The organism is uncultured Porticoccus sp. (assembly GCF_913061305.1).
In the GTDB taxonomy this organism is placed as follows: domain Bacteria; phylum Pseudomonadota; class Gammaproteobacteria; order Pseudomonadales; family Porticoccaceae; genus Porticoccus.
In genome coordinates this window covers 114,928-172,598 of sequence record NZ_CAJXST010000002.1, presented here as the reverse complement: position 1 = coordinate 172,598, position 57,671 = coordinate 114,928, and the positions used below count along the sequence as shown (strand labels likewise).

Sequence of the window (57,671 nt, the reverse complement as noted above, 5' to 3'; positions counted from 1 at the left end):
TGGGTTCCATTGAGAAAGAACTGCTGCTGAAAGCCCTCGAAAAAAACCGCTGGAACAAGACGGCTACCGCCCGGGAGCTGGGTATCAGTTTCCGCCAGATGCGCTATAAGTTACAGAAATTTGACCTCGACTAAAACCGCACAAAGCAATACCAGAAAAGGTTTAATTTCAAGTAGAGGACAGCATTGCGTAAAAATCCATTTTGCGACTATAGTCTAGTGTAAGTTTTGACACTCAAAGGAATGGGTGAAAGCGACACAGGAAAAGGATTTTCAAATGCCACGGGTAAATGGATTTACTCTGTTAGAGTTATTGATCATCTCGGCTTTATTAAGCGTACTACTGATAGTGGGCGTCCCGGCGATGTCTCTCTGGATACAGTATCAGAAATCAACTGCCCTGCAGTACTCGCTTATTCATAGCATTCAGTTTTCTCGCGCCCAATCGGTCAGTATGCAGAAAACCATCACGCTCTGCCCGGGTATCGACAACTGCTCAGCAGAGTGGGGTCCGGACTTGTTGGTTTTTATCGATAATAACCGCAATGGTTCGGTGAACGGTGATGACCAAATCGTGAAATACATTGTGCTGGATGACGCTGCCCGATTTTTAAGCTGGCGCTCATTCAGAAAAAAGCCGTATCTCCAGTTTAATCCTTTGGGACTCACTAACTCGCTGAATGGTACATTTCATTACTGCCCGGATAAGACAGAAAACCCCTATCAATTTGCAGCTTCTGTGGCGAAAACAGGCAGAGTCCGAATAAGACAACCCGATTGCTGAATAACCGGTTATTTCTAAATAATCTCCCCACTCAACCGTCGATCTAACCGATAAAACCGCTTGTCAGCAAGGCATTGACCCGCTGTCAACAACACAACCATATTGATGATGGGTATAAGTATTTTCAGTAACAGCCATGCGGCAAACAAAGAAGGCAACGCGTACGTGAAAAACGCTTGGGACCAAAGAGGATTTACGCTGATAGAGCTAATGGTCACATTAGTGGTCCTGGTAGTGCTTCTTGGGGTAGGCATCCCCAGTTTTAACAACTGGGTCGTCAGTACACGCATGGACACAGCCACCATGAATTTGGCAGGGATACTGAAACAGGCTCGCAACGAAGCCGTCAGCCGCCAGAGTGTCATTACCCTCGCCTCCAAAGCCGGGGGCTGGACCGAAGGGCTGACGATGTATACCGATACGGACGTTGGTGGCAACACGGCCTACTCCGCAGCAAATGACACCCTGATCAAAGACCTGGAATTCTCCATGGGTGGAATCACAGCCAGCACCAGCACCAATGCCGCTGCCTACATAAGTTTTACCAGTGGTGGACTGCTCAATGAAGGCAACAACCCTGTGGAAATAGTCCTCTGTGACAGCACGGAAGAGGAAGGCGGCAGCTCTATTACTGTCAACCTGGTAGGAAGAACAAGTATTTTGAAGGGAACCGAAACCAACCCTTTACCATCGTGCACATTATGAAAAAAACCCCCGGTTACAATAAATTCCACTCAGGCGCCTCTCTCATTGAGGTACTTATAGCATTGCTGGTATTCAGCATCGGCCTGCAGGGTATTGCATCGCTGCAATACCAGGCGATCAAGGAAAATTTTGATTCCTCTCAACGCAGTCAGGCCGTTTGGGCCGCCCAGGAACTCGTCGCCCGAATTCAGGCCAATGAATTGGGAAGAGAAGCCGGCGGTTACTTGGTCAACGACTTCACTGCAGACTGCGACAGCGCACCAGACCCCTATTGTGCCGATACCACCACGGATGCCGAGGGCTGTGACGCCACGCAAATGGCCACATTTGATATATGGGAAACCTTTTGCAGCAGTGGCAGTTCGCCGCTGAACCTTACCGCGTCCATATCGTGCATAGCCGCTGGTTGCCCAGCAGATTCCGATTATCAACTAACGCTGCAATGGAGCTCAAAGGCAGTGGCCGATGACACTCAGGATATTACCGATGACGAGGATGCTCGAGAGGCTTTGATCAGGCAGCAGTTTATTCAGGTATTCAGACCATGAGCGCTGATAGAACCCGACAATACGGCCTTTCCATGGTAGAACTACTGGTGGCAATGGCGCTGGGCCTGCTGCTTACGGTTGGAGCCCTGCAGATGATGCTCGCCTCCCAGCAGCTCTATGACACCACCGATAGTCAGTCCAGAGTTCAGGAAAATGGCCGGTTTGCGCTGGATTTTCTGAGCCGCGAAATCAGCAAAGCCTATTATCAGACCAACGATGTAGAAGTCGTGGAAAACCGGACATTTCTCACTCAAGACTGTGCAGGAAACAACGCCTGTACTGAAAACGCCACCGTGCTTGCCGGCGATCAGATTGCGGCTGTTTACAACCCGGAGAATGACCGCGACTGCGCTGACAACACTGTCGGCCCGGATGACATAATCGCCAACGTCTTTTACCTGAATACCGTCGATGGCGTCAGCGCCCTCAACTGTCGCGGATTTAACCTCGAGAGCAACAGCTGGATTGGTGTTGGCCAACCCCTGGTCGATGGCGTGGAAAGTTTGCACATTCTCTACCGTGTGGAATTAGCCGGGGGTGGCAGCTTTTCCTACGTTTCCGCCGACGATGTCGACGACTGGGCAGCCGTGAGCGCTGTTCGAGTCGCGGTGCTGGTTAACAATGGTCAGGAAATCGGTTCCGGAAATCTCGAAACACGCACCTTTACGTTGCTGGATGCCGGTCCTTTCGCTCTGACCGACAAACACGAGCGGCAGGTATACAGTACCACCATCACTTTAAACAACGTGATCTACAACAATGCAGAAAAATAGGGTAGTGACTACACGGAGCAGCACACCTGCTCCCGATCGCAAACAGGGCGGCGCCGTACTGATCGTCTGTCTGGTGATGCTCACCATATTGACTATTATTGGTATAGGGACCACCACCGATATCAGCTTTCAATCAAATATGGTTCGCAATAGCCAGCTACGTTTAAACGCCTTCAACACGGCACTGAGTGAACTGAATGGTCAATATCGAAAAATGGTTGATGAAAACAGTGAAGACATTCTCACCGAGGCCCTGAGTACAGGGCAGGCAACAATTCCTGCGGCCGATTTAACCCAGACATCGGCCGACAATCCTTTTGATCAAACAGCATCCGTTGTTTATCTGGAAGAGGGGTTGGGGCAAATTACCGGAACAACCATTGGTTCCGCCACGAGCAATAGTGCCTATTATTTTGAACTTAACAGCATTGTCGAACTGGATAACACCGGTGTTGGTTCAAGTCAGACGAGCGGCATCGTCCGACTTGCACCCACTGAATAACCTGGAAAAAGGTCTATCGCTATGGACATTAAAAAATATTTTTTACCTTTGATCGGTGCAGTCTTTGGCATGCTGCTTACCGCCAATACGGCACTGGCCTTCGGACCAATCATGATCGAGCTCGTTCGCACTATCGAAATAGCCAGAATTGAGATCAAAACCACTGACGGCGTTCAGGGGATGGGCACAGTGATATCTTCACCGGTCCAGTGTTCAATCGATTGCGAGCCGAAACATTACACATTCGACAGCACAACAACCTTCATTAACGCGTTTGGTGCAGAGCGCCCCATTACCGAATTACAGACCTGGAGCGGCTACCACGCCAGTTTTACCTACCGCAAGGAAGACGACCACGTAGTAAAAATCAAAATTATTCCCAGAGAGAGGGTAGCAGAATGAAACTCAGCAAATTTATTCTCTTTGGCCTGCCGCTACTTGCCGGCATCTCTGTTTCCAACCAACTGCCGGCAGACGATATAGAAATATTCTTCAGCGAAGAAATTTTATCCGAGACCGAAGAATTCCAGCCCAACGTGCTGTTTATTTTTGACTCCTCCGGCAGTATGGATGACGAAATTCTCACCCAGCCACCCTACGATCCCGACCATGACTACGGCGGTCTGGGTGACGGCACGATATATGTTCACAACGAAAACTATAGCTACCGCAACGTCAGCATAGATCCCGGCAGAAACAGCTGTAAAGCAATGACAGACCACATGGCGGACTCACCCGACCTTCCTGTTTATGCGGGAAAACGGGTTGCCGAATGGCACGAGAGTACAGTAGAACAGTGTACCGGGTGGTGGTGGTGGAGAACCTGTGAAACTGTCTCGGTGAACTACTGGCGCGATGTCACCAATTCCAACAAAACCGTAGAGTGCCGGGATGATGCCGGGGTACACGGCATCGACAGCAGCTCCTCTGACCGTTACGCCAGAGACGGCAATAACGGCCCCTACTCCACCAGCAACCAGATCAACTGGAACCAGAACGGCATTACCGATCGCAGACTCTACGTTTCAGCCAATTATCACGAGTACCTGCAAGCCAACCCGTCTGAATATCGCAGGAAACTCGATATCATGAAGGAAGCGGGTACCGACCTGGTCAGCAATTTTACCGGCCTGAATTTCGGCTTGATGCGCTTTAATTACCGCAATGGTGGCTATGTGCTGCATCATTTTTCAGATATTGAAGATGACCGCGACGCCATTATTGACAAAATCAACGATATTCCTGCGGACGACTGGACCCCGCTGAATGAAACCCTCTGGGAGGCCCACCGGTACTTCAAGGGCGATTCGGTCGATTACGGGACTTCCTGGAACCGCGACCCCGCTGCAGTTACCAACGGCTATTACAACTCCCCCATCGGCGAAAGCTCCTGCCAGAGCAACTATGTGGTGCTGCTCACCGATGGGACACCTTATGAAGATAATGGCCGGGACAACACTGTCTCGAACATGACCGGTAATAGCTGCTCCCACTCTGACGATGCCCGGACTTCGGACCGCACCTGTCTCGATGAAATGGCCGAGTATATGGCCAACCATGACTATAACGAGACGCTGGACGGCACCCAAAGTGTCAGAACCTATACCATCGCCTTCGATTTTGGCTACGAAATGGAGTTGCTCAAGACAACGGCAGAAAAGGGGGAAGGACAGTATCTGACGGCCAGCTCTTCCGAGCAGCTAAAGACGGCATTTAACAAAATCATTCTGGATATTCTGTCAACGTCTACGACATTCACTGCACCGGCAGTATCAGTGAACGCCTTCAACCGGCTCCAGCATCAGGATTCACTCTATTTTGCCATTTTTGAGCCAAATATCTATCCTCGCTGGCACGGCAATATCAAGAAGTACAAAATCAATACAGATGGCGACATTGTCGGCTCAGACGACTCCATTGCGATCAACCCGGATACTGGCTATTTTCATTCCAACGCTATCAGCTACTGGAGCCAAAATACCGACGGCAATGCAGTAAAAAAAGGTGGGGCCGCCAACGAGCTCACTAATAGCCGGCTTGTTTACACCGTATCGGGAGATGCCAGCACAAATAATATTGTGCTTAACTCCGCAGAAAATATTATCACTCTCGACAACGATACGATTACCAATGAGTTCTATGGTCTGAGTGATGATGCCAGTCAGGCTGAGCGTGACAAGCTCATAAAATGGATACTCGGCGTCGATGTCAACGATGAAAATGACAACAACAACACGTCGGATGCATCTCATTTCATGGCTGATGCCCTCCACAACCGTCCAGTAGTGGTCACCTACTCCGGGAACTCTGAAGAAAACACGACAGAAGATGTTCTGTTTTTCACCTCCAACGACGGCGCTTTCCATGCCATTGACACTGGCAACGGTGGAGAACTATTCGCTTTCGTTCCCCAGGATCAGTTGCAGACACAGCATGCCACTTACATTAACGACCCCGATGCCTCGAAAATCTATGGCCTCGATGGTCCCATGACAATCTGGCGCGAAGAAAATCCTGATGACGATGACATCACTATTGATGCTTCAGATGGCGACCACGTGTACAGCTACTTTGGCATGCGTCGCGGCGGTGATAACTACTACGCCATGGACGTTACCAACACCAACAACCCGAAACTCATGTGGACCATTTTTGGTGGCAGTGCCGGTTTCCACGACCTGGGACAAACCTGGTCAAAACCCGTGCGTGGCCGGATAAACTGGAGTTGTGACGGGGACGGCGAAAATTGCACCACCAGAGATGTGCTTGTGTTCGGTGGCGGCTATGACACAGCACACGATGCGGCAACTACTCCGACAAGTGGTGACACGGGAGCCGCTATTTATATGGTAGATGCCCTGACAGGCCAAAAACTCTGGTCCGCCGGCAATAACGATACCAGTGAGGATGTTCACAACCTGGATCTGCCAATGAGCAACAGCATGCCCGGCGATCTGACCATGGCTGACATGAATGGCGACGGCATTGACGACATCATCTTTGGCGTTGATATACAAGGCAGTGTATGGCGCATTGATATTAATAGTGCCACGACTTCGGCAAACAACCTCGCCCAGGGTGGAAAGATTGCGAACCTTGCCGAAGCTGGGGAATTCCGCCGTTTTTATGTTGGGCCCACGGTATCCCTGTCACAGAAAAAAGGCCGTGCACCTTTCTTTGTACTGACTTTTGGCAGTGGCTATATGGCCCACCCAAAAAATACTGCAATAGACGATAGACTGTACGCAATCTTTGAATACAGTGTGTACGGTCCACCCAAAGACGAAGATGGCGACGTTGTATACACCAGCATAGATAACAATGATTTGTTGGATATGACCAGCCCCGACAGTGACCCTGCCGATCCTCAGACAAATGCACCCAACGGGTTCTACAAGGATGCTATCGACCTGGGTGAAAAATTCATGCGGCCCGCACTGACTATCGATGGCACATCTATTTACACCTCTTATCTCCCGGAAGGAACCGGAGAGGTTGACACCACCTGTGGAGCCGGTTACCTCGGAGGTGGACGACTCTATGCCATGAACTTTGTCACTGGCAAAACCGTACTATCCAGCCAGTACATCAACCTGAAGCAACCGGGTAACCCGCCGGAGGTAGTCGCGCTGTTTGTGCCGGATGAAGATGGTAAAACCTCAATAGAATTCTATGTGGGCACTGAAAAAGTTACCGATACAGAATGTGAGGGTGAAAACTGTCCCGACGGACTGCCGACAACAGTCAAAATCTACAGAACCTATTGGCGGGAAAATCAATAGTGAAACAGCGTATTGAGGGTTTCAGTTTAATTGAGCTCATGATTGTGGTGGCAATCATCGCATTGCTGGCGATGGTTGCGTACCCGTCTTATATGGAGACTGTCAGAGAAACTCGCCGCACCGAGGGCATTGCCCTGATTAACAAGGTGATGCAGGCCCAGGAGCGCCATTTTATCAACAACCTGACCTACACCACGGATCTAACCGATCTAGGCATGGCGGTGGCGACCAACCTTCCCTCTGAAAACGGGCACTACCAGATCAGCGCGGCAGCTTGCGCAGGGGGACTGCCAATAGATGAGTGCATTAACGTCGTGGCGACGGCACAGGGAAGCCAGGCTGTCGAAGGAAATCTGGGGCTCACCAGCCGAGGCGAAAAAACAGGCAGCTGGCAGGATTAGCGCCGGGTTTCTGTTCAAAAAACCAGGCAGCCAGTTCAACATAAAAAAACCGGACACACATAGTCCGGTTTTTTTATGTCTTAAAATCATAAGTTAGCTATCTAGCGAAGCTCTCTCGGCATCGAGAAACTGATATTTTCAGTGGCGCCGGGAAGCTCTTTCGGAGGGCGTGCACCCAATGCTTCAAGTTTGTTCACGACATCGCGAACCAGTACTTCCGGAGCTGAAGCACCGGCAGTAACGCCAATGGCTTTTTTGCCCACCAGCCAGCTCGGCCTGATATCCAGCGCACTATCAATCAAATAGGCATCGGCACCACACCGATCGGCAAGCTCCCGCAATCGGTTGGAGTTTGAACTGTTTGGCGAGCCGACTACCAGCACCAGATCACACTCCAGCGCCAGCTGCTTGACGGCATCCTGGCGATTCTGGGTGGCATAGCAGATATCGTCTTTTTTGGGGCCGGATATGGCGGGAAAACGCTGCCGCAACGCGTCAATCACCCTGGCTGTATCATCAACCGATAGCGTTGTCTGGGTAACGTAGGCCAGATTGTCCGGTGCATTGACGTCAAGTTGACTGACATCAGCCTCATTTTCCACCAGGTAGATATGTCCACCATTGACGTCATCATATTGCCCCATGGTCCCTTCCACTTCAGGGTGGCCCTGATGGCCAATCAGGACGCACTCACGGCCCTCACGACTGTAGCGCACCACCTCCATATGCACTTTTGTCACCAGCGGACAGGTCGCATCAAAGACCCGCAACTGCCGCAACTCGGCCTCCTGCCTGACAGACTGGGGCACGCCGTGGGCACTGAAAACCACAATCACATTGTCAGGCACTTCATGGAGCTCCTCGACAAAGATGGCGCCGCGCTCGCGGAGCGTATCCACCACGAACTTGTTATGCACCACTTCGTGACGGACATAGATAGGGGCACCAAAGATATCCAGGGCACGATTGACAATATCAATGGCCCGATCAACGCCAGCGCAAAACCCACGCGGATTGGCAAGTTTGACCTCCATTAGTGGGTCACCGCCGGCATGACATCAAGAATTTTTACGGCGAAGGTAATTTGATGGCCTGCGAGCGGGTGATTGAAGTCCACCATGACATGCTCCTCATCTATCTCAACCACAACACCGGGCAACTCGGTCTGGCTGGCATCGGCAAATGACAGCATCAGCCCCGGCTCCAGCTGGACATCATCGGCCCCGCCCTTTAGAAAGTCCCCTTTTGAAAAGCGCTGAATATTGTTGGGATTGTGGGGGCCAAAGCCCTGCTCCGGACCGATCTCCAGCACGACTTCATCTCCGGCACTCAGACCAAACAATGCAGACTCAAAACCATTCAGCAGACTCCCATCGCCCACCACAAAAGTCGCCGGCTTGCCGGAAAAGTTGGAATCCACCACCGAACCATCCTCCAGCGCCAGCGAAAAATGCAGTGTCACCTTGGTATCTGGCCCGATGGTGACAGGTGCCGTCTCATGGGTATCAACCATCAATTTTCTCCTTCAAGTGACTGGTCGCGATGGCAAAGGCTTTCAATGATCAACAGTATGGCACCCACTGTAATCGCAGAATCCGCCACATTGAACGCGGGCCAGTGATAATTCAAATAATAGACGTCGATAAAATCAACCACATAACCGAGAAACACCCGATCCAGTAAATTACCAAGCGCACCACCGAGCACCAACGCCAGCGCAATGCCCAACAGGGTTTTCCCCCGGGGCAAGCGCGTCATCCAAAGCCCAATAAAAATACTCACCGCCAGCGCGATACCGGTAAAAAACCAGCGCTGCCATCCCCCTGCCTCACTGAGAAAACTGAAGGCAGCGCCCCGGTTGTGGAGCAGCGTCAGGTTCAGCATGGGCAGCATCTCCACCGCCCGGCCATAGACCAGCGACGCCGAGGCCCAGTATTTGGTGAGCTGATCGACCAGAATGACCATTCCAGACAGGAGATACCAGCCGGCGCGAGATTGCATGATATTTATCATTGGCATCCAATCAGGCAAACAGGCGCCGCTCGCCGGCACCTGTGACGTTTTCCACACAGCGACCACACAGTTCCAGGTGTTCAGCCGCCGCACCCACATCGGCGCGGTGATGCCAACAGCGGACACATTTGGCATAGGACGTGCGGGCAACATGCAACAGCAAACCCTCAAGTTCCGTGGGCTCGGCGCCGTCTGCCTCACTGAGCGGGGCCAGCCGGGCCTCGGAGGTAATCAGCACAAAACGCAATTCATCTTTCAATTTGCCCAGTGCACTGGCCAGCTCGCCATCCGCATACAGTACCACTTCCGCCTCCAGGGATTTCTGGATACCCGTCTCTTTTTTGCCTTCCAGCACCTTGTTGACCGCATTTCGAGCCCTGGCGATTAACGCCCAGTCGCTGTCGGGAATCGCATCCGCAGCAGCAGGTGGCAGCGACCACCACTCTGCCATAAATACCGACTCTCCACGCTCCCCGGGCATAACACGCCAGATTTCATCCGCAGTAAAACTGAGCACCGGGGCAATCCAGCGAACCAGCGCCTCGGCGATATGGTAAATCGCCGATTGCGCCGAACGTCTGGCCCTAGAGTTCTCCTGACAGGTGTATTGGCGGTCCTTGATGATATTCAGGTAGAAACCACCCATATCGGTGACACAAAAATTGTGCAGCTTCTGGTAGATGGGATGAAAATGGTAGCTGTCATAGGCGGCGAGGATATCCCGCTGGGCGCTGGCAGCTCGACCCACTGCCCAGCGATCCAACTCCAGCATATCCTCGACCGGTAGCAGATCCCGGGCCGGATCGAAACCGTTGAGATTTGAAAGCAGGAATCGGGCGGTATTGCGGATGCGCCGGTAGGAGTCGGCAGTGCGCTTGAGAATCTCCTCGGAAACGCTCATTTCCGCGCTGAAATCCGTCGCTGCGACCCACAGGCGCAGGACATCCGCCCCCAAATCGTTGACGACCTGCTGGGGCGACATCACATTGCCCAGGGATTTGGACATCTTTCGGCCATCGGCATCCACCGTGAAACCGTGTGTCAGAACAGCCCGGTATGGGGCACTGCCCTTGATGGCAATGGCTGTCTTCAGGGAAGACTGGAACCAGCCGCGGTGCTGATCGGACCCCTCCAGGTAGAGATCTGCCGGATAGGCGAGCTGGTCGCGGGCATCCAGCACGGCGGCATGGGTAACCCCGGAGTCGAACCAGACATCCAGCGTATCCGTAACCTTGGTATAGTCTGCCGCTTCGTCACCCAGCAACTCCGACGCATCGAGATCAAACCAGGCATCAATGCCCGCCTGCTCAACACGCTGTGCAACCACCTCGATCAACTCGGCAGTGCGCGGGTGCCAATCGCCGGTTTCGCGGTGAAGAAACAGGGTTATCGGAACACCCCAGGTGCGCTGACGTGAAATACACCAGTCGGGACTGTTCTCCAGCATCCCCTCAATGCGAGCCTGTCCCCAGGACGGATACCATGTGACATCCTTCACTGCCTTGAGGGCATTATCCAGCAGGCCGTTCTGCTGCATGCCGATAAACCATTGCGGTGTGGCGCGATAGATCAGCGGAGTTTTGGTCCGCCAGCAGTGCGCATAGCTATGGGTAATTTTATGGGTGGCCAACAGTACGCCCCGCTGTTTCAGCAGCGCCACAACCGCTTCATCCGCCTTGTAGACATGCTCGCCGGCAAACAGCGGCACGCTGTCGCGGAAAAGGCCATGATCATCAATATAATTGAGTGTGCCAATGCCGTATTTATTGGCCACCACGAAGTCTTCCATGCCGTGATCCGGCGCTGTGTGGACGCAGCCGGTACCGGTTTCTGTGGTGACATGGTCGCCCAGCAGGACCGGTACCTGACGATCATAAAACGGGTGCTGTAACAGCTGGTTCTCGAGCCGCAGTCCTTTGACACGACCGACAATCCGGTAGTCTTCCACACCCCAGCGCTTCATCACGGCAGGCACCAGCTCTTCGGCCAACAGAAAGCGACCCACACCCTCACCAACACCCTCACCGGCATCGCACTGCACCAGCACATAATCCAATTCTGGATTGAGACTGACCGCCTGGTTCGAAGGTAACGTCCAGGGCGTGGTGGTCCAGATGGCCACTGCGACCGGCCCTTCGCCAGTCACATCATCCACGAGGGCCAAAAAGGCTTCGGTATCCACAACCGGGAACGCCACATCGATGGAAAAAGACATTTTGTCCTGATATTCAACCTCAGCTTCCGCCAGGGCTGAGGCGCCGACCACACTCCAGTATACCGGCTTGAAGCCACGCACCAGATGACCGTTCTCTATGATCTTGCCCAGCGCCCGAATAATATTTGCCTCAAACTGGTAATCCATCGTCAGGTAAGGGTTTTCCCAGTCGCCCAGTACGCCGAGACGCATGAAATCCTTTTTCTGGCCATCCACCTGACGGCGCGCATACTCCCGGCATTTCTGACGAAATGTTTTGGTATCCACCTTGACGCCGGCCTTGCCGATTTTCTTTTCAACCTGGTGCTCGATGGGCAGCCCGTGGCAATCCCAACCGGGCACATAGGGCGCGTCATAACCGCTCAGCGTGCGGGACTTGACGACGATATCCTTCAATATTTTATTGACCGAATGGCCGATATGAATATCGCCATTTGCGTAGGGAGGGCCGTCGTGCAAAATGAATTTCTGTCTGCCGTGACGCTGCTCACGAATTTTTTCGTAAAGCCCGGTGCTCTGCCAGGATTTCAGCATGGTCGGTTCCCGCTGGGCCAGATTGGCCTTCATGGGAAACTCGGTAAATGGCAAATTGAGGGTAGCTTTGTAATCAGTCATCGTTTTCCAACATCGGGGTTACACCGCGGCAAAGTACTGCCGGGCCAGCGCAATATCACTGTGAATTTTCGTTACCATGGCATCGAGAGAATCAAACGTCTGCTCTTCCCGTATTTTCTTTTTGAATTCCACATGAATTCTTTGACCGTAGATTAACTGATCAAAATCCAGCAGGTGTACTTCCAGCACCGGTTTTATCAGGTCACCTACGGTTGGACGCACGCCCACATTCGCGACACCGGGCAAGCGATTGCCATCCAGTACCACTTCAACCACATACACACCGCTCAATGGTGCGCGGTAGCGATAGAGATGCACATTGGCAGTGGGGATACCCAACTGTTGACCCAACTGCTGCCCGTAAACCACCCTGCCGGTAATCTGATAGGGTCGCCCCAGCAACGTTTCCGCCAGCGCAAAATCACCGACTTCCAACGCCCGACGAATGCGCGTACTGCTGATCCGCTCGCGGCCAAACTGCAGGGTATGCGTGTCGATCACGTCAAAACCCTGCTGCTCCCCCACTTGCCTGAGCAGCCGGTCATTGCCACTGCGATCATGGCCAAAGCGAAAGTCGTCACCGACCACCAGACAGCGAACACCCAGTCCGTCTATTAACACTCTGTCAATAAATTGTCGGGCAGACAAACTGCGCAACGAAGGATTGAACTGAAGGCAGAGAACCCGATCTACACCTTCGCTGACCAGCGCTTCCACCTTTTCGCGCAAACGCATCAGCCGGGCCGGGGCTTGCTCTCCCGAGAAAAACTCCTGAGGCTGCGGTTCAAAAATAATCACCACAGAGGGCAGACTGTATATTGCGGCCTTTTCACGCAACTGTTGCAGTATTGCCCGGTGGCCGAGATGAACGCCGTCGAATGAGCCGATCGTTGCGACACAACCTCGATGTTCCGGACGCAGGTTATGCAACCCGCGGATAAACTGATGCTTTTTTCCGGTCACTGGTTTCCGGTCACTGGTTTGGAGTCACTGGCGGCTTTCATCGCGAAACAAAGGCGGCAGTATAACCCAGCCCAATGGGGGAAAAACAGGCGCGGCACCGCCACGGCAACACTTTTGTGACAGCGCCCTAGCGATGGCGGAGGTGAGAGGGTCGTATGCCACCCACCAGCAAAAACAGTGTGTATACCAGCATGCCACTGAGGCAGGTCAACAGCATCCAGCCAGCGCGCTGCCAACCGCTCCAGAGAAGCCACTGATCCAGGTAAGTCGTGAATCCCCACAGCACCATCGCCATGACCAGATTCGCACCCAGCAAAGTCAGCAGAAAGCGGGGCCAGCCGGGTGAAGGATGATAAATACCGAAACGATACAGGCCCCGAAACAGCAGTCCGGCATTCAGCATGGCCGCCAATGATGTCGCCAGCGCCAACCCGACATGCCCGATCCCAAAATAGTGGTGCAGCGGCAGGGCAAACGCCAAATTGAGCACCATATTGGTTACCAGGGCAATCACCCCGATACGCACCGGGGTTTTCATATCCTGCCGGGCAAAATAACCGGGAGCCAGCACTTTGATTAGCATGAAAGCGATCAGACCAATTGCGTACGCCTGGAGGCTGAGGGTGGCCATCCCGATATCCCGTGGCGTCATCACATCGCCGTAGTAAAACAGAGTCGCAAGAATCGGCTCGGCAAGCATCATCAATGCCACCGCCGCTGGAATGGCAACCAACAGTACCATGCGCAGAGCCCAGTCGAGTGTGCGACTGAACACCTCCGTGGTGCGGGCAGCATGTTGCCGGGACAGGCTCGGCAGAATCACGGTGGCGATAGCAATCCCAAACACACCCAACGGAAGCTCGGACAGCCGGTCAGAGTAATACAGCCACGAAATACTCCCCGTTGGCAGAAACGAGGCAATCACGGTATCCAGCAGCAGGTTGATCTGACTGACAGAGACACCAAAGATTGCTGGCACCATCAGGCGAAGCACCCTGCGCACACCGTCATCCCGCCAATCCACCTTAGGGTTCGGCAACCGGTCAATCTGCGCGAGAAACGGCAACTGAAACAGCAGTTGCACAACCCCGGCCACCAGCACCCCCCAGGCCAGCGCGTAGACAGGCGCATCAAACCAGGGAGCGGCCACCAGCGCAGCGGCTATCAGGGTAATATTTAACAGCACCGGCGTAAAAGCGGGCACGGCAAAACGGTCGTAACTGTTGAGAATCGCCCCGGCCAGGCCTGTCAGGGATATCAACATCAAGTAGGGGAAAGTGATCCGCAGCATAGTGCTGGCGGCGTTAAACTTGTCCGGGTAATCGAGCCAGAAACCAAAGGCGAACAGTGCCGTGACCAACGGTGAGGCAATAACCACCAGAACAGTGAGCACGATCAGCGACGACCCCAGCACACCGGCCACGCTATCCAGCAAAGCCTTGACCGCTGCCGGGGTGCCTTTTTCGCGATACTCACCCAGTACTGGCACAAATGCCTGGGCAAACGCACCCTCGGCAAACAGTCGTCGAAAGAAATTCGGAATCTTGAAGGCGACAAAGAAGGCATCCGCCAGCGCATCGGCACCGATCACCCGGGCAAACACCATATCCCGCAGCAAGCCAAGTACCCGGGACAGCATGGTCATACTGCCGACCACGCTACTGGAACGCAGCAGCCCCGGCGCTACCGGGGGTTCTGCGGCTTTGGGCTCCAAAGGATTATCGTCTGAATTCTGTGGTTGCAAACCGGCATGGTCCCGACAATGACTAAACGCAAGGGGCAAATCATAGTGATTTTGGTGACGGGATGATAGCGGCGCCGCCGATTGGAAAGATTCACACATTAGGCTCTGACAGCCGGGACCGACTGCTGGGTATTGCGCCTGAACGCGCCGCCAGACGCCCGACTATCAAACTAAACGCAATTTGCAGATTTTGTGGCCTTCGGCCTGTTGATAAGCCGCCCCAAAACCTGTATATTTCCGCGCCTTGAATCAAGACTCACGATTGAGAGGAGCACCCAGGTGGCCAATACACCCCAAGCACGCAAACGCGCACGTCAGAATGAACAGCGTCGCCAGCACAACGCCGGCCTGCGTTCTATGGTACGCACCTATATCAAGAAAACTTATGCCGCCATTGCAACCGGCGAAGTGACCACGGCGACTGCCGCCTACAATTCAGCGGTACCCGTCATCGACCGGATGGCCGACAAAGGGATTATTCACAAAAACAAGGCCGCCCGTCACAAGAGCAGACTGAACGCCCAATTGAAGGCAATGGCGGCCAGCTAAAGGCTTGCCATCGCAATCAAAAAACCGGCCATCGGCCGGTTTTTTTGTGGCTGGTCGCTAATTGGCGATCAATAAATAGTCATTTTCTAACGACCTTTCAGCTCCAGACGCCGGGCCATTTCCGCCATCACCAGCATATAAAGTTCATCGCCGAGGTAGGCGTCCTCCACCTTGTAGTCAATATTGGGATTATCATTGATTTCAATCACATAGGCCTGCTTGCCCTGGTGCTTGATATCGACGCCATATAAACCACTACCGATTACCCTGGCGGCACGCAATGCGGCATCCAGCACCTCCCTCGGCACTTCGTAGGTGGGCAGGGTTTCAAATCCGCCCGAGTTAAAGCGTTTGCTGCCGTGATTGTAGATTTGCCAGTGATTGCGCGCCATGTAGTAACGACAAGCGTACAGAGGCCGATTGTTGAATACCCCGATGCGCCAGTCAAAATCGGTGTAGAGATACTCCTGCACCAATACCAGCGCAGTGGTTTTCAACAGCTCTTCCAGATGCACCGACAGCTCTTCCCGGTTAGCAGCTTTGAATACACCTTTGGAGAACGAACCCTCGGGTATCTTTAATACCACGGGGTAGCCAAATTCCTTTTCAATGGCATCCAGGTCGTCGGGGTTGTGCGTGGAAAACACCTGGGTTTTTAGCGCGGGGACACCGTTGTAGGTAAAGGCATCCTGTAAAAACACCTTGTTGCAACAACGCAAAATGGAGGTGGGATCATCGATCACGACCATCCCCTCTATCTCCGCCTTGCGGGCAAAACGGAAGGTGTGATGGTCGATAGCGGTGGTCTCACGGATGAACAGGCCATCGTATTCGCCGAGGCGCGGGTAATCCCTGGCAGTGATCAGCTCCGCATTGATATTACACTTGGCCGCAGCCTTGATAAAACGGCTCAGGGCCTCCTTGTTACTGGGAGGCATCTCCTCCTTGGGATCCACTAATACGCCCAGCTCCCAGCGATAGGATTTCTTCTTTTTCGGGCTCTGCCAGCGTTTTTCGTTGAATTTGAGCAGCGCTTCCACAAATTTCGGACGCTCCGCTTTTGGCAATTTGTCCAATGAAATGGCAACAATACTTTTTACCTGCCAGCCACCGGACCAGAACAACACGACTTTCAACATGGGGGCCGGGTACACAGAAAACAGTCGCTGCCCAAACCTGGAAAAACCGGGATCTGATGCAATCCCAAAATTCACATAAAACGTTTTTTTCTCTCCATCGCCTCCCGCATTGGCGCCGGACAACAGCAGTTCACCAGTGATCCGCGACATGTACAACAACTTGCTGCGCAGATCATTGATCGTGTTCACCGAGGGCATCACCCGATGCCCCCGGGCCTCCGCCAGCAGGGAGCAGTAGTACCCCCTACTCAGATACTTTTCACTGTCGCACAGGTTGATCAGACTGAGCTTTTTCTCACCTTTTTTCGGGTGATCCTCCAGATATTGTTCAAAACTGATGACTCGGTCATCGAAGCCAAAGCCCTTGATATCCTCGAGATCGTCCACCACCAGTAAAAGATTGGACATAAATTGTTTACTCTGTCTGTATTGTCAGCAAATACCGAGTGACGCTTTCAGGTTACCGGATCCCGGCAGCCTGTCGATCCACCTGATCATATCCTTTGACATCAATGTGTTAGTTAAACGTATGAACTCTCCAGTTGTGCTTGGGAGAGTGCCGGGGGAGAGTGCCGGGGAGAGTCCCGGAAACCCGCTGTCACCCCGCTATTTAAACAGCTCATCGAGACCGAGGTTATCGAGTTCGAGACGCACCAGTTTCCGTATATCCGCGGGATAGTGGCAGGTGAGTGAATCGCGCGCCAGGCGCTCGGCGGTAGCAATAGGCAGTGTACGAATCAACCATTTCACCTGGGGTAATTTAGCGGCACTCATACTGAGTGTACGCATGCCGAGGCCGAGCAACAGGACCACTGCCACTGGATCCGAAGCCATCTCACCACAGAGACTGACCGGGATGCCAGCATCCTTGGCCAGTTTGAGAATGCGCTGAATTTCCAGCAGCACAGCGGGGTGCACATGGTCATAACGGGCTGATACCCGGGGGTTGTCACGATCCAGCGCCAGCAGATACTGGCTCAGGTCATTGGAACCGATGGAGATAAAATCGATCTTCCCGGCCCAGAACGGAATCTGGGAAATAGCAGCCGGCACTTCCACCATAACACCCAAATCAGGTTTGGTAACAGCGTAGCCCTCTGCTGTCAGCTGTTCCATGGCATCGAGAAAGATCTCGGAAAAGTCGTCGAGCTCACTGGTGGAACTGACCATTGGCAGCAGAATTCGCAGATTGTCCATGCCCTCTGCTGCGCGCATCATGGCGCGCACCTGGGTCATCAGTAACTGGCTATTATCCAGAGTGAAACGCACCCCGCGCCAACCCAGGGCCGGATTTTTTTCATTGTCGACCGGAAAATAGGGCAATTGCTTGTCGCCGCCAACGTCCAGGGTCCGCATATGAACCGGCTTGCCTCGATAGGCATCCAGCACTTGCCGATAGACCCCGATCTGCTCTTCCTCGGAGGGGAAGCTATCGTGCACCATAAAGGGAATTTCTGTGCGGTACAGGCCCACACCCTGGGCGCCGCTCAAAAGTCCCGGGGAAATATCTGCCAACAGCCCAGTATTGGTGTAAAGGGTAACGGCGATACCATCCGGGGTCACGGCCGGCAAATCGCGCATCTTTTCCAACTGCTTTATCAGCGCGCGACGATCATTCACCAACCGCTGGTACTCTGCCAGAACCGCATCAGCGGGATTGAGCAGTACCTGACCATTATTGCCATCAACAATAATTTTGGCGTCATCGACCAGTCGACGCAGCCGGCCGGTGCCCATGACCGCAGGAATACCCAGTGCATTGGCGAGCACAGCCGTATGGGACAGACCGGAGCCGTCAAAACAGACCAGCCCCACCAATTTGTCACTGGGGATCAGGGCAATATCGGAAACACTCACCTGAAAACCCACCAATACGATGTTTGTATCAGGCGGAATGGCCACAGGCTTGATACCCCGCCAGGCGTTGAACAACTTGTTACCCAGATGGTGGATATCTTCGTGGCGGGCTTTCAGATAGGGGTCATCCATCTCCAGAAACAGTTCGGCAAAATGCTGCACCGCTTTGCGTAGTGATCCCGGCAACCAGTTGCCGCCACGAATCCCCTTCTCGACATGATTGCAGAAGGCCGGATCCTCCAACAGCATGTTATAGGCACTGAAAATACCGGCGACACTGCCGGATATCTCTTTGCCGAGGGACGCCTGTTCGTGAACAATTTGTGCCCGGACCACGGTAAGCAGTTTCTCCCAGTCCGCCACGGCACCGGAAATATCTTCACAGGGCGCATCGAGCACAGAGTAGAGTTCACCGTGATCGCTTATTTTGATATGGCCGATACCGATACCGGGTGCACCCTTGACACCCGACACCCGCTCGTTGAGGCCGATCATATCGCCCTGGGCAAGCGGACTGGTACCCAGCAGCAATGCCAGATGGGCTGCCAGCGTCACTAAAAAGCCCTGTTCCTCCTCCGACTGTTCCCGGATTTCACGACCCTGAACCACCAGAACGCCAATGACTTTACCGGCATGCACGATAGGTACACCACAGAAACTGTGGAACTGCTCTTCCCGTGTCTCTGCGACGTAGCAATACGAGGGATGTACTGTGCCATCGGCCAGATTGACCGGATGGCGACTGGTGGCGACCAGGCCCACCAGTCCTGTGCCAGATGGCAACTTGACGTTGCGTACGGCTTTTCTGGCCAGACCGTGAGATGCCAGTAACAGCATTTCCCGCTGCTCGTTCGCCAGGTACAGACTGCACACATCCACCGCCATGGTCTGACTGATCGACTCAACGATCAGGTTAACCTGATCGATAGGTGTATCAGCCGTCGCCACAGTCTGGACGATACGCGCTAACTCATGAACAACACTTTTCATAGCAATAATCGTTAACCATCAACATCCAATGAAGGAAATTTTTCAGACAACCTGCGCTCTATCCACCATCACAGCATCACTCATTTCGCTATTTAAGAGAATTGCTAAAAAACCACAAGGGGTATTTATCACGAGCGTCCGCCCATAAGCGATACAATATCTGCAAAACCAGCGTGAAGAAAACCGTAAACCCATTTACAGCAATCCACCTTAGATCCGATAATCGCACACCTCAATCCGGTTCGCACCACCATGACATCCATCTCTGTCGACGCCTCTCCCGAACAGGAGGTCGAGCATCTCCTGTTTTCACAGATTGCCAGTGATCTCACAGGGAAAGGTTACGCGGTTATTCCCAACGCCCTGCCCGGGCTATTGTCAGAAGAGCTGTTTGGTCAGATACAATCACTTCACAGCCATGATTTCAGCGAAGCAGGCGTGGGTCGCAATCATGATCAAACCCTGAACCGGTTTGTCCGACGGGATGCCATCCGCTGGATTGCAGGGGAAACATCACCGGAGCAGCGTTGGCTGGAGTGGACCAGCCGATTACAGACATACCTCAATCGGCACCTTTTTCTTGGTCTGTTCTCTTACGAGAGCCATTTTTCACATTACCGTCCCGGCGATTTTTACCGCAAACATCTGGACGCCTTTCGGGGTCAGACCAACCGTCGACTCTCGACAGTGGCTTACCTGAATCCCGGCTGGATGCCAGACGACGGTGGTGAACTGATTCTGTTTAGTGAAATGGGGGAACGGGAAATCCTGCGGGTAACGCCAGCTTACGGAACGCTGGCCATCTTCCTGAGTGAAGTGTTTCCCCATGAAGTCTTGCCTACCAACCGACACCGCTACAGCATCGCGGGCTGGTTTCGGGTCAACGGATCTGTCAATGATCAGCTCGACCCCCCGGTCTAGCCCTACAGGAAAGGCGGACTAGATCAAGACCAGATTGTCCCGGTGGATCACTTCTTCGTCATCACAATAACCTATGATATCGAGAATTCTGTCGCTGCTCTTGCCAATAATCAGACGACTCTCGGCAGCACTGTAGTTGACCAGGCCGCGGGCGACCTCATTACCCGCCGGGTCAACGCAGCGCACCAGATCACCCCGGTGAAAATCCCCAACGACCGCTTTCACCCCGACCGGCAATAGACTCTTACCCTGCTCCCGCAACGCCCGACAGGCGCCCTCGTCCAGGGTCAGCGACCCGCGCACCTGCAACCTGCCCGCCAACCACTGCTTGCGGGCGGCTATCGGCATCTGTTCTGCCAGCAGCAGAGTACCCAGATCTTCAGCCTTTGCCAGCCTGGTGAGCACCTGTTCGCTGCGACCACCAACAATTACTGTGCTCGCCCCGGAACGGGCGGCCAGCCGGGCGGCACGCAATTTGGTAATCATCCCCCCCCGGCCCAGTGCACTGCCTTCACCGGCCAGCTTGTCCAATGCCGGATCACCTGCCCGGCCCAGGGAAACCAGCCGGGCCTTTGGAAAGGTTCTCGGATCGGCATCATAAAGTCCGTGCTGATCCGTGAGAATCACCAGTAAATCGGCATCGATGAGATTGGCCACTACCGCCGCCAGCGTGTCATTGTCACCAAAACGAATTTCATCGGTAACCACCGTATCGTTTTCGTTAATGATCGGCACCACGCCCAGCTGAATCAACGTCTGCAAGGTGTTGCGGGCGTTCAGGTAGCGCTCGCGGTTCGACAGATCATCGTGGTCGAGCAGCACCTGCGCGGTGTGGCGATTGAATTGTTGAAACTGGAATTCATAGGCCTGCACCAGGCCCATCTGCCCCACGGCCGCCGCTGCCTGCAACTCGTGAACAGAAGATGGTCGCTTCCGCCAGCCCAGCCGGGACATACCCTCGGCGACGGCCCCGGAAGAAACCATCACCACCTCAATGTTCTGCTCCAGTAACTCCGCCACCTGGGCCACCCAGGCGCCGATAGATTCCCGATCGAGACCACGACCATCGGCGGTCAACAGGGCACTGCCTATTTTTACGACCCAGCGGCGGGCATTGCGGACAATCGTTCTATCGTTCATAGCTGGTCTGCTGTCTGGTGGTCCGAATCCTGGTTGAGAGAGATTGAGTTCCGGGACTGAATGAATAGCGCCTCAGGGGCTATAAACGACTTCCACGTCATAATCATCGTCGTCAAAGTCATCATCCTCGTCGCTGTCATCCGATTTTCGATTCCGGCGCAGGGATTCAATTCGGTCGCGTGCCTCATGTTGCATCTGGTGCTGAATATCCAGTTCCCGGCGGGCTACCTCCGGGTCACTGCGTTCAGTCTCCCAACAGGCTTCCAGATACTCGAGAATGTCATCACACAGCTCGGCCGTACCTTCGGCGGACAAGGCAGAAACCTGATACACCGGCCCCTCCCAGCCCAGCTGGGCAACCACGTCATTACAATGTTGCTGGCGCTCCGCTTCGGGCAATAAATCCACTTTATTGAGGACCAACCAACGATCCCTACTCCACAGAGTCGGGCTGAACTGATCCAGTTCATCTTCAATAATGGCGATATTATCCGCCGGATTCTTTCCATCGGGCGGCATCATATCCACCAGATGTAACAGCAGGCGGGTTCGCGTCAGGTGCTTCAGAAAACGAATGCCGAGACCGGCACCTTCGGCAGCGCCCTCCACCAGACCCGGCACATCAGCAATCACAAAACTGCGATACTTGTGGGGATTGACGACACCGAGATTGGGAACGAGTGTGGTAAAGGGATAATCGGCAACCTTGGGGCGCGCAGCCGAGACGGCGCGGATAAACGTCGACTTGCCAGCATTGGGCAGGCCCACCAGACCCACATCCGCCAGCACCTTCAGCTCCAAACGCAGGTTGCGCTCCTCACCCTCTTTGCCGGGTGATGTCTGACGCGGCGCACGATTGACACTCGATTTGAAACGGGTATTCCCCAGGCCGTGAAAGCCCCCGTGAGCCACCATCAGGCGCTGGCCATCATCGGTGATATCGCCGAGCACTTCCTCGGTATCTTCATCAATCACCGTGGTGCCCACCGGCACCTTGAGAACCAGGTCATCACCGCCCCGACCGGTACAGTTGCGACTGCTGCCAGCCTGGCCACTCTGGGCACGATAATCCCGCTGAAAGCGATAATCCACCAGAGTATTGAGGTTGATATCCCCTTCCAGATAAACCGAACCGCCGTCACCGCCGTCGCCACCGTCCGGCCCGCCTTTGGCCACGAATTTCTCACGGCGAAAACTCAGGCAGCCGTTACCACCGCGACCGGCATGTACGTGAATCGTTGTTTCATCGACAAATTTCATGACGGGAGTATACCGCGCTCTGAGGAGTTGGGATTAAATCGTACGCCAGTGGCAGCACGAACACATACAATCCGCTCGAGTTTCAAATATTCAAACACAAAAAAGCCCCGCCTGGGCGGGGCTTTTCAATAAAGCCAGCCTCAGGCGGTTACAATATTCACATACTTGCGATTATTGGGACCTTTCACTGTGAACTGTACTTCACCGTCTGCCGTAGCAAAAATGGTGTGGTCGCGACCAATGCCAACATTGTTGCCCGCATGGAACCGGGTACCGCGCTGACGAATAATGATATTGCCCGCTGTGACCTGTTCGCCACCGAAACGCTTGACACCCAGTCGTTTACTTTCAGAATCGCGCCCGTTACGGGTACTACCACCAGCTTTCTTGTGAGCCATGACGTTCTCCTATCTGATCTTAACCGGCACTGATGCCCGTAATTTTCACTTCGGTGTACCACTGACGGTGGCCCATTTGCTTCCGGTGATGCTTACGGCGGCGAAACTTGATGATTTGCACCTTGTCCGCACGACCATGACTAAGCACTTCACCTGTCACCTTGGCACCCTCTAGCAACGGTGCACCAATTTTGAAATTTTCACCATCGGCAACCATCAGCACTTCATTGAAGTCGATATTGCCACCGGTGGGGACTTCCAGCTTTTCGAGGCGCAGGTATTCGCCTTCCTTCACCCGGTGCTGTTTGCCACCACTCTTAATAACTGCGTACATAATATGCTCCGTATTCGCGCATGCCAGTTCGAAGCCTGCAGGAACGATTTCCTCAAGGCCGGTTTTGCGAGGGGCGGGATTTTAAGGGAAACCCCCTGTTACCGCAAGGGAATATTCAATTGTCTAGAGGATGTCAGCACCCGAAACTTGACAGTGACAGGTGCCCTCTCTAGGATGCGACGCGCCTATCGTACAAGTCCCGCGTGCATTGGCTGTTTACACCTATTTGTTGCTAGCCAGGGTTACGGCATGTTGCCATTCCATCAGGTAGTTAAATCCGAATTTGAACAGGTGAATGAGCTGATCATTCGCCAGCTGCACTCTGACGTCGGGTTAGTGGAAAATATTGGCCAATACATTGTCGACGCCGGCGGCAAACGCCTTCGCCCCCTACTGGTACTACTCATTGCGAAGAGCTTTGGCTACCGGGGGACACAGCACATCTCACTGGCCGCCATTATCGAGTTCATTCACACCGCCACGCTGTTGCACGACGATGTGGTGGACACGTCCAACCTGCGACGGGGAAGGGCCACAGCCAATGCGCGGTTCGGCAATGCTCCCAGTGTGCTTGTCGGAGACTTCCTCTATTCCCGGGCATTCCAGATGCTGGTTGCCATCGACAGTATGGCGATCATGCGAATCATTGCCGATACCACCAATATCATCTCTGAAGGTGAAGTGCAGCAATTGATCAATGCCGGCAACCCCGATACATCCGAAGCGGCCTACTTCGATGTCATTCACAAGAAAACCGCTCAACTCTTCGAGGCGGCAGCACAAACCGGTGCCATACTGGCTGGGGCCTCTGCCACTCAGGAGGAAGCGGCAAAACATTACGGTTACCATCTGGGGATGGCGTTTCAGCTAGTGGATGATGTACTGGACTACAGCGGCCAGGCGGACGAGCTCGGCAAAAATATCGGTGATGATCTCGCGGAAGGCAAACCAACCCTCCCGCTGATTCGCGCGATGCAGCGGGGGACCACCGAGCAGGCCGCGATGATTCGATCAGCCATTGAGAAAGGTGCCCTGGAACAACTGGACCAGATTAGTGACGCTATCCATTCGACCGGCGCACTCGACTACACCCTCGCTTGTGCGGCACAGCATGCAGAACAGGCCAGGGCCTGTCTGGCAGATTTTACAGACTCACCGGAACACCGGGCACTGGCAGAACTTACCGAGTTCGCCCTGCAACGAAAATGCTGACACCCGGTACAGAAACAGGGATATCTGCCACAAGTCTCAAATATTGAATAAACAAAAAAGTGCATACTCTAAGCTGGTTGCTGGGGATTGACAGGGCAACACCTCCCCCTGAAACCCCCATATTTTCTGGACTTAATGAGCAAATTCGCTAAAATTCACCGCTTCGACAACAAACCAGCATCGGGTAACACCCGTCAACCAGGGCAGTCCACTCAATGACGAAATTCGTTCCACAATCACAGAACGCGTATACCCGCGAGGAAATCGTCGCCTGCAGCCACGGCGACCTGTTCGGCGAAGGCAACGCCAAACTCCCCGCTGACAACATGTTGATGGTGGATCGAATCACCCGTATACATGCCGAAGAAGGCCGGTTTGGCAAAGGCCTGATAACCGCAGAACTGGATATCCATAAGGACCTGTGGTTTTTTGGCTGCCACTTTCACGGTGACCCGGTTATGCCCGGCTGCCTTGGCCTCGATGCCATGTGGCAGCTGACCGGTTTTTTCCTGGCCTGGAAAGGCAATCCCGGCAGGGGAAGGGCGCTGGGCTCGGGTGAAGTGAAGTTTTTCGGCCAGGTGCTGCCACAGGCAAGCGTGGTGACGTACCAGATTGATATTTCGAGAATTGTCGAAAGAAAATTGAAAATGGCTATCGCCGACGGCAGCGTTTTTGTGGACGGCCGCGAGATTTATACGGCGAAAGATCTGCGTGTTGGACTGTTCGAGTCAACTGACAACTTCTGATTTTTTCTACTACAATAGCCGAACCTGACAGTCGGCATAGGTATAAACGATGAAACGTGTAGTAATTACCGGAATGGGCATAGTTTCCTGCCTGGGTAATGACAGGGAAACCGTCACCACAGCGCTCAAGGAAGGGAAATCCGGCATCGTCTTCCGGGAAGATTTCAAGGAGATGGGCCTGCGCTGTAACGTGGCTGCCAAAGTAGACCTTGATCTGGCTGAGCTGATTGACCGCAAGATTCTTCGCTTTATGGGCCCCTCTGCGGCTTACGGCTATATTGCCACCGAGCGCGCCATTGCCAATGCCGGTCTCAGCGAGGACCAAGTCTCCAATATCCGCACTGGCCTGGTGATGGGGTCAGGTGGCGTATCCGGTGAAATGTTCACTGAAACCATTGACGTCATGCGTGCCAAAGGTATCAAAAAAGCGGGCCCTTACCGGGTCACCCAGATCATGGCCAGCACGGTTTCCGCCTGTCTGGCGACACCGTTCAAAATCAAGGGCACCAACTATTCCATCGCCTCCGCCTGTGCCACCAGCGCCCACAGCATTGGTCACGCAATGGAACTGATTCAGATGGACAAACAGGACGTTGTCTTTGCCGGTGGTGCCGAGGATATGCACTGGTCCATGGCGGGTATGTTCGATGCCATGGGTGCACTGTCGACCAAATATAACGATACCCCTCAACTGGCCTCCAGGGCCTATGACGCTGACAGGGATGGTTTTGTACCGGGAGTCGGTGCAGGCTGCCTGGTCGTGGAAGAACTGGAACACGCCCTGGCGCGGGGCGCCACAATCTACGCCGAGCTGGTGGGCTATGGCTCCACCTCGGATGGTTATGACATGGTGGCACCGTCCGGAGAAGGCGCCGCGCGCTGCATGAAAATGGCGATGCAAACCACCCAGGGGGATATCGACTACATCAACACCCATGGCACCAGCACACCCGTCGGTGACTTGCAGGAGCTGAAGGCCATCAGGGAGACTTTTGGCGAAAAAGTACCACCAATCAGCTCGACCAAATCGCTGTCCGGTCACGGACTCGGCGCCGCTGGTGTTCAGGAAGCGATTTTCAGTCTGTTGATGATGGAGCACAACTTTATCTGCGCTTCTGCCAACGTCGACAATCTTGATCCGGAAGCGGCAGACTTGCCCATTGTCACCAAACGGGTGGATCAAGCCAATCTGCAACGTGTCATGTCCAATAGCTTTGGTTTTGGTGGCACCAATGCAACGCTGGTTTTTCAGCGCTATAACCCCTAGTTTGCCGCTGAAATTTACGCTTCATGGGGGAGCCGGCCGGTCTGGCTCTCCCGGTATAACCAAGACGATAAATTGATGGCAACCAGCTCACAGCCCTCATCCACTTCCAGCTTTGCGCCACTCATTGCCATCATTGATGCCCTCAATGTCATCTTGGCCAGTTTAGTGGCCCACTGGCTCCGCTTTGGTTCCGCGGACATGTCGGCCAAATTTGAAGTCTTGACCGGTGGCACAGCGCTGCTGCTGATTTTTGTCCTGACCATTACCGGCGTCTACGACTCATGGCGGGGCAGACGGCTTCCCACCCTCCTCAAACGCTATACTTTCTCGCTACTGCTGACCGTGGCAGTGCTCATGGCCTTTCTGGTCTTTACCAAGACAGCTATCGAGTTTTCCAGGCTCTGGCTGTTTTACCTGGTCGCACTGACCTGGTGGGGAGGCACGGTTTACCGCTGCGGGTATCACTTTTATCTGAAACGCCTGCGAAGTGCCGGTAAAAACCTGCGTTCGGTACTGGTCATTACCAGCGATAACCGCCACGCCAAGGAGCTCTTTGATGAGCGGGAAATGCAGCAGTCCGGTTACCGACTGGTTCATCATGTGCATGCCAGCGAAATAGAGCGTTGGGCTCACTCCGGTCAGGTGATAGAGGAACTCAGTAAATATTCAGTCGATGAAGTGTGGCTCGACCTGCCGCTTAGCATGGGCAGCTTCATTAAGGACATTGTCTATGCTCTCCGCCATGTGACGGTGGACATCCGCTTTTTCCCCGACTTTGAAGACATCCAGCTCCTCAATCACAAGGTATCAAGCATCCTCGGTCACTACGCCATAGACATCAGCTGTTCTCCCATGCGAGGCTTCAATCGTACCCTCAAGCGCTGTGAAGATCTGGTTCTCGGCATACTGATCTGCGCACTGATCACACCGGTCTGCCTGGCAATTGCCCTGCTGGTCAAATTCAGTTCGCCCGGTCCCGTATTGTTCAAGCAATATCGCAATGGCCGGGATGGCAAACGCTTCAAGGTTTACAAGTTCAGATCCATGGAAGTCCATCGGGAAGCCGATGGTACGGTAACCCAGGCGAAGCCCGATGACCCGAGGCTCACCCGACTGGGGGCTTTTCTGCGACGCACCAGTCTCGACGAGTTACCGCAGTTTTTTAATGTCGTGCAGGGCCGCATGTCCATCGTTGGCCCCAGACCCCACGCCCTGATCCACAATGAGTATTACATGGATCTGATCGAATCCTATATGTGGCGCCACAAGGTCAAACCGGGGATTACCGGGCTCGCCCAGATCCGCGGCTACCGGGGGCTGACCGACACATTGGAAAAGATGGAGCGACGGGTCGAATGCGACCTTGAATACATCAACAACTGGTCGCTGTGGCTCGACCTGAAAATCATCGCCCTTACGGTGTTCAGCCTCTTTCACAGCAAGAATGCCTTCTAGACACCTGGCCTCGGCAATCAACAAACCAAACCTTCCGACGGTTCCCCCGCACACGCACAACCGTTAATATCGGCAGACAACATCCAAGTCATGCAAGATCATCGTTAATCACCAGAACGAGGAAATGCCATGAAACTCTATGACTACCCCGGCGTGCCCAACCCTCGGCGACTCAATATTTTTATGGCTGAAAAAGGTATTGATTTTCCAAGAATCAAGGTAGACCTGCTGAAGGGCGAGCAACTCACCGAGGATTTCCGACAGAAAAATCCCAACTGCGATGTGCCTGTACTGGAGCTTGATGATGGCACCTGTATTTCCCAGACCAATGCCATTGCCCGCTACCTGGAAGCCCACCATCCAGAGCCACCCCTGTTTGGCACCACTGCCCAGGAAATCGGGCTGGTGGAAATGTGGAACCATATCTGTTTCACCAACGGCTTTCAGGCAGTGGCAGACCTGTTCAGAAACGGGCCTGACTGGTTTGATGGAAGGGCTCTGGTCGGACCGCACAATTACGACAAAATCCCGGCCCTGGTGGAACGCGGTCGGCAACGCATCATGAATTTCTATGACGACCTCAACCAACACCTTGCCCACCGCTCCTACCTTGCCGGGAACAATTTCTCCATGGCCGATATCACCGCACTGGTGACCATCGACTTTGCCGAGTGGGCAGGGGTCGCCATGCCCGACGGGCACGAGCATCTTCGCTTGTGGCACCAGCAGATATCGCAGCGGCCCAGTGTCGTGGCCAACAGCTAAGTGCGAGACCTGAGCCAATGACAGGGCTGCGTTTCCGAGGTAAACTGTCGGCCTAAATTTTAGTCAGTGGAGCAAGGCATGGCTCGGGGTATCAATAAGGTCATTTTGATTGGCAATCTGGGGAAAGACCCGGAAACACGGTATATGCCCAGCGGTGGTGCAGTAACCAACCTCACACTGGCCACCAGCGAAACCTGGAAAGACAAACAAACAGGACAACCGCAGGAGCGCACTGAATGGCATCGGGTTGTCTTTTTTAATCGTCTGGCAGAAATCGCCGCCGAATACCTGAAGAAAGGCAGCAAGGTGTATATCGAAGGCTCTCTCAGAACCCGCAAGTGGCAGGATCAGAGCGGCCAGGACAAATACACCACTGAAATCGTGGCGAATGAAATGCAGATGCTGGATAGTCGTGGCGGAGCAGGAGGCTCATCAGGCTACGACGACAGTATGCAGCAGCAAGGCCCGTCAGGCGGCCAGGGGGGCTACAGCAAACCCCAGCAACAGCAGCCGTCGGCGGCGTCCAGCAATAACAGCAACAGCACAGATCCCGGATTCGACAGTTTTGATGATGACATCCCGTTCTGACAAAACCGAACCCGATAAAAAAGCCCGCTTTTACGCGGGGTTTTTTGTGCCGCTAAACCGGTGTCTCCAGCGGACGTCCCAGCGCTGACTCCATGTCCGCCTGACAGAAAAAGTCTTTGTCCACTTTAAAGTATGCCAGCCGGTGGTCCGGCATAATCACCACGTCCTGAACACCCGGCACCGCCCCCACAAAGTGTTCCGCAGCAATCACCTCTCCCGGCATCAAAGTAACCACCAGACTCTTCAGGTGCGCCGGCTTCTTCATGGTCACTGCAGCAACCAGCCAGACCAGAATCGATACGGCCACCATCCAGAAAACCTCGGCATAACCAAACCGCCAGGCCACATAGCCACCGACCACACCCCCGAGAAAGGCACCCAGAAACTGGCTGGTGGAATAAATACCCATGGCCGTTCCGCGACCGCCGGCCGGCGCCAGCTTGCTGACCAGCGACGGCAGCGAGGCTTCCAGCAAGTTGAACGCCATGAAAAACAGAAAAAGACCGGCGATAAACCCATAGCGGTAATCGATATTAACAGCCAGGACGATCTCGGCTAACGCCAGTAAAACAACCGCCCCAATAAAGACCGGTTTCATTTTTCGGCGGGTCTCGGCAATTATGATAAAAGGCAGCATGCAGAGAAACGACAAACCCATGGTGCCGAGATAAATCATCCAGTGATCGCCGCGGGCCATATCCAGACTCTGCTCCAGAATCACCGGGACTGCGACCCAACTGGCCATCTGGGCAAAATGCAGGGTACCGATACCCAGATTGAGCCGCAACAACTCAGCATCCTTTAACAACCGGCCAAACATCGCCGGTATCGCCTCAGCTTCCGCGTTGTGAAGCAATGTCACCGGCGTGGGTATCACCAGTGCCAGCACCCCAAGACTCACCACCGACATCCCGGCCGCCAGCCAGAACAAACCGGACAGCCCCCATAGATTCGCCAGCACCGGCCCGAGCACCATGGAAAGGGCAAACGAAATGCCGATACTGCCACCCACCACCGCCATGGCCTTGGTGCGATTCTGCTCGGTCGTCAAATCAGACAGTAGCGCCATGATCGTGCTGGCCACCGCACCCGCCCCCTGCATGGCACGGCCAGCTATCAGGCCCCACATGGAATCCGACAGCGCAGCGATAACGCTCCCCGCAAGAAACAACAACAACCCACCAGCGATCACCGGTTTTCGGCCAACCCGATCGGATAGAAAGCCCAGGGGAATCTGGAAAAGTCCCTGGGTGAGGCCGTAGATACCCAGGGCCAAGCCCACCAGCAAGGCCGAGCTGCCGCTGTAGTCGCCTGCATAGAGGGCCAACACCGGCAGCAACATAAATAACCCCACCATGCGAAAGGCATAGAGAGAGGCCAAACCAACCAGGCTTTTGCGTTCCAGTGGATTCATGGGGATGACAGCGTTGATATCAGAAGCGGATATTATAAAGGGCTGGCAAAGGAATAAGTAGATAACCGCAAGTTTTGGGGCATCTTATCCTAATCAGTTTCGCTTATAAATATCATCAAACCTGATGATATCGTCCTCACCCAGATATCCCCCGGACTGTACTTCGATGATCTCCAACGGGATGGACCCTGGATTCTCCAGGCGATGAGTTTCGCCAATAGGAATAAATGTCGATTCATTCTCCGACAGCAAAAACGTCTCTTCGCCCTTTGTCACCAGCGCGGTGCCACTCACTACAACCCAGTGCTCCGCCCGGTGGTGATGCATCTGTAAAGAAAGCCGCCCACCGGGTTTGACCAAAATCCGCTTTACCTGGAAACGTTCACCATTTTCTATGGCATCGTAATACCCCCAGGGTCGAAAAACCTTGCGATGGGCCTCTGCTTCGGAACGCTTTTTCTCTCGCAACTGGTCAACAATATTTTTGACCTCTTGCACGCGTTTTTTGTCGGCTACCAGAATGGCATCGTCACTTTCGATGATCACCACGTCCCGCAGCCCCATTGTCGCAATCAATTTTCGATCAGCCTGGATAAACGAGTCATGGGTATCCAGCGCCATCACATCACCTTTCAGAGTGTTACCGCACTGATCTTTTTCAGATATAGCCCAAAGCGCCGACCAGGATCCCACGTCACTCCAACCACAATCCATTGGTACTACCACGGCATCGGGGGTTTTTTCCATGACGGCATAGTCGATGGAATCCGCGGGGCAATCGAGAAAAATATCTTTATCGGGTCTGAGAAAGTCGCTGTCTACCGAAGCCGATGACATGGCTTTTTGGCAAACCGACAGGATTTCAGGACTGTGCACCTGCAGCTCGTCCAGATAACGACGCGCACTGAACAGAAACATACCGCTGTTCCAGAGATAGCCGCCCTCGGTCAGATATTGCTCAGCGAGGGCTTTAGCCGGTTTTTCTACAAACCTCGATACAATTTTTGCAGGCCCCCTACCGACCAAATCACCACACTTTATATAGCCATAACCGGTTTCAGGTGTGCTCGGCACGATACCAAAAGTCACCAGCTTACCTTGCTCGGCAAAGGGCAAGGCAGCAATCACCGCCGCCTGAAATGCATCGACATCCTGTATTGCATGATCTGCCGCCAATACCAGCAACACCGGGTCATCACCCTCCCCGGCATTCTCCAGAGCATAGCAAGCTGCCAGCGCCACCGCAGGTGCCGTATTCCTGCCCTCTGGCTCAAGCAGAATCATGGCCGGATCACAACCTGTCAACCTGAGCTGCTCTGCCACGATAAACCGGTGGTTCTCACCACAAACAAATAATGCGGGTTGTGTGTCTAACGCTCGCAAACGACCGTAGGTTTCCTGCAGCATAGTCTCATCCCCCAACAGTGGCAGAAACTGTTTTGGATACAACTGCCGGGACAGAGGCCACAACCGGGTTCCTGAACCACCAGCCATCACAACGGGGACAAGAGACATCACTTTATACTCCCTTCAAACAAGAAACTCGGGCCATGCTAGATTTTTCGCCAGATGGCCAGTGTGTTAAAACCCAGCAACTGGTTGACCTGGTAAACACACAGCAGGTTTTTTGATGCAACGGCAACCGAAGTCTCAATTGCTGCACCGATCAGCCCATAACCGGGAATCAACAAGACCCCCAAACTAACGCCCAGGACTGCACCGATAAAGACAATCCAACGCAGCTGGCTGCTCGTGGTCATACTCAATAAAGAACCCACAGCAGTGCCAATAAACTGACCAACCGCCAAAATCATCAATGCCGGCAGACCCATTCTGTCAACACCGGCATCACTGACTCAATGGCCAGCTCCCAATCACCGGTTGCCCGGGGAAGGCTGGCCCGCAATTTCGCATCATTGAGTACAGTATAAGCTGGGCGTTTGACCACACTGGGATATTCAGCGGCCGTCACGGGCAGGACTCCGGGCAGCCGCCATTCTGGTCTGAGTTTACCCAGAACAGTAAAGATAGCCTGGCTGAACTCAAACCAGCTACAGGCACGCCCACCGGAATAATGGTAAATGCCCGAGGCAGCTTCCGCTTCTGCCAACCTGATTATCGAGACAGCCAGGTCACCCGCATAGGTGGGCGTTCCGATCTGATCTACAACCACCTGCAAGGTCTCGCGGCCATCCGCCAGCTTCAGCATCGATTTGAGGAAATTATTGCCGTACTCGCTGAACAGCCAGGCTGCGCGAACAACAAAATAGCGGTTTGCCCCGGCGGCGTACTGCTCTCCCGCCAGCTTGCTGGCGCCGTAGACATTGAGGGGATTTACCGGATCAGACTCGCGATACGGCCTGGTGGTTCTGCCATCAAATACATAATCTGTCGACACCTGTGCCAGCAGAGCACCAACTTTGTTGGCCGCTTCAGCCAGATAGCCTACGGCCTCCGCATTGATCCGTCGGACAACCCCGGGCTCACTCTCAGCGCGGTCAACTGCCGTATACGCCGCGGCATTGACAATGACGTCGGGCCGAAATCTGACTACTGCAGCCTCTACAGACTGTCGGTCGGTAATATCCAGCTGACTCCGGTTCAAAGCCAGCCCATCGTGTACCGTCATGCGGAGCCTGTCTTGCAAACAACGGCCTAGCTGCCCGTCTGCCCCGGTCACCAGAATTTTCATGACTGGCAATAGGCCGCAAAGGTGGGGGCACCGGCATCTTTGTCCGACAACCTGATACCCGATGTCTCAGGCCACTCAATCGCCAGTTCGGGATCATTCCAGAGAATGGCGCCCTCGTCATCAGGGTCGTAGTAATCCGTGCATTTATACTCAAAATCAGCCACATCACTCAACACCTGAAAACCGTGGGCGAACCCCGGCGGCACCCACAACTGACGCTTGTTGTTTTCATTCAACAAAGTGCCGTGCCACTGACCGAAACTCGGTGAATCCCGGCGCAAGTCCACGGCTACATCGAACACTTCACCCCGCACAACCCTAACTAGCTTTCCCTGCGGCCTGTTGATCTGAAAATGCAAACCACGCAACACCCCCTTTTCGGAGCGGGAGTGATTATCCTGAACAAAGGGCAGCGTAATACCCGCCAACTCTGCGTAGCGCTCAACGTGAAAGGTTTCCAGGAAAAACCCGCGGTCATCACCGAAAACCCGAGGCTCAATAATCACACAATCCTTAAGGGGCGTTGCTATGACTTTCATTGATAACCCTCGGCTACTCGTACCAGATACCGCCCGTAACTCGTCTTTTCCAGTGCCTCACCCAGATTGCGAAGCTGGTCGGTATTGATCCAACCCTGGTGATAGGCAATTTCCTCCAGACAGGCCACCTTGAGCCCCTGCCTCGCCTCAATGGTTTGGACAAAATGACTGGCTTCCATTAAAGAATCGTGTGTACCTGTGTCCAACCAGGCGAAGCCTCGGCCCAGCAAACTGACATGCAAATCGCCACGTTGCAGATAAGCATTATTAACGGCCGTGATTTCCAGTTCACCGCGTTCTGACGGGGTTATTTTTCTAGCGATATCCACCACACTGTTGTCGTAAAAATACAGACCTGTCACGGCATGGTTTGATTTGGGCGCCAACGGCTTTTCTTCAATGGAAACAGCCTTGCCGTCAGCATCAAACGACACGACACCAAAGCGCTGGGGGTCGTTGACGTGATAACCAAAAATAGTCGCACCTTCCTCTCGTTGAACGGCCTCGCGCAGCATGGTGCTGAAGCCAAAACCGTGAAACACATTATCCCCGAGAATCAGGCAAACATTGCTGTCACCAATAAAGTCTTCGCCGATCAGAAAGGCCTGGGCCAGACCGTCAGGCGAGGGCTGTTCGGCATAGCTGATCTCCAGCCCCAACGACTCACCATTGCCAAACAAACGCCGAAAGGCTGGCAAATCCTCCGGCGTTGAAATGATCAAAACCTCACGGATACCTGCCAGCATCAACACCGACAGCGGGTAATAGATCATGGGCTTGTCGTAGACGGGCAGCAGTTGTTTGGAGACCCCTATTGTAATGGGATGCAACCGTGTACCCGAGCCACCCGCCAGAATAATGCCTTTATAATTGTTCATATCTTTTCCAAAACCAACATCACCATAGGCGACAAACCAGTTTGATAATTATTGCGATTTGACCGTGCCGGCACGGTCAAGCTTATAGGCACCGGAGAGGATCCGTTGCCACCACTCCGGATGATCGAGATACCATTGAACTGTCTTGCGCAAACCACTCTCGAACGTTTCGACCGGAACCCAACCCAATTCTCGCTGAATTTTTGACGCATCGATAGCATAACGCCGGTCATGGCCAGGCCTGTCCTCCACATAGGTAATTAAATCCCGATAGGCATCAATCCCTTCGGGTCTGTCGGGTGCCAGCTCCTCCAGAAGATCACAGATTGCTTTCACGACCTCAATATTCCGTTGCTCATTGTGACCGCCAATATTATAGGTTTCACCGACAGTGCCGCGGTTTAAAACCTCAACCAGAGCACGCGCGTGGTCTTCCACATAGAGCCAGTCCCGAACCTGCGAACCGTCACCATAGACCGGTAGCGGTTTACCCGACAAGGCGTTGAGAATCACATGGGGAATCAGCTTTTCCGGGAAGTGGTACGGGCCATAATTATTGGAGCAATTGGTCACCAGAATGGGCAAACCGTAGGTCCGGGACCATGCCCGAACCAGGTGATCTGCACTCGCCTTGGATGCGGAATACGGCGAACTCGGGGAATAAGATGTGGTTTCGGTGAACAGATTCTCCGCACCATCAAGATCACCATACACCTCATCGGTGGAGATATGGTGGAAACGGAACGCCGCCCTCTTCTGATCCGGTAGCCCACTCCAATAACGGCGGGTGACTTCCAGCAGACTATAGGTACCGACAATATTGGTCTGGATAAAATCCGCCGGGCCATCAATGGAACGGTCCACATGGGATTCGGCCGCCAGGTGCATCACCGCCGTCGGCTTGAACTCTGCAAATGCCGCATCCAGTGCAACACCCTCGCAGATATCCACTTGATAGAAATGATAGCGAGGCGATTCGACTACCGAAGCCAGTGACTCCAGGTTGCCCGCATAGGTCAACTTATCGAGGTTGGCGACCTCGCTAGCGGTATTGTCGATCCACGGCGGAGCCGATAAAGCCGGCACCGCCGGTTATTAGAATTTTTGAGGTCACTATCTTTACCAAAAATGATTTAAATCTTACCCAAGCGCTGCATCCACGGCGGCTACAACGGTTTTTACTCCGTCGTCAAGGCCAACCCAGAGCGGTAAACGCACCAACCTTTTCGCAACGCTATCGGTCACATTCAGGGTCCCACAGGAACGTCCAAAGCGTAAACCGGCAGGCGCGGAATGCAGTGGAACATAATGGAAGACGGTTGCAACACCCTGCTGCTTCATTGCCGTAATAAATGCACTACGTACCTGTAAATCTGGCAGGAGCAGATAGTACATATGAGCATTGTGCGTACAGTTAGGCGGTATACGCGGACGCCGCAACCGCCCTTTCTCTTCGAAAGTGGCCAGTAGCCGATGGTAGAGTCCCCAGTGCTCCTGGCGCTTTGCGGTAATAGCATCTGCTTCTTCCATCTGCGCCCATAGGAATGCTGCGATCAACTCGCCAGGAAGGTAGCTGGAACCCACATCGCACCAAGTGTATTTATCGACTAGGCCACGAAAGAACTGGCTGCGATTAGTACCTTTCTCACGAATGATCTCGGCACGCTGGGAAAACTCCGAATCGTTGACCAGTAACGCCCCGCCCTCCCCCGAAATAATGTTCTTGGTTTCGTGAAAACTGAGACAGGCTAGATGGCCAATGGAACCTAATGCACGCCCCTTGTAGCTCGACATAATGCCCTGGGCCGCGTCTTCGATGACGATCAGGTTATGTCGCAGGGCAATGTCCATGATGACGTCCATCTCGCAAGCCACCCCGGCGTAATGCACCGGTACGATGGCGCGCGTGCGGGGTGTAATCGCGGCTTCGATCTTCGTCTCATCGATATTCAGCGTGTCGGCACGGATATCGACAAACACAGGTACCGCGCCGCGAAGCACGAAGGCATTGGCAGTGGAAACAAAAGTGTACGAGGGCATTATCACCTCATCACCGGGTCCCAAATCTGCCAGTATTGCTGCCATCTCCAACGCAGCGGTGCACGAATGAGTCAGGAGTGCCTTGCGGCAGCCGATCCGCTGCTCAAGCCACTGCGAACATTGCCGAGTAAACACGCCGTCACCAGCCAAATGACTATTGCCATGAGCCTGAGAGATGTACCAGAGCTCTTTGCCCGTCATATAGGGTTTGTTGAAAGGAATTCTCATCATTCGCGCCCTGGCTTAACCAACTTTCCTTGCAACAATCAACCGAGATCCGCCAATCGGCAGGCTTAACCCTAGTTTGATCAATCCGCACTCCAACTGCATCACTTTGTAGAAAAGAGTGTTGAGTAGGCCCGGTAGCTTTAGTTCGTTCTGCGGCTGGGAATTGTCGCTCGTCCGTTTCTGGTTCAACCGGGAAAGCAACATGGCAGGTAGCAACAATGTAACAAAGGAAGTACTGTGCTCAATGCTGAATCCTATACGGGACAGTTTGTCGTGAATCTCCCTGGCCGAGTAGCGCCGCACATGGCACGCATAGTCATCCGAGGCACTCCACAGCCAGCGGTGCTGTGGCACTGTAATAAACAGCAGTCCGCTAGGCTCTAGGGCCTGATGAAGCTGGGCAAGCACCATTTCATCTTCCTCGATGTGCTCCAGCACATCGAATGCGCCAATGGCCTCGAAATGCGCAATGAAAGGTACTCGACGGGCATCCATTTGCATAAAATGCACATGGGGTAGGCGCTGGGCAGCAAAGGAAAGACCTGCAATAAATATCTCGCTACCATGCAGCTCTGCCTTGGAGAAGCTCGCGGCGATGCCGGAAAGTACAAAACCAGTGCCACAGCCTACCTCAAGAAAAGACTTCAAGACTGGACAGTATTTCTGCAGAGCCCAAGTGATTAAACGATTGCGCGAGCGAAACCAGAAATTGGCTGCCTCAAGATTCGCCAACTCAGCAAAGTAACTTGACTTGAAACCACCGCCTTCGTAAGCAAACTCCACGGCATGGGCTGTGAATCCCTCAATAGAGGGAGCGCGGTAATCGCATTGAGGGCAGCACTGAGCATCGGAGACGAACTGATGGCTGCACTGCAAACAGACTCTCATCGCTTTGCCACTCCGTAATCCCGACGCGGGCCGCCGTCTGGGAAAACAAACACCCTGAACGTAATGAACAAAAACACCGCTACAATTGCGATAGCACAAGCCTGAACAAGCTGGTGTGCATATCCAAAGCGGTCGACAAACACGATCAACAAGCTCAGATTCAACAAATAACCCAACATATGCGCCAGCAAATAGCGGATACCCGCTGTCGCGAGATGGCCCCTATGCCGGAAGGTAAACTTTCGATTACCAAAGAAACCGACGAACGCACCCACAGCGTAAAGAACTGTCATGGTTAGTTTGGGTGTAGTACCGAGGTACGTCAGCACCAGGTAAACCGAGTAGCCCGCAACATTGCTCAACATGCCAATCAGCGCGTAGCTAAATAATTGCCTCACGGCGATCTGCCCATGTGGAGTCGTTTGCTGATTACTCATCAGCCATAACCACCAAGCCAAACCCGGTGCGGCCGTAGCCATTGCCGTTGTAAAGCATGTAACGCTGACCTTTGTGGTCGAAAACAAATGGGTACTCCAGCATTTCAGAATCCCACCCGCTGTCAGACAGCGTTATGCCTGCATCAGCTAGGGCGAGATACCAGTCCTTACCGTTATTACTCACAGCATAGCCAATGCGATAGGTTTCTCCTGATCCGCTTCGGTAGGAGAACCACATCTCGAAGCCTCCCATTCCATCAGCAACAACTGTTGGGCGTGAAAACGCCTGTGCCTCTCCTAGCCTGAATGGAACAGCTAGCCCCTCCCGACTCCAACAATGACCATCTTCAGATGAAGCGTAGTTGATGACGTGAAGCATCTCACCATTGCCGGCATCCCAGCTCTGTGTGGAGCCGTACCACATGTCGTAACGACCTGCCGAGTTAAACATGACCCAGGGATAGGAAAGGCTAATCGGGTCAACCATGTCGGTCGTTATGAACGGATAATCACGGTCCAACTCAAGTGTTAAGTCCGGCTTAACGACCAACCGGCCGACATCGCCGCGCCAATGCCCGTTAGTAGGTGCCTGCCAGCCCATAAACAGCATGTAGCGAAGGCCATCAGCCTCATAGCAATTTCCAATACTGACACCATCGGCATAAAAAGTACCCTCAGGACCATGCTCGAAAAAGGGCTGATCATGAACCTTGACCACCTTCCTTTGCATGATGTCGACATCAACTGCGCCAACGGAAGAACGATTACGACTATCTCGCCCACTGTAAAAAATTCGATAGAGGTCGCCCTGAATCAGCACAGGCAAGGGATTTGCCGCATGCGTCCGTAGTTTCTCATGAGGCCCGCTACCCTCTGGGCAATAGAGTAGCCCGAGCTTCTGCCAATGGCGCTTCATATCTTCTTCAGCCTCGTACTCGGCACACAAGAGCGCTCTGTAGCAGTGCCAATATAGAGCCCTTCTGCCTCTGCGTCCGCCAACAGCAGGGTGCCAGCACCCAGCACACAGCGCTCGCCAATCCTGATATGGTCGCGTAGAGTTGCATTCACTCCAATAAAACACTGCTCGCCAATTTCCACGCCACCAGAAACAACGACATGCGACGCAATGAAACAATGATCGTGGATGACCGAGTGGTGGCCAATATGGTTGCCACTCCACAAGGTGACATTATTACCGATCACCACGAAAGGCTGGATCGTGTTGTCTTCGAAGATAAAGCAGTTCTCGCCGATGCGCCCCTCGTTTAACACAGTGGCACGGGAGCTGATAAAACTGGCCAATCGATAACCTAACGCCTTGGCTGCCAGATATTTTTCTTTGCGTACCGCATTGAGCTTGGAGTAACTGATGGCCACAAAAAAATCATGTTCTTCGGGGCTGTATTGCTGGTTAACAGCTTCGAATGGAACAACCGGTAGGCCGCAGAAAGTTGTTTCGGTTATATATTCAGCATCTAGGGTGAATGCGACCACTTCATAGTCAGAATCCGCGCTGAAATAATAGTGTGCCAGTTGGGCAATATCACCAAAACCAAAAACCACCAGGCGCCTCTTCATGTCACTTTCCTCACCAGAATTGTGAATTCATATAACCCGTAATCATGTAGCAATGCCACATGGCGCGAATAACGGCGCTTGCAAAGATCGAACAATAGGCACGGGTCTGCGTAATACAGGTAGTCGCGTTTTTTATCCGTATCCGAGTAGGACGTCAGGCAATTAAAGGCGAAGCCATGACGGCTGGTTCTGTCGAGGATATCCAGCGAGTCCTCCAGATATTCAAACCACTCGGTATCGCTACGCTCAAGGCGCACATTGAAAACACCACTAGCAACACCGAAATCCGCAACTTCAAGCGGCTCACTGGCCTTATAGAACTGCGCTTGGCTACTTTGTGCATAACGCTGCTGAGCAGCAGTGATCATCTCGGCAGAAATGTCCAAACCGTGATAGATAAATGCCGAGTGCTGGCGCTGCAGATACTCAAACAGCGCCCCATAGCCACAACCAAGATCATTCAGTGAAAACGGCTCGGCACCCTCGATGATCTTGCTGAGTTGTTCGAAACGCAGGTACTGGCTTTCCTCACCATTCCAGTCGACACCACGCGGGCTATCACCATGCACGGCCAGCTTGTCCGCGTAATAGCGCGCAACCTCTCCCAAGAGTTCAGTCTTCTCGTTTTGCATAAACCCGCCGCACGATAGTGTAGGGACGCTGCTTGGTTTCGGAGAAAATCTTCGACAGGTAGATGCCGACCACACCGATAAACGAAATGATCATCCCCCCGATAAGCCATATCGACGCCATGACCGAAGTCCAACCGCTCATTGGCCTAGCCAGAAAAGCCCAATTGAAGACCAGCAGTGCGATATAACAGCAAGCCAGCAAAGAGATGCCAACACCGATATAGAAGATGCCAATCAACGGCGCATTGCTAAACGAAGTAACCGAGTTGACCAACAAGGCCATTTTGCGCCGAAAGGTATAAGTCGTTTCACTTAGACTGAGCTTTCTCACCGGCTGCGGCGTCTGCACAAACCCTGTGATAAACCAAAGCCCTGCCATAAAGACTTCACGCTCTTCATGGCGCAGCAACGCATCGACATAACGGCGGCTCATCAAGCGTGCAGTAACCACATCCTCCGGCAGCACCAAGCCAGTCAGCAGTTTGAAAAAGCTATAAAACCACCTGCCGCTCAAACGCTCAAAAAAACTACCTTTTCTTTTATCTTGTACGCCATAGACCACATCGCTATTACCCTCCGCCATTCTTGAGGCAAAGGTCAGCAACCATTCAGGTTGCTCCTCGAGATCGCTGTCAATCAGAAACACCCGTTCTCCACGCGAATGGGCTAAGCCGGTCATCATCGCCTTGTGATGGCCAAAATTACGTGACAGATCCACCACCACTATATGTGCATCTTGCTCGGTCAATTGAATGGCCAATTCGGCACTGCTATCCGGCGAGCCGTCATTCACCAGGACGACCTCATACTCATCGCCAACCAGTGAACATGCAGCAGCGGATGCACGTTGCGTGAACTCTTCAACATGGGCGGCAGATTGATATAGCGTCGCAACCACGGATAATTTCATGGCTTTACATACCTCATATAGCGATACGACTCTTTGCCACAGTTGAACAGCACGTCAAGGATCGTGACGCCATGGACAAACTCCCCCCACAACTGGGGATACTCGATATAGCCCTCATAACCGAACCACTCCAGCCTGATGCCGGCAGCGGAAAAGCAGTCTGCATCGATGTAATCCCTGGCAGCCGGGCCGGACACATACACCGCCCCACCAGCCTGGGCACACAGGTCAACCAGGCGTTCTGTCTTACCCTCAAGCAGCTTGTAGTCCCAAGAATTATTGATCACGGTCGCAATACCGAGGTAACGGCACACCGCCTCGATACAAGCTCGGTTCAGTTGTGACAGGTGGGTAAATGCCGACTCAAGGTAAATGGGCTGCAGCCATTGACAGATCTCCTCGAAATACTTCGCTCGGCGGTAGTTCTGCACGATGGAGCGCCAATGGCTGGCCGCCCAACCCCCCCCATCCATCTCGGTATCGCGAATCGTCTGGTGGTATTTCCCTTTGACCTTGACCGGCACTGTCAACCACTGCAATCCCTGCGGTGTCTTGATCTGGTTACGATTACGCCAGTCGCGCCGGGTGTATTGCATATCATCGAAGAGAATAAACTCATCGACCGAAGCAATCATGTCGAAATAGCCTTTCCATGGAATATAGTTGGACTGAACAATGGCGACTCTCTTCATACGTTCAGAACGCAAAGACCGGTCGCCAGACCTACAACATTACTTACCACTCTCCGCCTCCCCTTGAGCCACATCGGTGCATGTATAAACCTCGGTAATTGGTGGACTGAAGCGAGTCATGATCAGAATGGCCTCAGCGCCCGCCTGCACACACCCCTGCTGCGGAGAAAAAGCCGCTGCATCCTTACGCATAGCCGCTGCCGAATAGCGGGAAAAGCCATAGCCGCTGGGAATATCGGCGACAGCATTGACCATCGGCACACCCAGAATCGCATACATCAGCATCCCATTGGCCCAAGGTACCCCCTTAAGGCCAGCGACATCGGTATTGTATATGGACAACGGAATAAACAAGGCAACCTGAGAGGGCCTCAAGCCTTGTTTCGCGAGCTGCTGGCCCACATGATCCTTTAAGCTCGTCAACGCCTGATTTTTATATAGCTCATATATAGACTCAGACTTCCGTTCATAGGGCTCAAATAGCCGATAGCGCTCACCCGAAGCAACGCGAGAGTTTATCTTTGAAAAAGCTTGCATTCGAATATAAGTATACCTGGCCTGCGCAGATTCCCAGCTAAAACTAAATAGATTATAACCAGCCATATTTAATTTGCTCGCAAACAGCACAAGTGCTGACACAGCAAGCACTGCAGTAACCCGTCTCACCATTGGTTCGGGGTAGGAACTGAAGGTATTCGCCAAAGCAGCTTTGTTCTGCAGCACCAATGCATAACCCATCAACACGAGCACACTGCTCAATCCATACTGAAAATACCAGACATCATTAATACCCAACCCCGAATTGGCTTCAGTGATAATCCATAGCCCAAGTAGCGACAGCGATGCTGCTGCCAGTACATACCCATTGCGCCAACTAGGCCGCATCGCCATCAATACAATAAATAAAGTAATGATGAGCAGCAGTTGTCCGGTCAGGGCCTCTTTCGAGCGACCGGCCCGGACTATATCGGACGCCATCATATAAGAGTAAAACCGGTGTAACTCTAGACCGGATAAATCCATCGGCATCGCCACATCATTAATACCAGCAATGAACAATGCCCCGTACACGTAGAAAAACCCTAACACAGCCACACCAAACGTTATTGTCCTTAGCGAAAAGGGATTCTTGAGAAAAATCCATAGCCCAATAAAGCACGCAAACATAAATCCCGTGGACACCTTGCCTAGGGATAAAAGCACAATCAGAAAAAATAACGCGGCGAGTTCACCTGCGCGGGGCCTGTCCTCTCGGTACAACAGTGAGACGACAAAGGGAATACACGCAACCAGCAAGAGGCTAGGCACCCATAAACCATGGGAACGAACAATATGCCAGTCGCCAACCAAAACCGGTAGCAGCAGACCAATTGAGAGCAGGTACGTCATTGGCCCATGATGGCGGCAAAGATGAGCCAGGGAGAGCAAGGTAAGCGAAAAAAACAGCACAACCTTGAAATGAACCATCAGGCCATAACTGTCGAACGGATCTACACCGACAGCCATCAGGATAAGCGCATCCACATAATGGCTAAGCACGTGATAGGCAGCTAAGGGATGACCATGCTGACCAATGCTGGGGTAGCCGAAATTAAGAATGCTCTGGATCAGAGAAACATGAAAGGCAGTATCCTGGTGCCAGCCAAGCCCTAGCTGAGCCTCCAGAACGGGGAAAGTTTTGACGTACCAAGACATCGACGGGGTATCGCCTTGGGCGCTGTATAGCATCACCAGAAATAAAGTAACCGCCAAGGCGGCGCATATATTGCGCAGGTTGATTTCAACGGGGAAGATATCTATACGCTTAAGGAATACAGAAGACATAGCCAGCAGGAGCGCTAAAAAAACGACAAGCACGCCCAATACTTGAAATGGGCTAAATTGAACGAAAACATGTATAGCATATAGAACACTCAATACGTTCACGAACAGAACAGCCAAGACTGAGGTTCCAGTCACAGATAACATCTTCTCGCTCAAGACAACAAACTTAGACATTAACTTCTCTTTTAATTGGCGACCCATAATTAACACACCGCACTACACAATCTAGATTGCCAACAAAAAAACACGCGACTCCAAATTCAAACATCAAACCCCCTCAGGGTTACTGGACAACCAGCGCCACGTATCAACCATCATTGACTCCAGGTCATGCTCCGCTGTCCACCCGAGCTCACGTTCGGCCTTCGTCGCATCCGCCCTGCACTCGGCTATATCTCCCTGCCTGCGGTTAACAACCCGATATGGCACTTTCCGGCCACTGGCCAGTTCAAAAGCCCGGATCATCTCCAGCACGCTATACCCCATACCAGTTCCAAGATTCCAGACATCAACCCCTACGCTCTGGTTAATCCGCTCTAGCGCTTTCAAATGACCGTTGGCCAGGTCGACCACATGAATATAATCACGCACTCCCGTCCCATCATGGGTCTCATAGTCATCGCCAAAAACCGACAATTCCTTGAGTTTTCCGATAGCCACCTGGCCGAGATAGGGCAACAGATTGTTGGGAATACCGCTCGGGGCCTCACCAATCAACCCGCTACAGTGGGCTCCAACCGGGTTGAAATAGCGCAGCAGGGCAATACTCCAGCGCGAGTCCGATAAGGCCAGATCACGCAGCACCTCCTCGACCATCAGCTTCGAGCGACCGTAGGGGTTAGTCGGGGAGCCAGTGGGAAAGTCCTCGCGGATCGGTATCTGCGTCGGCTCGCCGTATACAGTGGCGGAAGAACTAAACACCAAGCGGAATACATCGGCGCGCGCCATCGCTTGGCATAGCTGCACACTGCCGCCCACATTGCTCGCGTAGTAATTGAGCGGCTTATGCACGCTTTCGCCTACGGCCTTGAGCCCGGCAAAGTGCAACACCGCATCGATTCGGTGATCGATGAAAATCCTGTCCAGCAGTTCACTGTCTCGGATATCGCCAAAGATGAACAACGGCGACTTCCCGCAAATCTGCGCCACCCGTCGCAGTGATTCCGGCGAGCTATTGCACAGATTGTCCAGCACCACCACCTCATGCCCGGCTTCAAGCAGAGCCAGGGTAGTATGCGAGCCTATATAGCCAGCCCCGCCAGTCACGAGAATACGAAAATTCATTCGGTGCTCTTGATTAATTCTAGGGATACCAACTGATTAACAGCTGCTCATATTCATTCAAAATCTGCGGCCAGGTAAAACGCTCGTGAAAGCGTGCTGTACTACCGGCTTTCATGTTATTCACGGCAACATCATCCGCTAGCAACCGATCAAATAAGGCCGAGCAGGATGCTTCATCCTGGAAATAAGCGGCCTTGTCACCAACAACCCAACGATTGAAGTGATTGTCATGAGCAATTACAGCGCAACCTGCTCCTAATGCCTCCACCAAGGAAGGATTGGTTCCGCCAACGCGATGACCGTGCAAATAGAAACGGCTAAAAAATCGCAGCGACTGAACCACCTGCACATCGTAAATAGCTCCGGGGAAAATAACCTCCGCGCTAGCGGCCTCCATAACCTGTCGATGGAAGGTATTCTGCTCAGGCTGAAAGTTACCCAACACAACCAACTGATGATCACGAGGGGTCTTGCTGAAAGCGCACACCATCTCCAGAAAAGAGTTCTCGGGCTCAGGGCGCGCAATAATTACCGAGAAATGTCCAGGCTTAAGCCCGTAGGCAGCCAAAGCAGTCTCGTCAGCACCGAGTACTTCGTCACCGCCGTAGGGAATCATGGTGATCTTACTGTCTCGTACTCGCGTTGCTAGGTGATTCTTGATCTGCGGGTGATCCGCCACCAGATGATTACCCACCCAGCACCCCATGCGCTCGTTGAGCCAGAACCAGGTTTTGGCAATCACGCCCCACTTGTCTCGACGCCACTCGATACCATCCATGTTGATAACGTTGGTTTGCCCTTTGGCACGTTGCATCAGATTGAAGACAGCCGTGTTATAGCCGAGTGTGAGGAATAACCCCTGCTGGGACAGAGCATGACAGGTGGCTTTCCAGTCAAATATGACAGTGCCCGCCGCGCCTGTCCGGCTTACAGGTATATGTACCCGGCGAACACCACGCCATTCACTCTCAAATGTTTCGGTACCCGAGTCTTCCTGGCAATAGACGGTGACGACCCACCCTTTTGCAACCAAGTACAGAGACAACTTTTCGGCAAAGGTTTCGAAACCGCCATGCTGCGCGGGAACACCGCGAGTACCCAAGATAAAAAGAGACTTCATTCCGCTATATCTCGTTGAATGCGACATTCAGATGGAAAACAGAGCCCGTAGGCTCGCCCGATATCCGTCTATGGAGAAATGCTGCAAGAAACGCTCATGTGCGCCGCGGCACAACGAGGCATATTCAGCATCCGTTAATCCAGCCAGCGCACATATCTGCTGCACAAGGGCAGCTTGATCGGCAGGCGCGAACAAGAACCCGCTACGCCCCTGCTCGACGATTTCGGTCAGGCCACCATGACCAGCAGCGATTACCGGCCTGGCGAATGAAAACGCTTCAATCGCAACCCGCCCGAAAGGTTCGGGCAGGGTGGATGGTACGACCACATAATCGGACCAGGTGTAATGCTCTGTCGGATCCTGGCAGAACGAAAGTAACGTCACGACATCGGCAAGGCCTGCCTGTTCAACCTTATCCTGCAGGTCGTCAGCCAGGTACTCATACCCTTCAAAAGGGCTGCCAACGATGCGTACTTGCAGGCGACTAAGCACTTCGTTCGGAAGAAGGCGCAGCGCCTCGACCAGAAAGAACTGCCCCTTCCACTCGTTGATGCGCCCTATCATCAATAGGTGGATCGGCCTTCCCGACAGTGAACGGGGTTGGACCTCAACAGGCTGTGTGACCTGCTCTACACCGTTATAGATGACCCTGCCCGGCAATCGAAAAGCCGCCTGGGTCGCCTTCGAGTTGAAAACCAGCTCCACATTGGAAATCAGGAACAACGTACGAAATACAACCAGTTGCCAGCCAGAAGGAATTTCCCGTACGTGACAAATAATGCGCTTGGATGAAAAACGGTAAAAGCACGCGGCAAACAAAGCAGAGAACATCACCACAGTATTGATGTAGACAATTGGATGCTTGGCAAAGCGCTGCAAATAAAACAACCACCCGGCCAGCATATTAAAGACAAATACCAGCGGTTGCTTGAGTTCCCGCTTACGCAATATCCCCTTCGAATAGAAGGAAAGGCTGACGCCCTTGACCTTCCGTACCTCTGCGGCGAGTTCGCCGTCAGCCGGTAGTATCACATCCAGCGTGGCACCATCGAGAGCTTCCACGGCGGCCAGAAAACTGCGGTCGGAACCATAAAGCTCAGCACCTTGATGCAGACACAAAATTGAAGAATCGCTATCCCGCATAATTTGTCCTTACCGACTTCTGATGACGCGCGCAGGATTGCCCACTGCAATCGAATTATCTGGGATGTCCTTGGTCACCAGACTGCCAGCACCAATCACACAGTTTTTGCCAATGGTGACACCTGCGACCACTGTTACCTTGGCACCAAGCCAGCAGTTCTCGCCGATATGGATAGGCTTGCGAATAGTGCCCTGCTTGCGGATAGGCTGCTCAAGGTCATCAAAGCAATGGTTCTCGGGGTGGACGCTAAAATACTGGCCTGTAATAGTATTGGCACCCATATCAAGCCCCCCCGAACCTCCCAGAGAGGAGTAATCACCAATGGCTACATGATCGCCCAGAGTGATATGAGAGCCAAGATTATTGAACGTTGTCGAGACGACTACCCGGCTAAACGAGCCAATCCTGCACCCATTGCCTATGGTCAGCTTGCCACGCCCCAAACCACTGAGCGTGACGAAATCTCCGACAACAACCCAGCGACCAATATCAATCTTGTGCAAATAGCTGAAGGACACGCCACGCCCCAGAAAGAGGAAACGCGGAACCCGAAAAAACAGAAAGAGGCGCCACCCACGTGACCACTCGCGAAGCATTTTCCAGGCAAAAGCCAGGATGATTCGGCTGGTCACCCCGGCATCAAAACAGAATTCTGGGTTTTTGTAGGACCGGATGACACGTTCGAAAATAGCCTTCAGCATCATGCTTACTCAATAAATCGGTATAACCAGCAAAACCTGCTGCCCCAAAAAACGCCGATGATACTGCACACCCCGGCCTCGACCTAATCAGGGGTGCTATCAGGGCGAGCCCTGAACTTGTCACGCGGCAAACCAATCAGCACATACAGCAATACCAGCAGGTAAGTCGGATTTTGCACACCGAGAATGCCGGCATTGGTATAAGCGACTATCGATATAAAGAAAATAACCGGAAACGTACTCTTGCGACTGCGTCGTGCCACCGCCACCAAAAAGAGCAGATAAAACAAAGCAAATATAACCGTCGAACGAAACAGCATGGCCAGGTAGGTGCTATGCGGATTGTAACTCTCGCTGTGCACACGCCCATCGCCATCGACAAACTCAACGGTCATCCGCTCATCCAAGGGACCTAGTACAAAATCGAATAGATTGAACTCTGTCAGGTAGTAATAAATCTGGCCGATCCAAATAGAACTACGTGCGTGGGTTGCCTTCCACATCAAGGTGTAGCAGTCCATGCTGGGTGTGATAAAAGGCACACTGGCACTCGGCTCAAAGTGCAACAGCAGAAGCACCGCTGCGAAAACCAGTGCAGGCACCAGTACTGCCAGCAACGCCAGAAACCGGTTGAATACGAACAGATAAGCGAGAAACGCTACCATCAAAGCCACCAAGGGCGTCATGCGAAACGTCATAAGCATGGCAAATGCACTGACAGCGATCATCAGGAAACGATAGCGGCCGTTTTTATTGACAAAAAAGTTCCATATCAATATCAGGCCGCTGTAGGAGTCAATATCCGCAGTGCTGCCGCCAACACCGAACAGGGTTTCTACCGTCATCCCCCCCAGCTTGATAAGGAAACTGTTCTCGGAACCATGTGGCACCAGTGAGACAATATCCAGCCAGTTGATTACGGAAAGAGCAAAATACACCAGATAGGCAACATTGATACATTTCGAAAAGGTCGCAACGGATAATTTAAATTCGGAAAATAGATAAATCAGCACCAGTAACTGGAGCGTAAAGAGCCGCATATAAATATTGTGTTTTTCCACCGGAATCAGGATAAGCGGCGCAGCGAGCACACAACATAGCAGCAGGTAGCGGACACTGACCGTACCGCCAGTACCTACGCGATAGATCAATAGAAATAAACCGATAAGCAGGAATGATGCCCCACCTGCATAAAAAGCCGTATTACCATCGATACCCGTCAGCGATGCAACTATAAAAGCGAACTGCAGATAACAGAGCATGAACGCCATCGTGGCGTCGTCTTTGACCTTGATCATCACTGGTTCGGATCCCGTCCAAAAACAGCATCGGGGTCAAACGCCATATTCTCTGTGAGTCCTTCACTCAGCACCCGTTGCAAATCGGCCGAGTCATGAATCAACTGAGCGAGACCGTTATCGATCAAATCAGCCATATACTCGACCCCAGGCAGATCAAGCAGAAAGGTCGTGCAACCAAACCCGATACCCTCGTAAACGGCCGTTGAGAACACCCCGATCTGATAACGCGCGCTGGCAAACAATTCATAGAGATTCGCTTGCTTGGCAATCACCACATTGGGCATTTCAGCAAGCAGAACCAGGTGCTCATACTCCTGCCACCGGGAAAACTCGCCAGGGTGTAATTTGTAAACAATCTCGAAATCCTTGAGCACTTCTCTCAGCGAATAGACGAATTCGGCGATACGCGCACCCAATGCCCCCTGCGAAAGCACGATAATTTTTTTATCCTGCTTGCACACCTGAAGTTGCTGATTTCTTAGGTGATGAAAATAAGCAAAACCTGCAAACTGAATACGCTCCTGCGCTAGCGGCAAGACCCCCATATCAGCCCAGAAAGGACCCCACGCAACAAACGTATCGGGAAAATAATCCAGCGGTTGCTCAACGCCCGGGTAGCTGTAGCCCAAATGGTAACGGCTGAACGCGCCGTGCTGGATTTCCACCGTCTCTATTCCCAGATCCTTGGCCGCACGAATCGCATCGCCGTAGGCATACCCCACCACCACCACCAGGCGCTTTGGTTTCAAGCGTTTGAACAATGCCGTGTACAGACGGTAATTCACCTGGAACTTGAGAACCGCTGGAGCGAGTAATGGCTCCAGATCTATTGCTGCGCCAATTTCCGTAGAAAGTCGCTCGCTTACCGAACGCACAAGCACTTTATGTTCAGCGGATAAACGATGCTTGCCCAGCAAGCCGCACAACTTGACCAGCACGGGAAAGATATCAAGGTACTTACGTGCCGGGTCATACGCCTTGCAATGCTTTGAACCGAGATCGGCACGATCCAGGCTCAGATAAGAAATGCCGCCTACTTGCAAAGCCTTGATATAAAAGTGGCTATAAATATCCACATCTTGGCCAGAAAAATTCACGCTGCGCGGATGCTCGATCACAACCTGTTCAACAGAACGGCGTTTGCCAAAAAACGGATTATGAAGAATGGCACCGATCAGGTAATTGAATACCTTGGTGACCTTGGCAAACCTGCCGCCACTTGGCACATGAGGCGCAAGAAAAACGCCCGCACGCTCGGCCACATGGTAATAGATAGGCATTCGCAGATACTGCCAGACCTTGACCCCAGCCACCTCAAGGTCTAACAAACCAAATTCGCGCTCTACACTCCAGATTGCCTTACACAAATCATCTACGGAGCAGGAATTACCAATCATACCGCATCACTCAAAATAATAAACCGACTGGTAAAGTTAGTGAAACCGCCCTTCCGCCTTAAGTTTTTCATAGTGTTCAATATCACGAAATTTGAAGACCTTAGCAGGATGACCACCAGCGATAGCGTATTTAGGAACATCCTTGGTAACTACACTGCCAGCTTGAATAAGAGCCCCCTCACCGAGAGTGACCCCGCCAAGTATGATCACTCTATCACCGAGCCAGACATTATCTTCAATTATAATATTCTTGATAATCAATGTATTATCATATGGGATAGCATTACCGGTGTCATAATTATGAATATCAGTAATCATCAAGCACGCCTGCCCCGAGTGAAAATTATCACCGATCATCACCTCTCCCTTACCTCTAATCGCCATGCCATTAAAATTGACATTTCGACCGAGGCGCGTAGATGACGTAACGCCACTTAAAAAGTTGACGCTTAACCCTGAACCGTATGACTTACACTCTAGCGCTACCTTACGCCTGTAACCAAATGCTAACAGCTTGCGCCAAATCCTATAGAGGGCCTTAATCAACTTCTTCATGACGCAGCCCCCATGGCATGGCATAAAATTTTCTTGTATACAAGAACGCTAAGAATACTGCCACTGCCCATGCAAGAGCAGATGAATATGCTGCACCAACAGCACCGAACCAGCCAATCAATAAATAGTTAAATAGCAAGTTCAGCAAAGCAGAAATCACAAGAACACCAGAGAGCGCGTAATACTTATCCACCAATATAAAATACGGGAACAGCATTTTATAGACGCCTTGAATCGCAAATGCCAAAGCAATCCAAAACACATAAGCGCTAGCCTCATAGAAACTTTCCGCCACCATCCACGGAATAACAAAGCTTGATGCCAGCGCAACCAGTGCAGCCAATGCAAAAATGAAAACAATATAAAGATAAGTGTAACGCACCACTTTTTCCTTCCCCCCAGCTACAGGTGATAACATCAGCTTATAAAACCAAGGACTCCACGCTTTGTTAAAGGCATCAGTACAAATCAGAACAATCATTCCAAAGTTATATCCAATAGCATAATGCCCAACAGCATCCAAACCGACCATCCGCTCAATGAATACCCGATCACTAACATTCATCACAACGCCGCTAAGCACATACGGAATCATAGGCGCAGAAAGTTTTAGAATTCTCTCAATCTCCCCCCTCAGGACATTGAGCCTAAGGTATCCACGCCTTGACATATATATAATAGCAATGAAAAAAAACACGCCATAAGTAACAAGCATGCCGACCACCTGCGAATACCAACCACCATCAGAAAACAGAAGAAGGCACACAGTTATAGATATAATCAGAAAAGTGCAGGCAACCTCAAACAAACCGTAAACATAAGCTCTTCCTTCATTTCTCAAGATAGTGAGATTGATCGTATTCACCATCATCATGAAGCTCAGAAATGGCATGATCAAAAAGGAAGATATTGGCAGAGAAAAAGCACTATCCACAAAGAGCATAGCCCCAGAAAAAAGCACCGTAACAAAAACAGCCGCAAAAAACATAATGACCAGGATATTCCCAATCAACTCACTTAGCTCAGATTTGGATAATGAAAAAAAACTCCTTGATATGTTGGCATGTATATTCATTCCAACAAAAGCGCCGACGCAGCTATTGATAAGCAGAAACAAAGACAGAGCACCGAACTCTGCGGGGTTTAAATACCTCGTCATCACGGGCAGCAGCAAAAATGGCGCAGCCTTACTGAGCAGACTGGCCCCAAGATAAATACCAGATTGGCTCAATAACTTCATTGCGCACAATCCGCCATCAACTTATCGTTGATCAAGGCAACCTCACGACGAAACTCTTCATTACCTCATAGTTTCTATCGATCATGAGTCGCGAGCCACGCAGCCTCTGCCCACCACTCAAGTTCTCGTAACGAAGAGAAACCTCAATATCCTTGGCAATGCTCTCGTTGGGTCGGTATCTGTCATAGGTAGGCAGTAATCTACCGAGTAGTTTGGCGACGATGTCGACCTTGTAACGCTCGAAGCCACTGACAACCAAACCACCTACTGTTTTCTCAACTGCCTTGCCTCGGCCGTCTTCTGCAACCAGCACACTTGGTTTGGCAACTGAACTCATAAAAATATGAGCATGTACCCTATACCCAACATGCAGATCAACTTTCGAGTAATAGTTGATCAAGTTCTCGGCACTACCAGAGATATCTACATAGGGTATATTTTTTTCCTGCAACCACTGCGCAAATTGACGATGGCGCTCGTTGTGTTCCTGACCATCTTTATGCACATTCAAAAACACCTCGGAATTCAAACCATGATGAAAAACCACCTCAAACTCCGCATCTTTGAAGTAATCCTTAAGCTGCAAAATCTGCGCCTTCATCTCCCTATCCATGGATGGGCTCTCAATAAAAGACACACCGAGAGAAAAAGCCACTTTGTGTAATGTCTCTGGCAGCTGAACTGGTTTACCGATGTAGTCCAGATCGTAATAGGCCGGGCAGCCCGTCATTAGTACGTTGTCGATGCCCTTGAAAGCCAGTGCATTGAGGGTGTGAAAATCACGCACACTCATCGGCAATCCGGAGCTTTCAACTTTTCTCAGTAGCTGCATCGCGCTGGCAGACAACGGATAGTCATAGGTGTCCTCCCAGTTGCCGCTGATCGATTTCCAGCCGATCCCCATGGTAGTGACCGGCACCTTGATGTCATCAAGGTTGGCGGTAAGCGCGTAGATTCCTGGATACATATGGGCCTGCAAGGCAGGCCCACCCAACAGAATCAAAGCCTTTGAGTTGTTGACTAGGTCCAGGGAGGCCTGATCGAACGGTTTCCAGGCGTCAAGATCAACAATATTGCGGTCAGGCCTCAGGGCGGCAAACAGCTTTTTTGCACGGTACTTGATGAGGAAGTCACCGGCGTTATTCTTACTGCCCGTCAGGATGACGTAATAGTCCTTCACTCAAACATTCCCCACTGCAGCACAGCATCCTCTGCGATGGCCTGCTTAGCAGTTTTGCCCAGCAGTTCGTCAATCGAGCGAGGGCTAATACCATGAGCCGGGCGTTTGAACGTCAGGTCTGCCATTTCAATCACTTTGCCGGGGGCAATATCCCGGGTCGCCACCAGACTTCTGCGAGCGTTGCGCCGTGCAGGTTCCTCTTCAGCCAAGGCCTCGATTTTGAAGCTACCCAGTACGGAAAAGGTGCGTTCGAGGTTCTTGCGGAAAACTTTCAGGTCTTCCTTGTCCATGGCGTGATAGTGGTCGTTGCCCGGCAAGGTCTTGTCATGGGAGAAGTGCTTCTCGATGATCACGCTGCCCAGCAGGGTGGCCATTTCGCAGACTTTCATATCGTTCGGCAGGGTATGGTCCGAATAGCCGATGAGCTTGTCCGGAAAAGCGCGGTTGAGCCCCAGGAGCATGCCGAGGTTGGCGTTCTCGTCCGCCGTCGGGTAGTTAAGTACGCAATGCAGCAGAGCCAGCGGATTACCGAACGGCTCGATCCAACCGACAGCTTCCTGGATTTCCCAAAGATGGCTGGCACCGGTAGACAGGATGATCGGTTTGTTGAAGCCGCACATGAACTGGATAAACGGCTTATTGGTGATATCCGAGGAGGAAATCTTGTAAACGCTCATAAGGTCATTGAGGAAGGTCGCCGACTCGATATCGAAAGGCGTGCTCATGAACTCTATGCCGACCGTGTCACAGTACTCTTTAAGCGCGACCATTTCGGCTTTCCAGAACTTGTCATGTTTGGAAAACAGTTCGTGCTGCGACAGAGTCGGTTCTTTGCTGGTATCCCAATAGGCCGGTGAGTGGCGCGAAGCCAGGGTGTCGGCTTTGTAGGTCTGGAACTTGATGGCATCCGCCCCGCCTTCTTTGGCCTCGTCAACCAGGCGCTTGGCAATGTCCATGGAGCCTTCGTGGTTAACTCCAGCCTCAGCGATCACATATGGGCGGTAGAGTTTGGCCTCATGGGGGTTGATCGAATTAAACAGCTCGAGAATGCTCATGCCTGCTCCACAATGTCGTTGATCAGTTTCAGGGTGCGCTTGCGCCCGCTGGCCAGGTCGGCCTTGGCCATCAGGCCGCTCATGTACTGGCGCGCGGCGTGATTTTCGACCAGCCCCGCGAATGCGTTAAGAACTTCCTCTGTCGACAAGGCCGTCCCCAACCCAAGATTGAGAAAGCCGTATTCAGCTGAAGCGAAAAAGTGGGTCAATTCTCGCTCGTTCTGTGCCAGCACGATAGCCGGAACCTGAAGTGAGGCAACCTCGTAGGTGGTTCGACCAGCCGAGGTGAACACGATATCAGCGCTGTTCATATGCTCGGCAATAGTCATGCTGTTGCGATAGATCTTGACCTGAGGATAAGGCTCAAGCGTTTCGTAGCGGCAGTAGCCAAACCCGGCAACCACTGCAATTTCGATGCTGTTAGCCGCGCAGTAAGCATGAATAGCTTCGATGACCTTGCAGGTGTAGTTGTTGGGATCAACACCGCCGAATGTCAGCAATACCCGGCTGACATGCTCAGATACAGGTCTGCTAGGTGTCAGCACGAACTCATCACGCAGGATGAAGTACTCGTGCCCGAAGTAGTGCCTGGGCAACACCTGCTTTTCAGGGTAGATGGCATTGACTACTAAATCAGCCAACCGGGCACCGGGCCCCAAATCTTCGAAGTTGATGACTTTATAGCCCTCATCACAGAGGGATTTGACATATCCAAGCGAGCTGTCCAGGCGGTCATTGATAACGACATGTGGATTGATTCTACGAATGTCATCAAGGATATCGTCCTCACCTTGTAGGTGAACGCAGTAGTTCTTCGAGGCAATCTTGTCGAAAGCCAGTTGACTCTTGTTATCGACCAGAAACTCGATCTGGTGATTGAGGATGTCATTGGCAATCAACAGAGTATTGTAGACGTGTCCCAAGCCGATTTCCGCGTAGCCTGAAACGACAAAGAGTATTTTCTTACGCTTCAGATAAAACTCACAAAGGCTCCAGTCTTCGTAGGTGTCGATATCAATATCTTCACCACCGCGCAGTAAGTGCAACTCGACATTTTCACCGATGCGGTTATTCTCTGCGATGATCCGTGCACGGGTAATCAGAAAGCCGCCGGTTTCCTTGAAGATCGGATCCAGATACTGGCGATTTACCCTCTTTTCGTAGTTGGGGACAAAACGTTCGCCATCCTTTGTCCAGGTGAGATGAGTGTCATCCTTGGCTGAGATTATCGTATCGATTTCTTCTTCGCTGATCATCATGTCCAGCGCTGCATCCAGAGAGGTGCTTTTCAGAAGCGGCGAAGTGGGTTGCAGAGTCACGATCAGGTCGTAGGACTTGCCCTCCTTGGCCAGCACCTGCTGATAGCCGTCAAAGATGACTGGATCAAGCGTGGTTTGGTCTTGGGCTTTGTTGGGGTCACGCTCGATAATCCGAGCCCCGAGCTTCTCCGATATAGTGGCGATCTCGGTATCGTCGGTAGAAACGTAGACGTCCGGAACATATGTGCAGTTGAGCGCAGTTTGGATGCTATATTGGATTAGCGGCTTGCCGGCCAGCGTACGCAGGTTCTTCCGGGGAATACCTTTGGAGCCACCACGTGCGGGAATAATGATCAGGATGTTTTTTTTCATTGCAAACCTTGTTCGGGCTATCAGCACACTTGAAATGGACGCGAGATTAGCGACCAATCGAGTAGTAACGAATACCTTTTCTGCCCAAGCGCTCAGGATCGAACAAGTTTCGCCCATCAAAAATGACTGGCTTGTTCAGCGCCTGCTTGATGAACTCGAAGTCCGGCGCCTTGAATGCCTGCCATTCTGTCACAATGATCAAGGCATCGGCACCTTGCAGGGCCGCTTCCTTTGTACCGCAAAGGCCAAGATCCGGCCGATTGCCATAGATGCGCTGAGTTTCGTTCATCGCCTCAGGATCATAGGCTTGCACCCGTGCGCCTGCCTCCCAAAGCGCCTCCATCAGCACCCGACTGGAGGCCTCGCGCATGTCGTCGGTATTGGGTTTGAAACTCAGCCCCCACAGGGCAAAGGTCTTGTCTTGCAGGTTCCCCTTGAAATGCGCGTTCAGCTTCTTAAACAACACTGTCTTCTGCTCGGCATTACGCAGCTCTACAGCCTTGAGCAAGGTCGGCTCAAAATCGATACTTTCGGCCGTATGAATGAGTGCCTGAACATCCTTAGGAAAACAGGAACCACCGTAACCCGCACCGGCATAGATGAAATGGTAACCAATGCGCGGGTCAGAACCGATACCTTGACGCAC

General features: G+C 52.6%; 55 protein-coding genes and 2 pseudogenes (2 of these 57 only partly in view). 17 read left to right on the top strand and 40 right to left on the bottom strand.

Annotated elements, in window-relative coordinates; translation table 11 throughout:
• The 9 genes from QZ516_RS02915 to QZ516_RS02875 all read left to right on the top strand — a co-directional run.
• Nucleotides 1-134, top strand: partial view of a sigma-54 dependent transcriptional regulator gene (locus QZ516_RS02915; RefSeq protein WP_297185959.1) — the 3' portion only. It extends 1,216 nt beyond the left edge of the window; 134 of the gene's 1,350 nt are visible here — the last part of the coding sequence; its start codon lies off the left edge, out of view; it ends in the stop codon at nt 132-134.
• A gap of 112 nt (nt 135-246) precedes the next feature.
• A complete protein-coding gene (locus QZ516_RS02910; protein ID WP_297185956.1) occupies nt 247-783 on the top strand; it encodes a GspH/FimT family pseudopilin in 537 nt (178 codons plus the stop codon).
• Nucleotides 784-948: 165 nt separating this feature from the next.
• The gene (locus tag QZ516_RS02905) at nt 949-1,488 is read left to right on the top strand and encodes a GspH/FimT family protein (RefSeq protein WP_297185953.1); all 540 of its coding nucleotides are present in this window, start codon (nt 949-951) and stop codon (nt 1,486-1,488) included.
• Nucleotides 1,485-2,036, top strand: coding sequence for a type IV pilus modification protein PilV (gene pilV / locus QZ516_RS02900; RefSeq protein WP_297185950.1), 552 nt, complete (start codon nt 1,485-1,487; stop codon nt 2,034-2,036). Before QZ516_RS02905 ends, pilV begins: the two co-directional genes overlap by 4 nt.
• Nucleotides 2,033-2,809 carry a PilW family protein gene (locus QZ516_RS02895; RefSeq protein WP_297185947.1) on the top strand — a complete coding sequence of 259 codons (777 nt, stop codon included), beginning with the start codon at nt 2,033-2,035 and terminating at the stop codon, nt 2,807-2,809. The genes pilV and QZ516_RS02895 overlap by 4 nt, the downstream gene beginning before the upstream one ends.
• Before the next feature lie 4 nt (nt 2,810-2,813).
• Nucleotides 2,814-3,311 (top strand): PilX N-terminal domain-containing pilus assembly protein, encoded by a 498-nt coding sequence (locus QZ516_RS02890; protein WP_297185945.1) that lies wholly within the window; start codon nt 2,814-2,816, stop codon nt 3,309-3,311.
• 21 nt (nt 3,312-3,332) lie between these two features.
• On the top strand, nt 3,333-3,713 hold the full coding sequence (locus QZ516_RS02885; RefSeq protein WP_297185941.1) for a hypothetical protein: 381 nt from the start codon (nt 3,333-3,335) through the stop codon (nt 3,711-3,713).
• Nucleotides 3,710-7,093 carry a PilC/PilY family type IV pilus protein gene (locus tag QZ516_RS02880; RefSeq protein WP_297185938.1) on the top strand — a complete coding sequence of 1,128 codons (3,384 nt, stop codon included), beginning with the start codon at nt 3,710-3,712 and terminating at the stop codon, nt 7,091-7,093. Before QZ516_RS02885 ends, QZ516_RS02880 begins: the two co-directional genes overlap by 4 nt.
• Nucleotides 7,093-7,494: a type IV pilin protein gene (locus QZ516_RS02875; RefSeq protein WP_297185936.1), complete on the top strand. Its 402-nt coding sequence runs from the start codon at nt 7,093-7,095 to the stop codon at nt 7,492-7,494. The genes QZ516_RS02880 and QZ516_RS02875 overlap by 1 nt, the downstream gene beginning before the upstream one ends.
• Before the next feature lie 101 nt (nt 7,495-7,595).
• On the opposite strand, the gene ispH is transcribed toward QZ516_RS02875, so the two are convergent.
• From ispH to murJ, 6 genes are all read right to left on the bottom strand, one after another.
• Complete coding sequence (gene ispH, locus QZ516_RS02870) at nt 7,596-8,528, bottom strand: 4-hydroxy-3-methylbut-2-enyl diphosphate reductase (protein WP_297185934.1); 933 nt, start codon at nt 8,526-8,528, stop codon at nt 7,596-7,598.
• On the bottom strand, nt 8,528-9,007 hold the full coding sequence (fkpB, locus tag QZ516_RS02865; protein ID WP_297185931.1) for an FKBP-type peptidyl-prolyl cis-trans isomerase: 480 nt from the start codon (nt 9,005-9,007) through the stop codon (nt 8,528-8,530). Before fkpB ends, ispH begins: the two co-directional genes overlap by 1 nt.
• Nucleotides 9,007-9,495 carry a signal peptidase II gene (lspA, locus tag QZ516_RS02860; protein ID WP_297185928.1) on the bottom strand — a complete coding sequence of 163 codons (489 nt, stop codon included), beginning with the start codon at nt 9,493-9,495 and terminating at the stop codon, nt 9,007-9,009. Before lspA ends, fkpB begins: the two co-directional genes overlap by 1 nt.
• 22 nt (nt 9,496-9,517) lie before the next feature.
• Entirely contained in the window at nt 9,518-12,337 is a 2,820-nt protein-coding gene (gene ileS, locus QZ516_RS02855) for an isoleucine--tRNA ligase (RefSeq protein ID WP_297185926.1), read from the bottom strand.
• Nucleotides 12,338-12,355: 18 nt separating this feature from the next.
• Nucleotides 12,356-13,300 carry a bifunctional riboflavin kinase/FAD synthetase gene (ribF, locus tag QZ516_RS02850; protein ID WP_297185923.1) on the bottom strand — a complete coding sequence of 315 codons (945 nt, stop codon included), beginning with the start codon at nt 13,298-13,300 and terminating at the stop codon, nt 12,356-12,358.
• 127 nt (nt 13,301-13,427) lie between these two features.
• A complete protein-coding gene (gene murJ / locus QZ516_RS02845; protein WP_297186431.1) occupies nt 13,428-15,014 on the bottom strand; it encodes a murein biosynthesis integral membrane protein MurJ in 1,587 nt (528 codons plus the stop codon).
• Between the two features lie 309 nt (nt 15,015-15,323).
• Between murJ and rpsT the strand changes: the two genes are divergently transcribed.
• The gene (gene rpsT, locus QZ516_RS02840; RefSeq protein WP_036861474.1) at nt 15,324-15,593 is read left to right on the top strand and encodes a 30S ribosomal protein S20; all 270 of its coding nucleotides are present in this window, start codon (nt 15,324-15,326) and stop codon (nt 15,591-15,593) included.
• Between the two features lie 86 nt (nt 15,594-15,679).
• Here the strand turns inward: rpsT and QZ516_RS02835 are convergent, their stop codons facing one another.
• Both QZ516_RS02835 and ptsP read right to left on the bottom strand, forming a co-directional pair.
• Nucleotides 15,680-17,140: a RimK family protein gene (locus tag QZ516_RS02835; RefSeq protein ID WP_297185920.1), complete on the bottom strand. Its 1,461-nt coding sequence runs from the start codon at nt 17,138-17,140 to the stop codon at nt 15,680-15,682.
• A gap of 198 nt (nt 17,141-17,338) precedes the next feature.
• Nucleotides 17,339-19,579 carry a phosphoenolpyruvate--protein phosphotransferase gene (gene ptsP / locus QZ516_RS02830; RefSeq protein WP_297185918.1) on the bottom strand — a complete coding sequence of 747 codons (2,241 nt, stop codon included), beginning with the start codon at nt 19,577-19,579 and terminating at the stop codon, nt 17,339-17,341.
• Nucleotides 19,580-19,831: 252 nt separating this feature from the next.
• On the opposite strand from ptsP, the gene QZ516_RS02825 reads away from it, so the two are divergent.
• Nucleotides 19,832-20,500: a 2OG-Fe(II) oxygenase gene (locus tag QZ516_RS02825; protein ID WP_297185915.1), complete on the top strand. Its 669-nt coding sequence runs from the start codon at nt 19,832-19,834 to the stop codon at nt 20,498-20,500.
• 18 nt (nt 20,501-20,518) lie between these two features.
• On the opposite strand, the gene proB is transcribed toward QZ516_RS02825, so the two are convergent.
• From proB to rplU, 4 genes are all read right to left on the bottom strand, one after another.
• Nucleotides 20,519-21,640 (bottom strand): glutamate 5-kinase, encoded by a 1,122-nt coding sequence (proB, locus tag QZ516_RS02820; protein ID WP_297185913.1) that lies wholly within the window; start codon nt 21,638-21,640, stop codon nt 20,519-20,521.
• 72 nt (nt 21,641-21,712) lie between these two features.
• A complete protein-coding gene (cgtA, locus tag QZ516_RS02815) occupies nt 21,713-22,900 on the bottom strand; it encodes an Obg family GTPase CgtA (protein ID WP_297185911.1) in 1,188 nt (395 codons plus the stop codon).
• A 140-nt stretch (nt 22,901-23,040) separates the two neighbouring features.
• Entirely contained in the window at nt 23,041-23,298 is a 258-nt protein-coding gene (rpmA, locus tag QZ516_RS02810) for a 50S ribosomal protein L27 (protein ID WP_272991999.1), read from the bottom strand.
• A gap of 19 nt (nt 23,299-23,317) precedes the next feature.
• Nucleotides 23,318-23,632 (bottom strand): 50S ribosomal protein L21, encoded by a 315-nt coding sequence (gene rplU / locus QZ516_RS02805; RefSeq protein WP_036859778.1) that lies wholly within the window; start codon nt 23,630-23,632, stop codon nt 23,318-23,320.
• 249 nt (nt 23,633-23,881) lie between these two features.
• Here rplU and QZ516_RS02800 point away from each other — a divergent pair, with 249 nt between their 5' ends.
• The 6 genes and pseudogenes from QZ516_RS02800 to ssb all read left to right on the top strand — a co-directional run.
• Complete coding sequence (locus tag QZ516_RS02800) at nt 23,882-24,844, top strand: polyprenyl synthetase family protein (protein ID WP_297185906.1); 963 nt, start codon at nt 23,882-23,884, stop codon at nt 24,842-24,844.
• A 215-nt stretch (nt 24,845-25,059) separates the two neighbouring features.
• The gene (gene fabA / locus QZ516_RS02795) at nt 25,060-25,590 is read left to right on the top strand and encodes a 3-hydroxyacyl-[acyl-carrier-protein] dehydratase FabA (protein WP_297185903.1); all 531 of its coding nucleotides are present in this window, start codon (nt 25,060-25,062) and stop codon (nt 25,588-25,590) included.
• Between the two features lie 49 nt (nt 25,591-25,639).
• Nucleotides 25,640-26,857 (top strand): beta-ketoacyl-ACP synthase I, encoded by a 1,218-nt coding sequence (fabB, locus tag QZ516_RS02790; RefSeq protein ID WP_297185902.1) that lies wholly within the window; start codon nt 25,640-25,642, stop codon nt 26,855-26,857.
• Between the two features lie 75 nt (nt 26,858-26,932).
• Nucleotides 26,933-28,312: an undecaprenyl-phosphate glucose phosphotransferase gene (locus tag QZ516_RS02785; RefSeq protein ID WP_297185898.1), complete on the top strand. Its 1,380-nt coding sequence runs from the start codon at nt 26,933-26,935 to the stop codon at nt 28,310-28,312.
• A 129-nt stretch (nt 28,313-28,441) separates the two neighbouring features.
• Nucleotides 28,442-29,077, top strand: a complete 636-nt coding sequence (locus tag QZ516_RS02780; RefSeq protein ID WP_297185895.1) for a glutathione S-transferase family protein — start codon at nt 28,442-28,444, stop codon at nt 29,075-29,077.
• Between the two features lie 78 nt (nt 29,078-29,155).
• A pseudogene (gene ssb, locus QZ516_RS02775) lies at nt 29,156-29,650 on the top strand (single-stranded DNA-binding protein); the annotation flags it as partial.
• A 67-nt stretch (nt 29,651-29,717) separates the two neighbouring features.
• On the opposite strand, the gene QZ516_RS02770 reads toward ssb, so the two are convergent.
• The 28 genes and pseudogenes from QZ516_RS02770 to QZ516_RS02635 all read right to left on the bottom strand — a co-directional run.
• A complete protein-coding gene (locus QZ516_RS02770) occupies nt 29,718-31,079 on the bottom strand; it encodes an MFS transporter (protein ID WP_297185892.1) in 1,362 nt (453 codons plus the stop codon).
• 93 nt (nt 31,080-31,172) lie between these two features.
• Entirely contained in the window at nt 31,173-32,594 is a 1,422-nt protein-coding gene (locus QZ516_RS02765; protein ID WP_297185889.1) for a mannose-1-phosphate guanylyltransferase/mannose-6-phosphate isomerase, read from the bottom strand.
• 38 nt (nt 32,595-32,632) lie between these two features.
• Entirely contained in the window at nt 32,633-32,911 is a 279-nt protein-coding gene (locus QZ516_RS02760; RefSeq protein ID WP_297185886.1) for a polysaccharide biosynthesis C-terminal domain-containing protein, read from the bottom strand.
• Nucleotides 32,893-33,771 (bottom strand): dTDP-4-dehydrorhamnose reductase, encoded by an 879-nt coding sequence (gene rfbD / locus QZ516_RS02755; RefSeq protein ID WP_297185883.1) that lies wholly within the window; start codon nt 33,769-33,771, stop codon nt 32,893-32,895. Before rfbD ends, QZ516_RS02760 begins: the two co-directional genes overlap by 19 nt.
• Nucleotides 33,768-34,310 (bottom strand): dTDP-4-dehydrorhamnose 3,5-epimerase, encoded by a 543-nt coding sequence (rfbC, locus tag QZ516_RS02750; protein ID WP_297185879.1) that lies wholly within the window; start codon nt 34,308-34,310, stop codon nt 33,768-33,770. Before rfbC ends, rfbD begins: the two co-directional genes overlap by 4 nt.
• On the bottom strand, nt 34,307-35,188 hold the full coding sequence (gene rfbA, locus QZ516_RS02745) for a glucose-1-phosphate thymidylyltransferase RfbA (protein ID WP_297185876.1): 882 nt from the start codon (nt 35,186-35,188) through the stop codon (nt 34,307-34,309). Before rfbA ends, rfbC begins: the two co-directional genes overlap by 4 nt.
• A 48-nt stretch (nt 35,189-35,236) precedes the next feature.
• Nucleotides 35,237-36,302, bottom strand: a pseudogene (rfbB, locus tag QZ516_RS02740) (dTDP-glucose 4,6-dehydratase).
• A 26-nt stretch (nt 36,303-36,328) separates the two neighbouring features.
• Complete coding sequence (rffA, locus tag QZ516_RS02735) at nt 36,329-37,459, bottom strand: dTDP-4-amino-4,6-dideoxygalactose transaminase (RefSeq protein WP_297185873.1); 1,131 nt, start codon at nt 37,457-37,459, stop codon at nt 36,329-36,331.
• 12 nt (nt 37,460-37,471) lie between these two features.
• Nucleotides 37,472-38,239, bottom strand: a complete 768-nt coding sequence (locus QZ516_RS02730) for a class I SAM-dependent methyltransferase (RefSeq protein WP_297185870.1) — start codon at nt 38,237-38,239, stop codon at nt 37,472-37,474.
• 101 nt (nt 38,240-38,340) lie between these two features.
• Complete coding sequence (locus tag QZ516_RS02725; protein ID WP_297185867.1) at nt 38,341-38,781, bottom strand: GtrA family protein; 441 nt, start codon at nt 38,779-38,781, stop codon at nt 38,341-38,343.
• A complete protein-coding gene (locus QZ516_RS02720; protein WP_297185865.1) occupies nt 38,774-39,697 on the bottom strand; it encodes a hypothetical protein in 924 nt (307 codons plus the stop codon). The genes QZ516_RS02725 and QZ516_RS02720 overlap by 8 nt, the downstream gene beginning before the upstream one ends.
• Nucleotides 39,694-40,359, bottom strand: coding sequence for an acetyltransferase (locus QZ516_RS02715; RefSeq protein WP_297185862.1), 666 nt, complete (start codon nt 40,357-40,359; stop codon nt 39,694-39,696). Before QZ516_RS02715 ends, QZ516_RS02720 begins: the two co-directional genes overlap by 4 nt.
• Nucleotides 40,356-40,991, bottom strand: a complete 636-nt coding sequence (locus QZ516_RS02710) for a class I SAM-dependent methyltransferase (RefSeq protein ID WP_297185858.1) — start codon at nt 40,989-40,991, stop codon at nt 40,356-40,358. The genes QZ516_RS02715 and QZ516_RS02710 overlap by 4 nt, the downstream gene beginning before the upstream one ends.
• The gene (locus QZ516_RS02705; protein WP_297185856.1) at nt 40,972-41,901 is read right to left on the bottom strand and encodes a glycosyltransferase family 2 protein; all 930 of its coding nucleotides are present in this window, start codon (nt 41,899-41,901) and stop codon (nt 40,972-40,974) included. Before QZ516_RS02705 ends, QZ516_RS02710 begins: the two co-directional genes overlap by 20 nt.
• Nucleotides 41,898-42,608 carry a WbqC family protein gene (locus QZ516_RS02700; RefSeq protein WP_297185853.1) on the bottom strand — a complete coding sequence of 237 codons (711 nt, stop codon included), beginning with the start codon at nt 42,606-42,608 and terminating at the stop codon, nt 41,898-41,900. The genes QZ516_RS02705 and QZ516_RS02700 overlap by 4 nt, the downstream gene beginning before the upstream one ends.
• A gap of 24 nt (nt 42,609-42,632) precedes the next feature.
• Nucleotides 42,633-44,591, bottom strand: coding sequence for a hypothetical protein (locus QZ516_RS02695; protein ID WP_297185850.1), 1,959 nt, complete (start codon nt 44,589-44,591; stop codon nt 42,633-42,635).
• A gap of 93 nt (nt 44,592-44,684) precedes the next feature.
• On the bottom strand, nt 44,685-45,701 hold the full coding sequence (gene galE, locus QZ516_RS02690) for a UDP-glucose 4-epimerase GalE (RefSeq protein WP_297185847.1): 1,017 nt from the start codon (nt 45,699-45,701) through the stop codon (nt 44,685-44,687).
• 19 nt (nt 45,702-45,720) lie between these two features.
• Nucleotides 45,721-46,821, bottom strand: a complete 1,101-nt coding sequence (locus tag QZ516_RS02685) for a DUF1972 domain-containing protein (protein WP_297185844.1) — start codon at nt 46,819-46,821, stop codon at nt 45,721-45,723.
• A gap of 27 nt (nt 46,822-46,848) precedes the next feature.
• Entirely contained in the window at nt 46,849-47,964 is a 1,116-nt protein-coding gene (locus tag QZ516_RS02680; protein WP_297185842.1) for a glycosyltransferase family 4 protein, read from the bottom strand.
• Nucleotides 47,965-47,973: 9 nt separating this feature from the next.
• Entirely contained in the window at nt 47,974-48,669 is a 696-nt protein-coding gene (locus QZ516_RS02675; RefSeq protein WP_297185839.1) for a DapH/DapD/GlmU-related protein, read from the bottom strand.
• Between the two features lie 80 nt (nt 48,670-48,749).
• Entirely contained in the window at nt 48,750-49,964 is a 1,215-nt protein-coding gene (locus QZ516_RS02670) for a hypothetical protein (RefSeq protein WP_297185837.1), read from the bottom strand.
• A complete protein-coding gene (locus tag QZ516_RS02665; RefSeq protein WP_297185834.1) occupies nt 49,964-51,364 on the bottom strand; it encodes a hypothetical protein in 1,401 nt (466 codons plus the stop codon). Before QZ516_RS02665 ends, QZ516_RS02670 begins: the two co-directional genes overlap by 1 nt.
• 36 nt (nt 51,365-51,400) lie before the next feature.
• Nucleotides 51,401-51,919, bottom strand: coding sequence for an acyltransferase (locus QZ516_RS02660; protein ID WP_297185831.1), 519 nt, complete (start codon nt 51,917-51,919; stop codon nt 51,401-51,403).
• On the bottom strand, nt 51,903-53,159 hold the full coding sequence (locus QZ516_RS02655; protein WP_297185828.1) for an oligosaccharide flippase family protein: 1,257 nt from the start codon (nt 53,157-53,159) through the stop codon (nt 51,903-51,905). The genes QZ516_RS02660 and QZ516_RS02655 overlap by 17 nt, the downstream gene beginning before the upstream one ends.
• A gap of 31 nt (nt 53,160-53,190) precedes the next feature.
• On the bottom strand, nt 53,191-54,339 hold the full coding sequence (locus QZ516_RS02650) for a polysaccharide pyruvyl transferase family protein (RefSeq protein WP_297185826.1): 1,149 nt from the start codon (nt 54,337-54,339) through the stop codon (nt 53,191-53,193).
• Nucleotides 54,336-55,394 (bottom strand): N-acetylneuraminate synthase family protein, encoded by a 1,059-nt coding sequence (locus QZ516_RS02645; RefSeq protein WP_297185824.1) that lies wholly within the window; start codon nt 55,392-55,394, stop codon nt 54,336-54,338. The genes QZ516_RS02650 and QZ516_RS02645 overlap by 4 nt, the downstream gene beginning before the upstream one ends.
• On the bottom strand, nt 55,391-57,025 hold the full coding sequence (locus QZ516_RS02640) for a hypothetical protein (protein ID WP_297185822.1): 1,635 nt from the start codon (nt 57,023-57,025) through the stop codon (nt 55,391-55,393). Before QZ516_RS02640 ends, QZ516_RS02645 begins: the two co-directional genes overlap by 4 nt.
• Nucleotides 57,026-57,071: 46 nt before the next feature.
• Nucleotides 57,072-57,671, bottom strand: partial view of a UDP-glucose/GDP-mannose dehydrogenase family protein gene (locus QZ516_RS02635; RefSeq protein ID WP_297185820.1) — the 3' end only. Its footprint extends 723 nt past the window's final position; the window shows 600 of its 1,323 coding nt (coding positions 724-1,323); its start codon lies beyond the right edge, outside the window; its stop codon occupies nt 57,072-57,074.

Bases quoted from the DNA above. Each gene is read 5' to 3' on its own strand.
- pilV (WP_297185950.1), top strand. From the start codon at position 1,485: ATGAAAAAAACCCCCGGTTACAATAAATTCCACTCAGGCGCCTCTCTC.
- QZ516_RS02895 (WP_297185947.1), top strand. From the start codon at position 2,033: ATGAGCGCTGATAGAACCCGACAATACGGCCTTTCCATGGTAGAACTA.
- QZ516_RS02885 (WP_297185941.1), top strand. From the start codon at position 3,333: ATGGACATTAAAAAATATTTTTTACCTTTGATCGGTGCAGTCTTTGGC.
- QZ516_RS02880 (WP_297185938.1), top strand. From the start codon at position 3,710: ATGAAACTCAGCAAATTTATTCTCTTTGGCCTGCCGCTACTTGCCGGC.
- ispH (WP_297185934.1), bottom strand. From the start codon at position 8,528: ATGGAGGTCAAACTTGCCAATCCGCGTGGGTTTTGCGCTGGCGTTGAT.
- fkpB (WP_297185931.1), bottom strand. From the start codon at position 9,007: ATGGTTGATACCCATGAGACGGCACCTGTCACCATCGGGCCAGATACC.
- lspA (WP_297185928.1), bottom strand. From the start codon at position 9,495: ATGCAATCTCGCGCCGGCTGGTATCTCCTGTCTGGAATGGTCATTCTG.
- ileS (WP_297185926.1), bottom strand. From the start codon at position 12,337: ATGACTGATTACAAAGCTACCCTCAATTTGCCATTTACCGAGTTTCCC.
- QZ516_RS02835 (WP_297185920.1), bottom strand. From the start codon at position 17,140: ATGTCCAATCTTTTACTGGTGGTGGACGATCTCGAGGATATCAAGGGC.
- ptsP (WP_297185918.1), bottom strand. From the start codon at position 19,579: ATGAAAAGTGTTGTTCATGAGTTAGCGCGTATCGTCCAGACTGTGGCG.
- QZ516_RS02825 (WP_297185915.1), top strand. From the start codon at position 19,832: ATGACATCCATCTCTGTCGACGCCTCTCCCGAACAGGAGGTCGAGCAT.
- proB (WP_297185913.1), bottom strand. From the start codon at position 21,640: ATGAACGATAGAACGATTGTCCGCAATGCCCGCCGCTGGGTCGTAAAA.
- cgtA (WP_297185911.1), bottom strand. From the start codon at position 22,900: ATGAAATTTGTCGATGAAACAACGATTCACGTACATGCCGGTCGCGGT.
- rpmA (WP_272991999.1), bottom strand. From the start codon at position 23,298: ATGGCTCACAAGAAAGCTGGTGGTAGTACCCGTAACGGGCGCGATTCT.
- rplU (WP_036859778.1), bottom strand. From the start codon at position 23,632: ATGTACGCAGTTATTAAGAGTGGTGGCAAACAGCACCGGGTGAAGGAA.
- QZ516_RS02800 (WP_297185906.1), top strand. From the start codon at position 23,882: ATGTTGCCATTCCATCAGGTAGTTAAATCCGAATTTGAACAGGTGAAT.
- fabA (WP_297185903.1), top strand. From the start codon at position 25,060: ATGACGAAATTCGTTCCACAATCACAGAACGCGTATACCCGCGAGGAA.
- fabB (WP_297185902.1), top strand. From the start codon at position 25,640: ATGAAACGTGTAGTAATTACCGGAATGGGCATAGTTTCCTGCCTGGGT.
- QZ516_RS02785 (WP_297185898.1), top strand. From the start codon at position 26,933: ATGGCAACCAGCTCACAGCCCTCATCCACTTCCAGCTTTGCGCCACTC.
- QZ516_RS02780 (WP_297185895.1), top strand. From the start codon at position 28,442: ATGAAACTCTATGACTACCCCGGCGTGCCCAACCCTCGGCGACTCAAT.
- QZ516_RS02770 (WP_297185892.1), bottom strand. From the start codon at position 31,079: ATGAATCCACTGGAACGCAAAAGCCTGGTTGGTTTGGCCTCTCTCTAT.
- QZ516_RS02765 (WP_297185889.1), bottom strand. From the start codon at position 32,594: ATGTCTCTTGTCCCCGTTGTGATGGCTGGTGGTTCAGGAACCCGGTTG.
- QZ516_RS02760 (WP_297185886.1), bottom strand. From the start codon at position 32,911: ATGGGTCTGCCGGCATTGATGATTTTGGCGGTTGGTCAGTTTATTGGC.
- rfbD (WP_297185883.1), bottom strand. From the start codon at position 33,771: ATGAAAATTCTGGTGACCGGGGCAGACGGGCAGCTAGGCCGTTGTTTG.
- rfbC (WP_297185879.1), bottom strand. From the start codon at position 34,310: ATGAAAGTCATAGCAACGCCCCTTAAGGATTGTGTGATTATTGAGCCT.
- rfbA (WP_297185876.1), bottom strand. From the start codon at position 35,188: ATGAACAATTATAAAGGCATTATTCTGGCGGGTGGCTCGGGTACACGG.
- rffA (WP_297185873.1), bottom strand. From the start codon at position 37,459: ATGATGAGAATTCCTTTCAACAAACCCTATATGACGGGCAAAGAGCTC.
- QZ516_RS02725 (WP_297185867.1), bottom strand. From the start codon at position 38,781: ATGAGTAATCAGCAAACGACTCCACATGGGCAGATCGCCGTGAGGCAA.
- QZ516_RS02720 (WP_297185865.1), bottom strand. From the start codon at position 39,697: ATGAAGCGCCATTGGCAGAAGCTCGGGCTACTCTATTGCCCAGAGGGT.
- QZ516_RS02715 (WP_297185862.1), bottom strand. From the start codon at position 40,359: ATGAAGAGGCGCCTGGTGGTTTTTGGTTTTGGTGATATTGCCCAACTG.
- QZ516_RS02710 (WP_297185858.1), bottom strand. From the start codon at position 40,991: ATGCAAAACGAGAAGACTGAACTCTTGGGAGAGGTTGCGCGCTATTAC.
- QZ516_RS02705 (WP_297185856.1), bottom strand. From the start codon at position 41,901: ATGAAATTATCCGTGGTTGCGACGCTATATCAATCTGCCGCCCATGTT.
- QZ516_RS02695 (WP_297185850.1), bottom strand. From the start codon at position 44,591: ATGTCTAAGTTTGTTGTCTTGAGCGAGAAGATGTTATCTGTGACTGGA.
- galE (WP_297185847.1), bottom strand. From the start codon at position 45,701: ATGAATTTTCGTATTCTCGTGACTGGCGGGGCTGGCTATATAGGCTCG.
- QZ516_RS02685 (WP_297185844.1), bottom strand. From the start codon at position 46,821: ATGAAGTCTCTTTTTATCTTGGGTACTCGCGGTGTTCCCGCGCAGCAT.
- QZ516_RS02680 (WP_297185842.1), bottom strand. From the start codon at position 47,964: ATGCGGGATAGCGATTCTTCAATTTTGTGTCTGCATCAAGGTGCTGAG.
- QZ516_RS02675 (WP_297185839.1), bottom strand. From the start codon at position 48,669: ATGATGCTGAAGGCTATTTTCGAACGTGTCATCCGGTCCTACAAAAAC.
- QZ516_RS02670 (WP_297185837.1), bottom strand. From the start codon at position 49,964: ATGATCAAGGTCAAAGACGACGCCACGATGGCGTTCATGCTCTGTTAT.
- QZ516_RS02665 (WP_297185834.1), bottom strand. From the start codon at position 51,364: ATGATTGGTAATTCCTGCTCCGTAGATGATTTGTGTAAGGCAATCTGG.
- QZ516_RS02660 (WP_297185831.1), bottom strand. From the start codon at position 51,919: ATGAAGAAGTTGATTAAGGCCCTCTATAGGATTTGGCGCAAGCTGTTA.
- QZ516_RS02655 (WP_297185828.1), bottom strand. From the start codon at position 53,159: ATGAAGTTATTGAGCCAATCTGGTATTTATCTTGGGGCCAGTCTGCTC.
- QZ516_RS02645 (WP_297185824.1), bottom strand. From the start codon at position 55,394: ATGAGCATTCTCGAGCTGTTTAATTCGATCAACCCCCATGAGGCCAAA.
- QZ516_RS02640 (WP_297185822.1), bottom strand. From the start codon at position 57,025: ATGAAAAAAAACATCCTGATCATTATTCCCGCACGTGGTGGCTCCAAA.